The 57671-nt window shown below is 34.0% G+C and carries 37 protein-coding genes (1 of these 37 running past the window's edge); 12 read left to right on the top strand and 25 right to left on the bottom strand.

Annotation, left to right across the window (positions count from 1 at the left end):
- Both ACHRV0_RS03240 and ACHRV0_RS03235 read left to right on the top strand, forming a co-directional pair.
- Positions 1–61 carry the end of a S41 family peptidase gene (locus tag ACHRV0_RS03240; RefSeq protein ID WP_395439886.1) on the top strand. The gene continues 1577 nt to the left of window position 1, outside the view, so 61 of the gene's 1638 nt are visible here — the last part of the coding sequence; its start codon lies beyond the left edge, outside the window; it ends in the stop codon at positions 59–61.
- 3 nt (positions 62–64) lie between these two features.
- Positions 65–868, top strand: a complete 804-nt coding sequence (locus ACHRV0_RS03235; protein WP_395439885.1) for an OmpA family protein — start codon at positions 65–67, stop codon at positions 866–868.
- 68 nt (positions 869–936) lie between these two features.
- Here the strand turns inward: ACHRV0_RS03235 and ACHRV0_RS03230 are convergent, their stop codons facing one another.
- The 13 genes from ACHRV0_RS03230 to ACHRV0_RS03170 form a co-directional block, all read right to left on the bottom strand.
- The gene (locus tag ACHRV0_RS03230) at positions 937–1494 is read right to left on the bottom strand and encodes a GrpB family protein (protein ID WP_395439884.1); all 558 of its coding nucleotides are present in this window, start codon (positions 1492–1494) and stop codon (positions 937–939) included.
- 101 nt (positions 1495–1595) lie between these two features.
- Complete coding sequence (locus tag ACHRV0_RS03225; protein ID WP_395439883.1) at positions 1596–2042, bottom strand: GNAT family N-acetyltransferase; 447 nt, start codon at positions 2040–2042, stop codon at positions 1596–1598.
- A gap of 152 nt (positions 2043–2194) precedes the next feature.
- Positions 2195–2836, bottom strand: a complete 642-nt coding sequence (locus tag ACHRV0_RS03220) for a DUF1579 domain-containing protein (protein WP_395439882.1) — start codon at positions 2834–2836, stop codon at positions 2195–2197.
- 186 nt (positions 2837–3022) lie between these two features.
- Positions 3023–3991 (bottom strand): DUF4837 family protein, encoded by a 969-nt coding sequence (locus ACHRV0_RS03215; protein ID WP_395439881.1) that lies wholly within the window; start codon positions 3989–3991, stop codon positions 3023–3025.
- A gap of 46 nt (positions 3992–4037) precedes the next feature.
- Positions 4038–5876, bottom strand: a complete 1839-nt coding sequence (locus ACHRV0_RS03210; protein WP_395439880.1) for a LysM peptidoglycan-binding domain-containing protein — start codon at positions 5874–5876, stop codon at positions 4038–4040.
- A 110-nt stretch (positions 5877–5986) separates the two neighbouring features.
- Positions 5987–7174 (bottom strand): phosphoglycerate kinase, encoded by a 1188-nt coding sequence (locus ACHRV0_RS03205; RefSeq protein WP_395410340.1) that lies wholly within the window; start codon positions 7172–7174, stop codon positions 5987–5989.
- A 166-nt stretch (positions 7175–7340) separates the two neighbouring features.
- Positions 7341–8315 carry a type IX secretion system membrane protein PorP/SprF gene (locus ACHRV0_RS03200; RefSeq protein WP_370431302.1) on the bottom strand — a complete coding sequence of 325 codons (975 nt, stop codon included), beginning with the start codon at positions 8313–8315 and terminating at the stop codon, positions 7341–7343.
- Between the two features lie 43 nt (positions 8316–8358).
- The gene (locus ACHRV0_RS03195) at positions 8359–24801 is read right to left on the bottom strand and encodes a T9SS type B sorting domain-containing protein (RefSeq protein ID WP_395439879.1); all 16443 of its coding nucleotides are present in this window, start codon (positions 24799–24801) and stop codon (positions 8359–8361) included.
- A gap of 122 nt (positions 24802–24923) precedes the next feature.
- Entirely contained in the window at positions 24924–28703 is a 3780-nt protein-coding gene (locus ACHRV0_RS03190) for a type IX secretion system membrane protein PorP/SprF (protein ID WP_395439878.1), read from the bottom strand.
- 1 nt (position 28704) lies between these two features.
- Positions 28705–30150, bottom strand: coding sequence for a gliding motility protein SprC (gene sprC / locus ACHRV0_RS03185; RefSeq protein WP_395439877.1), 1446 nt, complete (start codon positions 30148–30150; stop codon positions 28705–28707).
- On the bottom strand, positions 30147–30560 hold the full coding sequence (locus ACHRV0_RS03180; RefSeq protein WP_395439876.1) for a hypothetical protein: 414 nt from the start codon (positions 30558–30560) through the stop codon (positions 30147–30149). Before ACHRV0_RS03180 ends, sprC begins: the two co-directional genes overlap by 4 nt.
- 101 nt (positions 30561–30661) lie before the next feature.
- On the bottom strand, positions 30662–31954 hold the full coding sequence (locus ACHRV0_RS03175) for a hypothetical protein (protein ID WP_089053496.1): 1293 nt from the start codon (positions 31952–31954) through the stop codon (positions 30662–30664).
- 188 nt (positions 31955–32142) lie between these two features.
- Positions 32143–32595: a hypothetical protein gene (locus ACHRV0_RS03170; RefSeq protein ID WP_089053497.1), complete on the bottom strand. Its 453-nt coding sequence runs from the start codon at positions 32593–32595 to the stop codon at positions 32143–32145.
- A gap of 436 nt (positions 32596–33031) precedes the next feature.
- Between ACHRV0_RS03170 and ACHRV0_RS03165 the strand changes: the two genes are divergently transcribed.
- The 4 genes from ACHRV0_RS03165 (at position 33032) to recA (ending at position 36340) form a co-directional block, all read left to right on the top strand.
- A complete protein-coding gene (locus ACHRV0_RS03165; protein WP_129022716.1) occupies positions 33032–34180 on the top strand; it encodes a DNA polymerase III subunit delta' in 1149 nt (382 codons plus the stop codon).
- Positions 34181–34187: 7 nt separating this feature from the next.
- Positions 34188–34571 carry a DoxX family protein gene (locus ACHRV0_RS03160; RefSeq protein ID WP_089053499.1) on the top strand — a complete coding sequence of 128 codons (384 nt, stop codon included), beginning with the start codon at positions 34188–34190 and terminating at the stop codon, positions 34569–34571.
- 88 nt (positions 34572–34659) lie between these two features.
- Positions 34660–35169: an acyl-CoA thioesterase gene (locus ACHRV0_RS03155; RefSeq protein WP_129022717.1), complete on the top strand. Its 510-nt coding sequence runs from the start codon at positions 34660–34662 to the stop codon at positions 35167–35169.
- A 163-nt stretch (positions 35170–35332) separates the two neighbouring features.
- Positions 35333–36340, top strand: coding sequence for a recombinase RecA (recA, locus tag ACHRV0_RS03150; RefSeq protein ID WP_089053501.1), 1008 nt, complete (start codon positions 35333–35335; stop codon positions 36338–36340).
- Positions 36341–36885: 545 nt separating this feature from the next.
- Here recA and ACHRV0_RS03145 read toward each other — a convergent pair.
- Complete coding sequence (locus tag ACHRV0_RS03145; protein ID WP_395439875.1) at positions 36886–37641, bottom strand: lysophospholipid acyltransferase family protein; 756 nt, start codon at positions 37639–37641, stop codon at positions 36886–36888.
- A 204-nt stretch (positions 37642–37845) separates the two neighbouring features.
- On the opposite strand from ACHRV0_RS03145, the gene trpS reads away from it, so the two are divergent.
- Together trpS and ACHRV0_RS03135 are read left to right on the top strand one after the other, a co-directional pair.
- Positions 37846–38820, top strand: coding sequence for a tryptophan--tRNA ligase (trpS, locus tag ACHRV0_RS03140; protein ID WP_395439874.1), 975 nt, complete (start codon positions 37846–37848; stop codon positions 38818–38820).
- A 189-nt stretch (positions 38821–39009) separates the two neighbouring features.
- Positions 39010–39660 carry a hypothetical protein gene (locus ACHRV0_RS03135; protein ID WP_395439873.1) on the top strand — a complete coding sequence of 217 codons (651 nt, stop codon included), beginning with the start codon at positions 39010–39012 and terminating at the stop codon, positions 39658–39660.
- 90 nt (positions 39661–39750) lie between these two features.
- Here ACHRV0_RS03135 and dprA read toward each other — a convergent pair whose 3' ends face one another.
- Entirely contained in the window at positions 39751–40851 is a 1101-nt protein-coding gene (gene dprA / locus ACHRV0_RS03130) for a DNA-processing protein DprA (RefSeq protein WP_395439872.1), read from the bottom strand.
- A gap of 238 nt (positions 40852–41089) precedes the next feature.
- On the opposite strand from dprA, the gene ACHRV0_RS03125 reads away from it, so the two are divergent.
- The gene (locus ACHRV0_RS03125; RefSeq protein ID WP_395439871.1) at positions 41090–42052 is read left to right on the top strand and encodes an SPOR domain-containing protein; all 963 of its coding nucleotides are present in this window, start codon (positions 41090–41092) and stop codon (positions 42050–42052) included.
- 133 nt (positions 42053–42185) lie between these two features.
- Complete coding sequence (locus tag ACHRV0_RS03120) at positions 42186–42599, top strand: hypothetical protein (RefSeq protein ID WP_395439870.1); 414 nt, start codon at positions 42186–42188, stop codon at positions 42597–42599.
- A 130-nt stretch (positions 42600–42729) separates the two neighbouring features.
- On the opposite strand, the gene ACHRV0_RS03115 is transcribed toward ACHRV0_RS03120, so the two are convergent.
- The 6 genes from ACHRV0_RS03115 to ACHRV0_RS03090 form a co-directional block, all read right to left on the bottom strand.
- Positions 42730–45009, bottom strand: a complete 2280-nt coding sequence (locus ACHRV0_RS03115) for a helix-turn-helix domain-containing protein (protein WP_395439869.1) — start codon at positions 45007–45009, stop codon at positions 42730–42732.
- 103 nt (positions 45010–45112) lie between these two features.
- Positions 45113–45688: an OmpH family outer membrane protein gene (locus ACHRV0_RS03110; protein ID WP_089053508.1), complete on the bottom strand. Its 576-nt coding sequence runs from the start codon at positions 45686–45688 to the stop codon at positions 45113–45115.
- Positions 45689–45922: 234 nt separating this feature from the next.
- Positions 45923–46783 (bottom strand): class I SAM-dependent methyltransferase, encoded by an 861-nt coding sequence (locus ACHRV0_RS03105; protein ID WP_395439868.1) that lies wholly within the window; start codon positions 46781–46783, stop codon positions 45923–45925.
- Positions 46784–47085: 302 nt separating this feature from the next.
- On the bottom strand, positions 47086–48957 hold the full coding sequence (gene mnmG / locus ACHRV0_RS03100) for a tRNA uridine-5-carboxymethylaminomethyl(34) synthesis enzyme MnmG (RefSeq protein ID WP_395439867.1): 1872 nt from the start codon (positions 48955–48957) through the stop codon (positions 47086–47088).
- A 347-nt stretch (positions 48958–49304) separates the two neighbouring features.
- Complete coding sequence (gene ybeY / locus ACHRV0_RS03095) at positions 49305–49724, bottom strand: rRNA maturation RNase YbeY (RefSeq protein WP_395439866.1); 420 nt, start codon at positions 49722–49724, stop codon at positions 49305–49307.
- Positions 49721–53110 carry a hypothetical protein gene (locus tag ACHRV0_RS03090; protein ID WP_395439865.1) on the bottom strand — a complete coding sequence of 1130 codons (3390 nt, stop codon included), beginning with the start codon at positions 53108–53110 and terminating at the stop codon, positions 49721–49723. Before ACHRV0_RS03090 ends, ybeY begins: the two co-directional genes overlap by 4 nt.
- 161 nt (positions 53111–53271) lie before the next feature.
- Between ACHRV0_RS03090 and gltX the strand changes: the two genes are divergently transcribed.
- Together gltX and ACHRV0_RS03080 are read left to right on the top strand one after the other, a co-directional pair.
- Positions 53272–54777, top strand: coding sequence for a glutamate--tRNA ligase (gltX, locus tag ACHRV0_RS03085; protein ID WP_395439864.1), 1506 nt, complete (start codon positions 53272–53274; stop codon positions 54775–54777).
- A gap of 132 nt (positions 54778–54909) precedes the next feature.
- Complete coding sequence (locus tag ACHRV0_RS03080; protein ID WP_089053514.1) at positions 54910–55890, top strand: SPFH domain-containing protein; 981 nt, start codon at positions 54910–54912, stop codon at positions 55888–55890.
- A 23-nt stretch (positions 55891–55913) separates the two neighbouring features.
- Here the strand turns inward: ACHRV0_RS03080 and ACHRV0_RS03075 are convergent, their stop codons facing one another.
- From ACHRV0_RS03075 to ACHRV0_RS03060, 4 genes are all read right to left on the bottom strand, one after another.
- The gene (locus ACHRV0_RS03075; protein ID WP_395439863.1) at positions 55914–56168 is read right to left on the bottom strand and encodes a DUF6327 family protein; all 255 of its coding nucleotides are present in this window, start codon (positions 56166–56168) and stop codon (positions 55914–55916) included.
- Between the two features lie 3 nt (positions 56169–56171).
- The gene (locus ACHRV0_RS03070) at positions 56172–56522 is read right to left on the bottom strand and encodes a competence protein (RefSeq protein ID WP_129022728.1); all 351 of its coding nucleotides are present in this window, start codon (positions 56520–56522) and stop codon (positions 56172–56174) included.
- Between the two features lie 136 nt (positions 56523–56658).
- Positions 56659–56985, bottom strand: a complete 327-nt coding sequence (locus ACHRV0_RS03065; RefSeq protein ID WP_099717854.1) for a YtxH domain-containing protein — start codon at positions 56983–56985, stop codon at positions 56659–56661.
- Between the two features lie 91 nt (positions 56986–57076).
- On the bottom strand, positions 57077–57559 hold the full coding sequence (locus ACHRV0_RS03060) for a hypothetical protein (protein WP_395439862.1): 483 nt from the start codon (positions 57557–57559) through the stop codon (positions 57077–57079).
- Between the last annotated feature and the right edge of the window lie 112 nt (positions 57560–57671).

Raw genomic sequence — 57671 nt, 5'->3', positions numbered from 1 at the left:
AAAAAAAGCTGTTAACGTATTAAATAATCAAACCGAATATAAAACGATTCTAAAAATGTAATGAATGAAACTTTATAGAGCCCTATTTCTGTTTTTAATTTACAATGTATCGGCACAACAAAAACCTATCGAAACGGTCTATTTTGATTTCGATAAATTTGATCTTACCAGCCAGCAGATTGAAGTTGTAAAGAATTTTATTAAAACAATAGATACCTCTAAAGTTGAGTCTATACAAATTTACGGCTACTGCGATGATCGAGGCAGTGATGATTATAATTTTCGATTGTCTCATGACAGGGTAAATACAATTCAAGACTTGCTGCTTGCTTCTGGATTTAATCAAACTAAAATTGTTGTTTTAGAAGGAAAGGGCCGTGTGGTGCTTCGACCAGATACGGTCGAAAATTTGTACGAAACGAGATCTAGAAATCGGCGGGTTGATTTAATTGTTGTCAAGCGCAACAGTTTTGGCAAAGGCGTTTATTCTTCGTTTAAAGACAAATTAAAGGTTGGTGACAGGATTTATTTAGACAATATTCTCTTTGATCTTGGAAGTGCAAAACTTACTAATAATTCTAAAAAGGAGTTAGATAAAATTGCTGTTCTTTTGCAAAAGCAAAAAAACATACAGTTCGAAATTAGAGGTCACGTTTGCTGTACTCCAGAAATATATAGTGATGGAATTGACAAGGATACAAAGGAAAGACGTTTGTCTTGGAACCGTGCCAAGACTGTTTTTTATTATTTAAGCTCTAAAAAAGTTTCTAAAAACAGAATGACTTATCAAGGCTGCGGCAATAAATTTCCTTTAAAAAAGGGAGATAATTATGATCGCCGTGTTGAGTTTTTGATCACTAAAATTTAAACTTATACTTTACCAGAACAGTTTCGAAAAAAATAAAAAAGCTACACTTAATTATCGTCAAACTGATCTTATATGCGAATTTGGTTTCTTTTCCACTCTTGCGCCTTTTCAATGATTTTAATTATATATCCCTCTTTTTTTTCTGTATATCCGCTTCTATTATTTCTATTGTCCTTTTGTAATTTAACTTTCAGCTTTTCGTAATTTTTAGCATCAGTCTCATTATTATTCAAATAATCTCTAAAATTAATCTGATTATTCCATACATCACTGTTATGTTTTACAACATGAATATGATGTGTTCTTGTTTCTTCTCTTATATTTCCTTTTATAAAAATTACATCATCTTCTTTAAAAGGTCTATAAACATAATTATTCTGTTCTAATTTTTCTACAAAGACACCCAGTTCCTTCAATTCATTTATTCCAACAACAATATCTATTATTGGTTTTGCCTTTATATTTTTTATAGCTGTGCTTCCAATATGTTGAATGTCTATTGCAGTATGACCAAATATATTCTTCAATTCAATTATTGTTTCATTGGCATATTTTTCCCACAAAACACTGTGGTCAAATAATTCTACAATATCCCTTCTTAATCCTAAGTTAATTGGATTTCTCATATTTGCTTATTCTTACTATTATCTAGGCTTCTATCTTTTTATACTAAAATGTGCTCCAATCTCCAGCTATGCTACTCCTAACTGGGACTATAAAACTCTTTTTATTCTCTAATCATTTCAATATGGGGAATATCGTCTTCTAAATACATTTCGCTTGATTGTACAAAACCGTGACTTTCGTAAAATTTCTTTAAATACAATTGTGCACCGATAGTAATCTTTTCTTTATTGAAGTTTGCTTTTATGGCAGAAATTGCTTCACGCATTAAATCGTGTCCCCATTTTCTATCACGATAATTAGCATCAACTACCACTCGCCCAATCGAAGCATTATCAAAAGTGATTCCTGCATCAAATAAACGGACATAGGCAACAATTTTATTGTCGTATTCCCCAATTAGGTGCAATGCTTTCTTGTCTTTGCCGTCAAGATCTAAATAAATACAGTTTTGCTCTACTACAAAGATCTCACTTCTTAATTTGAGCAAATCATATAGCTCGTTTACATTTAGTGCCTCAAAAGGCTTTATTTTCCATTTTAATTCCATTCTTCCTTATTTTTTGCCACAAAGGCACGAAGGCGCTAAGTTAAATAATTTTTTAGCTGCGCTAAAGTTTCTTATAGAAATTACAAAGACACAAAGCTTCATTTCCTAGAATAAACCTTTGTGTCTTTATTTCTCTATATCTAAATAGAAAATTACTTTTTCTTCATTATAATTTCCATGCTTTTATATTCTTCTCCATTTTTCATGTCAAACATTTCCATTTTTCGAGTTTTAGGGTCGACAATTGTGTAGATCTCTCTGTATGGTGTTTTTATACCATTCATTGGGTTTACCATATCGCCTTTTAATTCCATGCTTTTGGTTTTTTCGTCATATTTACCAAATCCTACCATCATTCCAGTTCCCATATTATCGATAAAAGTGCTGGTGAATTCTTTGCTGGCATTATTGTACGCTAATGTGCTTTTGCCTTCAAATGGCTGTCCCATCATGGTTCCGATATAAATAGCTTCTTGATAACGTCCGCCAAGGATCATTTTTACATTGGCTGTCGAAGTGGCTTTTTCAGGTTTTCCATTTGGTTCTGACCAAAAAGTCATTTCGCAGTTCCACGTTCCAACTTCATCGGCCATTAATTTATGCTCGTTTCCTGGAGTTGCATAAGCTGCCCAAGCTTTCATTTGTGCTGCTGAGTCTAAAGGCTGTTCTGGAGCTGGTTCTTCTACAGCAACGCTGTCTTTGATTGTTTTTTCGGCATCTTCTGTTTTTGCTTCTTTTTTACAAGAGGTAAAACACAGCACCGCTAGTAGTAATGTTGTGGTTAAATTTTTCATAAGTCTTTGTTTTATTGTTTGTTATAAAACAAAAGTAAGAAATATATTAACTGTCGTGGTTTTAAGTTTAAGGTTTCAATGTTTCATGTTTTACATTGTGCAGTTTAACCACAAAGTTTACGAAAGGAATACGATTAAAAACGTTCTGATTAGAAAGCTTAAAACATTGAAATCTGAAACAAATTTTTATCGTTTATCTATTTTTACCGATTTTATGATGGCTTCTAGTTCTAACATTAAATCTCGTTCTTGATTGGATGGGGAATAACAAAATCCTTCTATAACTAAAATTCTATTATAAACTGGATCGACGATTGCGTAATTGATAAATGGCCCTGCCATGAAATCGTTTTTGAGCTCCCAGGTTCCTTTTGTTTCAAAGGCTTCTTTTTGGTCTAAAGTTGTATTAGAAAAATAAGGTGCATAAGCTTCTCCGGTAATCATACGTGTATTTGGTTCACGCCCTTTTATGTAATAACCAATTGAATCTCTCATTTTGATTATATTACCAACAACATTTCCTTTGGTTTTAAAGTTGTGAAGTGGTATTTGATAAATAAGTAAACTTGTATTGCCGCTTATAATGTCTTTTTTAAGCCAAATGAAGTTCTTTTTGTGCAGCATGTATTCATATCCGGTTGGAATTTGGAGATCGATATGAAATTTGTTTTTTATAACTGCCGGGTTTAATAGTGATTTGCTATTGTCTTCTTGAATTTTGTGGATTTCGGCATCACGAATCATTTTGATTATTTGTGCTGAATTTAATTCGATACTGCAAATAATATCATCAACTGATTTTCCGTAAATGCGAAATGTATTGTGCGGCAGGGTTTTGCTGCGGGTAATTTCGAATTTATCTACTGCAGCTTTTTTTACCACAATTATACTGCGGCTGTCTGTAACAAAACCTTCAAGCAGTCTTGCGGGGTATTGATTTATAGTAAATAGGGGTTCTTCTTGGGTTAGACCCAAAACTGGCGAGGCAAATTTGTTTCTAATGGTATCGCCAACTTCTCCGTACCACAATTGGTCGTCGATAATGATAGAAATAGTATTTGTTTTCCCTGAAACTGGTTCTGACTGCTTATCTGTCTTTAAGCAAGACAACAGTAAAAATGGGATTAACAGCAATAAAAAATGGGTTTTATTCATTTTTTCAATTTATGAAATAAAACCCAAATTTAAATAAGATTTTTTATTATCCGTTTATTTTAAGTTTCATTCCGGGTTTAATGTCTTCATCTTTAATACCATTCCATTTTTTAATATCCGAGATTGTTACTCCTGGATATTTTTTAGAAATACTGTATAAAGAATCTCCTTTTTTTACGTAATAATCCTCGCTCAAACTTTTTGCAGATGGTGCTTTTTTCTTAAAAGAATCAACAGAATTAAGTGCTATTGCAGTTGATGCCGGTTCTTCGATTTCAGAAACTGTTTTAGAAACTACTAATGTTTTTCCTAAAGCAATTGTATTTGAATTTAGATTATTCAGTTCTTTTAAGTCCGCAATAGTCGTACCGAATTTTTTGGCAATGCTTCCTAAATTATCTCCAGCTGCAACGGTGTACTCTTGAGTTTGCATCTCATTTTTATCTTTGTCGTCAGCAGAGGCAATAGCTTCTTCGTGATTTCTTTCGATAATTGCCGGAGTTCTAGGCTCTTTTATATTTTTAGAAACTGTTTCTGCTTCTGATTTGATTTTTAATGTTCTTCCAAATGCAACTGCATTGGATTTAAGATTATTCCATTTTTTTAAATCAGAAATATTAACATTATACTTATCTGCGATTGCGCCTAAGTTGTCTCCTTTTCTAACTTTATAAAACTGAATATCTTTTGATGATGCTATGGCTTCTCTAGTTACTGCTGGTTTTACTTTTGGCGCCACTTTCATTGCTAATTGTGTCGACATTGTTTTAAATCCAGATTGGTACTTAACGTAGGCATATATTTTATCTTCATTTGAAACGAAGGTGGCAATTTTATCCTTTGGTAAACGAAGGAAATGCTGTTCTCCTTGATAATAAGGCACTACATTTAATTTATAAGAAGGGTTTAGGAGCTGAATCTGCGATTGCGGCATATCGAGTAAATCGGCAATCTGTTTGAAAGACATTTGGTTTTTTATTGCAACTGTGTCTGTTTCAAAATTTTTAACAACTGCTCTTTCTGGATTAATTCCGTGCTCTTTATGGTATTCGAAAAGATACATTGTAGCGTAAAATGCTGGAACGTATCCTTGAGTTTCTTTTGGTAGGTGATTACGAATGTCCCAATAGTTTGTTTTACCGCCTGAACGACGAATTGCTTTTGTTACGTTTCCTGGTCCTGAGTTGTACGAAGCTAAAACTAGTTCCCAATCGTTAAAAACGTTAAACATTCTGGTCATGTAATCTGAAGCTGCGGCTGTAGCTTTAAGAGCATCGCTTCGTTCATCAACATAAGAATCGATTTTTAAAGCGTATTGTTTTCCGGTTCCGTACATAAACTGCCAAAGTCCGGTGGCGCCCATTTTAGAAACTGCTTTAGGGTTTAAAGCAGATTCTACAACGGCTAAATATTTAATTTCCAAAGGAATTTTTTCTTTGGCAAACGTTTCCTCAAAAATTGGAAAGTAATATTCAGATAAAGCCATTAATCGAGAAAACGATTTTTTACGATTCTTAAGAAATGACTTTATTATATTTTCTAAACCTTGATTGTATTGAATATCAAATGGTGATTTTTCATTCATTGCCTGCAGACGTTGTTTTAGAAGTTCTGTTGGCAGTTCTTCATCTACTGTAACATCTGAGTTAATGGTTTGAATATCTTTTGTTAAATCGTCATAAATATCTAAGCTTACTAACTCATTCATCCAAAGACTGTCAACACGAGTAGCCATGTCATCTTTTTTGAAAGTGCTTTTTATTGAGTCTAGATATGATAACTTAACTACTGGCTTAAGTTCTAATTCGGTTTTTGCAGTTTCCTGCGCAAACATCGACATCGAAAAAAGGACAGATACCGCTAGTGAGATTTTTTTTACAATCATATAACATCTTTTTTAAACCCTTATAATTCAAATAATTATAAGACCTCGTTTTTGCAAAAATAAATGGTTTAACGAAGAAAACTATGCAAAAAAATGTTAAATGTGATATTTTAGTCTAAAATCGCAGCGATTCCAGGTAAAGTTCTTCCTTCTAACATTTCAAGCATTGCCCCGCCACCAGTAGAAACATAGCTCATTTTGTCTTCAAAACCGAATTGTTTTACGGCTGCAACTGAATCACCGCCTCCAACTAATGAAAATGCTCCATTTTGTGTTGCTTCGGCAATATAATCACCTAAAGCAATCGTTCCTTTAGAGAATGTTTCCATTTCGAAAACGCCTAATGGACCATTCCATAAAATAGTTTTTGACTCTAAAATCACTTTTTTAAAGTTTTCTAAAGATTTAGGTCCTGCATCAAGTCCTTGCCATCCGTCAGGAATTGCTGTTACATCTACAATTTGTGTATTTGCTGTATTTGAAAAATCATCAGCGGCAACTACATCAACTGGAATGTGAACTTGTACATTTTTCTCTTTTGCTAATCTTAAAATTTCAAGTGCTAAATCTAGTTTGTCATCTTCGCAGATTGACTCACCAATTTTTCCACCTTGTGCTTTAACGAAAGTAAAAGTCATTCCACCACCAATAATCATGTGATCTACTTTGTCAAGAATATTTTCGATAACGGTAATTTTAGAAGAAACTTTTGAACCTCCTAAAACTGCTGTTACTGGTTTTTCGCTGTTTTTAAGTACTTTGTTTAAGCTTTCAATTTCTTTTGCTAATAATGTTCCAAAACATTTTTCGTTTGGAAAAAATTGTGCAATAATTGTTGTTGAAGCGTGCGCTCTGTGTGCTGTACCAAATGCATCATTTACATAAATATCTCCAAGCGATGCTAATTCTTTTGCAAAAGCAACATCACCAGCTTCTTCTTCAGCATGAAAACGTAAATTTTCAAGTAATAAAACTTCTCCTGGTTTTAAATTTTTAGCTGCTGTTTGTGCTGGTTCTCCAATACAGTTTTCAGCAAACTTAACCTCAACTCCTAAAATTTGAGAAGCTGTTTTTAAAATATGTTTTAACGAATATTTTTCTTCTGCTCCTTTTGGTCTTCCTAAGTGCGACATTAAGATTACGCTTCCGCCTTGTGCTAAAATAGCATCAATTGTTGGTTTTGCTGCATCAATACGTGTTGTATCTGTTACATTAAAATTCTCATCTAACGGCACATTAAAATCAACACGGATAATTGCCTTTTTATTTTTAAAATCGAAATCGTTTAAAGTTTTCATTTTATAATTTTTTAGTTTTTTTGAAAGAAAAACAAATATAGAACTTTTACAGTTGTATTAAATTCGAAAAAAACAAAAATAACTAGTGATTAACAACGAAAACGATGTAAATTATGAAATAAAACAAAAAATGTTTTAAATACTAAAATTTTTACGGTGGTTCTTATTAATCGTGCACTGGACTTTGTGTACAAGGACAGTTACTGATTGATGAGAAGAAATCAAAACCAATTGTAATCGAATGCGTACCGGTATTGTAACTTCCTAAATCATTGAACATTACTTGATACGAGTATCCAAAATAGAATTTTGATTTCATGAAACCAACCATTGGTCCTACTGACAATGGTTTTGGAAATTGATCGTTTAAGAAACGATATGAAACTCCAATCCAATAATAATCTTCGTAACGGTTATAACGTCTGTACTTAAAGTTGAAATCGGTTGTTGAACGCTTATCGCTGGCAAAATACTGATAGTAAATTGATGGTTCGTATTCTATACGTCTATTTTCGCCGTCGTTAAAGACAAAGCCTGTATACACTTGATAATTTGAAAGCAAACTAGGCTCTACACCACGATATTTATCTGTGTTCTTTTTTAAGACGTTATTGGCATTAAAACTTACATAAAATCCTTTGTTACGATATAGCGCACTAACATCGAAGTTGCTATTTGTTGTATAACGGTTATCTGTAACGGCTGGATCCAAAATTGGACGTTCTATTGTATTGTTAAATTCATCAATATCAATTCTAAATGTATTGAAGTTGTATGAAAGTCCAAAAGATAAATATTGTTTGGAATAATAATCAAGAATCAAATGGTGAGCAAATGAAACTTTTGCTCCTGTTTGTCTGGTATATCCATTTTTATCATTGTAAACATTTAAACCAACTCCTGAACGGTCTAGAATTCTAAAATCGGCATACAGCGATTGATTATCTGGTGCATCTTTAATCCCAACCCATTGTGTAAGGCCGTTGGCACGAATTCTAAGATTATCACCAATTCCTGCAAATGCTGGTGAAATTACAAAAGGGTTATCTGCCAAATACTGGGTAAATACTGGTAGGTTTAACTCTTGGCTGTAACTTGTTGTTACAGCCATGAGTACTAAGGATAAAATAAACTTTTTCATTGTAATAATTTTTTTAGACAACATCATAGGGGCATTTATTTTGTTATCTGTATAAAGTGAAATGTCCAACAAACTCTCTTGCATCATTCTCGTCATTTAGTTTAAGAACATACCAGTAATCACCTGAAGGCAATTCAGCACCGTTGTATCTACCATCCCATTTTTGACCATAGTGATATTTAGCAATTATACGACCGTATCTGTCAAATATTGAGAACTCCAGTTTGTCATAGATATTTGTACATCCAGGTCCCCAAGTGTCGTAAACGCCGTCGCCGTTTGGTGTAAAGTAATTATCAAGACAAACATCAATATACTTAATGTAGTAATCTTGAGAAACTGTACAGCCATTTTTATCTCTTACGGTTATGGTGTAAGTACCAGTTTTGTAAATTTTGAACTCATTTTTAGTACTAAAGTTTACTCCATCGATACTATACTCGTAATCACCTCCACCACCTGTGGCAGTTGCTTTAATGATGTTCCATACTCCTTTGTCTTCTGCTAATGTTAATGCTAAAGGTTCGTATGAAACGATCTTGAAACTTGTTGTTGGCGTCTCACATCCATTTGTATGTCTTGCTACAATAAAGTGAGTTCCTGGTGCCACGTTTGTAAAGACGTTGCTTGGCTGATAAGTTCCTGTTCCGTCAAGGGAGTAATCGACATCGGCAATATCATTGCTGTCATCAATTTTTACAACTACCATGTTTGCTTGTGCATTATCAACACAGTGGTAAGATACTTCGGTAATTGGATCAAGAACAACTGCTTTATCCATTATAACGTCTCTTGAAGTTAAACAAGTAGCATCTTTAACAAACACCTTATGTGCTCCTCCTTTAAGGTTAGCAAAACTATGCTGTGTACCAACAACTGGTGCATAAGTTCCGTTTTCATTATCAAGACTGATACTATAAGGTGGTTTTCCTCCAGAAATTTCTATGGTAAATGCACCATCTTTATCTCCATCACATATTTCTTGGATAATAGGTCCTACTACTTTCGCCTCTAAAACTGTTGGTTCTTTGATTTCACGCTCTATAATTTGGAAACATGAATTTTCGTCTTGAATAATAATTTGGTATAAACCTGGAACTAGACGATCAAAGACAGATTTAGTATCGAATAAACCTAAATTTGGCGAAATTGCATACTGAATAACTCCAGTTCCACCAGTTGCAGCGATTACTATTTTACCATCATCAGCTCCAAAACATGTCACATCGGTTACTGTTGCTGTAACAGATAATGCTTCTGCAGGTTCATTTATTGTTATTGCTTGTGAAGAGTACTGACAATCACCACTGTCTACTCTTACAACATAAACTCCTTTTGGAAGCAGATCGAAATAACCGCTAGGTTGTGCCGGTCTAACTATTCCACCTGTGCTATCAAGTAAAGTATATATATAATTTCCTAAACCGCCTACACCTTCAGCATCAATGACTGCTGTTGAATCTCCTTTACAATAAACTACTGCATTCATTAAATCTAGCTTAAGATCTAATGGTGTTACAGGATTTATGGTAATATTATTAGAGATAGCTCCAACACATCCTCTAGAATCTCTTACATAGTACTGATGATCTCCTAATCCAACAGCAAATGTTACTGATGAAGAAAATTGACCTGCAATTGCGGCAAAAGTTTTGTCTGTACTGTACTCATATTGTCCAGTTCCTCCTGTTGCACTTAAAGTCAATGTCGCACTTGTTTTACAAGTTATTCCTGTAGCCAGTTTTAATTCGGCTTCGACTTTAGATGGCTCGCTTATTACTAGCTCTGCACTTGGTTGTGAAACACAGTTAAGACCATCAACGACTGTTACTGAATATGTTCCAGCTGCTAAGCCTGAGAAAACAGGTTGGCTTTGAGGTGCAGATGAAACTACAGGAACTACAGATAGATAGTTTAAAATATAAGAATAATTAGTTCCCTGACCTCCCGTTGGTAAATCAACTGTTATCACTCCACTTGTATCACCGTTACACAATAAAGCGCTTACAGTTGCATTGGCTGTAACTAATATTGCATCTGGCGTTTTTAACGTCAGGCTTTCTGTTTGAACACATCCAGAAAGATCTTTAACATTTACTGTATAACTTCCTGGTGTTAGATTTTCAAAATAAAACTGCTGTGAGTAAGCAACGCTTATTGCACCCGGACCAACACCTACCAATTCATATAGATAACTTCCTGGCCATCCGCCTTCAGCTCCAACTGTAATTGTACCATCATTACCTGGATCACAACTAATTGGAGTCGAGTTTACTGAAATAGACAATGCCGCGGTTGGCTCTGCAATTGAAAAACTTGTTTCTACCTCACAGCTTGGCGTAGCACTCAATTTAGCTTTAACAGTATAAAATCCTGCTTCTAAATTAGGAATAGTGATCATAACACCCGTAGTGGTTTGTAATGGACTAGTTCCTTTTGGTCCCGTAATTGTGTACTCAAATGGTCCCGCTTCATCCGGATTAACTTGATTGTCAACAAAACTTAAATCTACACTTCCAGTAGCAGTTCCATAACAAATAACATTTTTAATATTACTTGCCACTAAATCAAACGTATTTGGATCGTTAACATAATGAATCATAGTTATAGTACATCCTGTAATTGGATTAGTAACTGTAACTAAATAATTTCCTATCGTTAATCCAGTAAAAGCTCCGTCATTGTTTGTCATGTCGTAAGTACTTCCTGTACTGATTCCTTTTAGGTTGTAAAGCAATACCGGCATTGGTGTAGTTGTTCCTGTTGTAGTAACATTTACCTGAATATCTTCGTCATTAATACATGTAATTGCTTTAGTTACTGTAATTGCTGAAGGAGTTGCAAAATCAATAGCCACGAATGGTTTGATTACTGCAGTTGTTGTTCCTAAACAACCATTAGTATCGTAAACATTGATTACATAGTTACCTCCTAACAGATCTGATTCGATATAAACAGGATTATCTCCTCTTTGAACTGGAATAGGATTTCCATTTTTCAAAAATTCATAAACTTTATAATCGTTAGAACCACCAGATGGCAGACCAACTGTAATTGTAGCATCATTCGCTTTATTTACTTTTGTACATCCAAATTCTACTACATCAGGATTAGGAACCGTGATTGCCAACGGTTCTTCAACGTCAATAGTTTTATCAACTGGACAACCTTTTCCTGAAGTTACTGTAACTGTATACGTTCCTTTAGGAAGATTTGTAAATACATTACCAACTAAAACCACTCCAATTGGTGATGGATGGATTGCGTAAGTATAAACAGGATTATTGTTTACTGTTGTTGTTTGAGCAGCCATATTTACAGTAATACTACCTGTGCTTCCTCCGTTGCAAAGTACTTTTGATGGAGTTAAACTAAAGTCGATCGCTGTATTTGGAATTTCAAAAACAACTTCTACGTCTTTTGTACAATTTGTTCCTGTATCTCTAACACTAAATGTGTATTTACCAGGACTCAAGCCACTAAATACTGGTGTTGTTTGAGTATTTGCCCAATTGTCTTTAGTGTATTCATAACTTGGTATTATTGTACCGCCTGAAGCAATTAGTGTTACTTCACCTTCGTTTCCATTACAAATAGGATTTATAATATTGTCGTCATACAATAATTTTAGCGGCTCTAAAATATGAACTACTTGAGTAACCACACATTTATTCTCGTCACGAACATATACAGTGTGATCTCCTGTAGTTTTTACTACCAAAATACTATTTGTTCCCCAGCTGTTTCCGTCTAAGCTGTATTCAAGATTTGGAGTAAATCCAGTTGCTATTACAGGAATATCATAAGTACCCGCTGTACTTGGACATTGCGTAGGTATTGCCGAAGTAATACTTGGCATTGGATCTTGTGATATCTTAACTGTTACATGATCAAAACAATTTTGTGCATCTCTTACATATACATCGTAAGAATCGAATTGCGGAGACACCTCACTTGTAGCAATTTCTATAGTAGTAAATGGATTATAATCTCCACCTGCTGGAATTGTTGGCGGCGTTGTTGTAGGTACTACTGCATACATATATCCAGATGTTCCTCCTACAATTGTTGTAGGATCAATAGTAAGAACTGCTTTTAAATCATGACAATTTTGGTTCTTAACGCTTACCTTAAATCCGCTTAAATCTAAAGGATCCGGCTCAGTAATAATAACTGAATTTGAAGTTGCAGGGCAACTTGGGAAATCAGTTTCTACAATTCTTACTGTATAATTGTTTCCTTCAAGTAATCCGGAAGGAATTACAAATGGATTAGAAACAGCAGTATCATGAGAACCTGAAGCTCCAGCTACAGCCGTTGCTCCTTTATAAACTGCATAATCATATTTTCCAGAATAATTTAAAATATTAATTTCGATTGAACCCGAAGCATTGCCGCTACAATCTACGTTTGCAAAAGTGCTTGCAACCACTTTTGCTTTGTCGAAAACTGGAATTTCATATGACGCAGATTTTAAACTACATCCTGTATTATTATCAAAAACTTCAAACTCATAGTAACTACCTACTGTTGGAGCATCATACGTAAATGTATTTCCTGTAACAGGAAATGGTCCGTCAAGAAATGCACCATCTTTGTATACATTGTAAGTAAATGGATTAGGCGAATTACTTCCTCCAGTAATCGTAACATTTATTTCCTGCTTGTTATTAATACAGTCCATTTTTGTACCAAAAACACCATCCACAGAATTTAATTTAGGTAATGGATTTAATACTGTAGTCAATTTTGTTGTTTGTAAACAACCTTTCGAGTCTTTCACATAAAAAGTTGGATCTTGAACACTTCCATTATCTCCTAACTCAAATGTATATTTATTATCTGCAGGTATGCTATTACTTGCGAAATAACGAATACCATCTATACTGAAAGTATACGTACCTGTACCTCCTCCAGCTGTAACAACTGCAGTTGTTTTAGTTGGATTTACAGTACAGCTAAACGGTACTGCATCAGCTGCAGCAGTTACTGCGACAGGATCTAATATTTCAACATCTACATTTGCTTCGCAATTTAAGTTTGAGGTAACACTTACATTATATTTTCCAGGAGCTAATCCGCTAAATACATTCATACCTTGCGTTTTAGCTGTACCAGCTGGTAATGGTGTAAGTGTATAATTATAACTATCACTATTATTTACTGGTCTTAAATTTACAGTAATGGTTCCGTTGTTATTTGTTCCTTGCGGAGCATTACAGTCTACTGGTGTAATATCAATATCTGTTATTAATAAATCTACCTGAGTTGGAGGATTCATAACAACTTTTTCTGTAATGACATAAGAACAATTTCTTGCATCATAAACTACAATTTCATAGTTTCCTGTCTCTCCAGCTAGAACGGTATGATAAGCAGTGTCTAATCCTGCTGGGAATGCTATTGGAGCAGATACTACGCCAGCAGGATTCTTAACGGTATAAGTATAAGAACCATAACCACCTACAGCAGTAATTTTAATGGTTCCATCAACAGGACCACAGAAAATTTCGGTATCTATTTTTGCTGAAGCGAAAATTTGACCTTTAATTTCAACTGGAATAGAAGCCAATGCTTGACATCCATATTGATCTATTACTGTAATTTGATAGTTACCTGGTGCTAAATCTGTAAATGTATTGTTTGTAAGCCAAGTTTTTCCGTTGTCAATACTATATTTATAAATTGGCGTATACTCTGGTGTACCTGGTGTAGATGCATTAACTATAATTGTTGCACCTTGTCCAACACCTGAACCTGTATAACAATATACTGATGCTGCATCGATTGAAGCAACTGGTTCAATTGGTGTTTTTAATTCGAATGTTTTTGTTACTTCACAGCCTTTTGCATCTTTTACCGAAACAGTATACACTCCAACTTTAGTAAGTCCAGCAAAAACTCCATCTGTATTTGATGGTAAAACTGTACTTGCTGGCGCTGGTTCTGTAACAGTGTACGTGTAACCCCCCCATCCTTCTGATGCTTCAAGTTTTACTGCACCTGTCGTTTTACATCCTAATGGTGTAACATCAACAGTAAAACCTAAGGCTTTTGTAACAGTATAGATATCAAAATTAAATGTAGCTGGACATCCTGTCTCAGTATCTGTCACTTTGATACTATGAGGGCCTGGAGCTAATCCTGTTAAATCGATTGTTCCAACTGTCATTGTTACTGTTGTTCCGCTTGAATCTAATTCATAATCATAACTAGAATTAAATCTTGTTACTAAGAAACTAGCTTTTCCGTCGCCGGCATTTAAACAAGTAATATCTGTTGTAGATTGAGGCGTAATCTCAATCTTGATAACGTCTTTAACAGTATGTTTTATCTGTTTGATACACTTATTTGCATCAGTTACCTGGAATATATAATCACCAGGCAATAAACCACCAAATAATGGATTATTGTTATTCTCTGTAATTATTGCTCCAGTATTTGAAACAATCTGATAAGTCAACGGCAGAATTCCACCAGTTACATTTTTGATTTCTACACTAGTACTTGTTCTTAAACAAGTAATTGGATCTGGTTGATCTAGATCAAACTTTGTTGGAGGATCTAACCATAAGATCGTTACAGTTCCTGTTTTAGGACAACCGTTTTCATCTCTAATTGCATACGGAATAGTTTGACTTGCTCCGTTTTGATCTACATAGAAAATGTTTGTATCTGCACTGAAGTCACTATTATTAAAACTATATTCATATGCACCAGTACCTCCGTGTGCCGCTAAAACAACTTTTGCTTGTTGTGGAGCATTATTTGCACCACATAAAGGCTGATCAATTGTTGGCGTATCTAATATCAATTCTGTTGGCTGGCCTAAAGTTTGAGTACCAGTTACAACACAACCCAATTCATCTTTAACAGTATAAGTATAATCACCTGCAATTAAATTAATAAACAATGGAGTTGATTGTGTAATTAAAGTTCCTCCTGCTGGTAAAGTTCTTAGTAATGTATATTCATACTTGCCTTTACCACCTTTTGCAGATAGCAACATGGTTCCTTCTCCTCCAAAACATAATGGTTGAGTTGGAGTTGCATCTGGTACAATTGGCACAATCGGGTCAACAGCTACTGGAGTTGTTTGTATCTCACAGCCGTTTGCATCTTTAATTAAGAATACATAAGAATCTGCGTCTGTAGCTGCAACTGGATAAGTGAAAGTTCTTGAACCTGCAGGTAAAATTGGAGTATCACCACCAAATGTTCCCGTTCCTTTTTTAACAGCATATGTAAAATTAGGAGTACCAGTACCATTTGTAATAGTCACTGTAATGATAGCATTTGGACCTACTGCTCCACTAGCATCACAAACTAAATCTGTTGTAACTTCTGCATTTGCTTTTGGAGTTGGAGTAATTGGAGATTTAACAACAGGTGTTTCACAACCGTTAAAATCTTTAATAATTACATCTACTGGTCCAGAGCTAAGATTTTTTATTGTATACGGTAAAGTACCAATTGGTACAAAAGTTTTTCCGTTTACGCTTATATAATATGGTTCTTTTCCTTTTGTTGTTTCTGTTACTTCAACTTCAAAAGAACCTTCAGCGGCACAATTATCTACGATATCTAATGTAAATGCTGGAATAGGATCCTGCGGTAAAGCAATAGTAGTATATTTAATACATCCGTTTGCATCTTTAACATAGACATCATAGCTAGTTCCAGCTCCTACGCTTCCTGCTAAATTAAAGCTATTTTTATTATTCCATTTTGTAGGGTCATAAGCCGTTCCTGAAGCAACAGCCTGATATGTATAAGGTGCTGTTCCATCTTGTGCAGATGCACTAATTGTTCCTAATTTACTACAAGTTGCATTTAAATCAACCGAAGCGTTAATTCTTAACAATTTAGTCGATTTATCAATTTTAAAGTTTGTTGTAGCAATACTACATCCTTGATTAGGTGTAGCTCCAGTTTCTTTTATTAAAACATAATAGTATCCTAAATCTAATGCTGATGGACTAGTAATAGTTACTGTTCCAGGAACACCACCCACAGCTGCAGGTACTGTACCAGAACCCGTAACACCAGTTGATGTCAATGTTAAGCCATTAAAAATTGTATAGGTAAAATTAGTTGCGGTTGTATAGATACTATTAACCGTAAATGTTACGTTACCGTCTGTTACATCACTACAAGTAACGTTTTGTGGCACTATATTGCTAGCCGTTAAAGTAGAGTTACTTGGAATAGCAGGTGCGCCAGTTTCATAATAGTAACATTTTGATTGATCATCGTATACTACATAAGTATAAGTAACACCTGGTGTTAAATTAGTAAAAGTAGTTTGCTTAAGTCTATCGCCTGTAACAATATCAACTTCTTCTGCCTGCCATCCTGGTCCAGGGTAAGTTGCATTTGTTCCGTCATAAATTCTAAAGAAAAATGGTCCTGTACCTGAAAATGCAGATCCAACCTTTACAACTGCAGAACCACCGCCTCCTCCCGGAGCTGTAGTATCACAATTTGTAGGAGGATAAGTTACTGTAATAGCAAGTTTATTAGGTGGAGATGTAACTAGCTCATCTGGGAATTCTACTGAACAACCATTTTCATCCTTAACTACAATCTTATATAAACCAAAATCTACAATACTAAAAGTAACAGAAGTTGTACCGTCAGTATTTAATTCACTCTTATTATAATTTGTCCCTGTAACATAGTAGCTATAACCCGTAGAGCCAGGAACTCCCGGAGAAGTAACCGTTCCACCTGTTACACTATGAATGATAATAGACCCTTTTGCCATTCCACCGGCAGGATCACACTTTATACCAATAATTTCATAATCTACTACAATAGGTTTTGGTTTAATGATTTCTACTAATTCATCATCAAAACATCCTTTGCTATCAGTAACCGTAACTTTATAATGACCTGCTGGTAAACCTGTCATTTGAGAACCAAAATCTGTAAATGGCGCATCTAAAAGCTCTACTTTATATGTAAAAGGTGAAGCACCTTTACTTGTATCAAGTGTAACTTTAATAGCTCCTGTTGATTCTGTTGGACATAAAATCTTCTGTGATTGAACCGCTGTTAAAATAACTGGTGGTTCAACTGGACTTACTTTAACTACACCTGAAATAATAGAACATGCTGGAGTATTAGAATCTGTAGCTTCAAATTTGTAATCTCCATCTTGACTTGTTGAAAAAGTACTTCCTGTAATTCCTGTTGTTGTATAACCACCTCCATTACGAGAAACTCTGTATGTATAAGGACCTACTCCGCCTTCTGCAGATAATGTAAATTGGGCATCTGTAGTAGTATATGGAGGTAAAACAGCACATGTTAAATCTTTAACAGGAGTTACTGTAATCTTCAATTGATCGTTAACAGTAATAATAGTAGTATCCTCACAACCATTATCATCTTTAATACCTAACGTATATTTTCCTGGCGCTGTGATTGATTTGGTATCATTTGTATTATAAACGCCATTTAATCCGTAAAGTTTTGTTGTTGATCCTGAATAAACTGATCCTGTAATTTTCACATCAAATGCAGCACCAGCATAACAAAGTGCTGTTGTTACTGGATCAATTTTTGGAGAATCGTTTCTTGTAATAGAAATTGATGTTTGCGCAGGACAGCTATTACCGTCTTGAACATATACATCATAATCTAAACCATCTACACTTGTATCTTTAATAAAAGTATTAGCATCTACAAAATCAGTAGCTGTTGGGGTAACTCCAGCTTTTACTACTGCATATTTTAAAGGAGCTTTTCCACCTTTAGCCGTTACTACAATCGTTGTGCTAACATGAGGTGCACAGAAAACTTTTGTTCCTGTAACTTTAGTAATTTCTACAAGAACTGGATCTGCAAGAGTTACTTCGCTTGTAGCAGAACATTTTGTGTCTTTATTTGTAACAGTAAAGGTAAATTTCTGACCTCCTTTTAATCCTGCGAAAGTAAGCACATCTTCTAATGCGCCAGTAACTATACCTGGAGCTGTGTTGATAGTTCCTGAAACACTTCCAACCAATGTATAAGTATAATCTGTTGTTCTATTTCCAGAAACTTTGAAGCTAATAGAACCATTACTCAATCCATTACAAGTTACATTACTTGCAATTGATCCTGTCGCTTGAATTTTTACAACATCTAAAATTTCAAAGTCATCTTCTACAGTACATTTGTTTGCATCTGTAACTTTAAAGTAATAATGGCCTGGCACTAAGCCTGTAAATGTGTGTGAATTTGAATTTACACCTGTAACAACAGTAGCTGTTGGACTAGTAATTTCGTATGTAAATGGCAATACACCATCTGTTACTGTTAAAGTTAAGCTTGTTTTATCATGTCCTGTCTCACAAGTAATTGCTGCTGGCGGAGCAAAAGCAATTGCTTTTGGAGGGTTTAAAGCGTCAATAGTTACACCTCCTGTTACAGAAACTTTACATCCGTTAGCATCATAAACATCTACAGTCACATTGCCTGAAGCAGTTGTAGAATATGTATTTGAAGTAACTGGTGTTTTACCATTATAACTATATCTATAAAGATCTGGCGCTGGGTACGGAGTACCTCCTGAAGCCGTTACTTTAATTGTTGCTTTTTGCGCATTATTTGAAGCATCACAAGTTAACTTAACATCAACATCTGCATCCGCTGTTAGTGCAACTAATGGTTCTTTAATCGTAACCGTTTTAGCATCCGAAGCACATTTTTTAGCATCAACAATAACAACACTATAGGTTCCTGCACCTAAATTTTCGAATACGTTTGTTGTTTGTGTAATTTTTGTACCTGCTGGAGTAATTGGTGTTACCTCATAGGTATAAGATCCTGCAAGAATTGGATTTACTGTAATACTTCCTGTTTTATCTCCTTTACATAAAACAACGCTTTCTACTGTATTAAAATCAGGTTTTACAGTAGAATTTACAGTTTGAGAAACTACAACTGTACAGCCTTTGCTATCTGTAATTTCAAAATAGTGAGTTCCTGCTAAAGCTGGATAAGTAAATTTAGTTTGACCTGCTGGTACATCTGTATATAATCCTGAGAAAGGAGCTCCTGAAGTATTAACTCTATACTTATAATCTGGGTATCCATCTTGAATTGTAACTCCAATGATAGCCTCTGGGCTAGTTGGATCACAAGTTAAGTCTGTATCAATTGCTGCTTTAGCGCTTAAAGGAGATGAAATTACTTCCTCTGCCAAATCAGCTGTACAACCAGTTACAATATCTCTAACGGTTATAGTATATTTTCCTGGAGTTAATCCTGAGAATGTACCTGATGGCTGATAATTACCGCTATTAAGTTTATATTCATAATTAGGATTTGGTTTTGGTGCATTTTTTGGCGTCGCAATTAATGTTGCTCCAGCTCCTCCAGCACAGTAAACCGAAGTTGCATCAATACTTGCTATTGGTTTTACTTCAGGGTTAATTGTAAAATCTGTACCCGCTACATTACATCCTGTACCATCAGAAACAGAAACACTATAAGTTCCTGCCGCTAAGTTTTTAAACAGATTGTCATTCGTTTGAGTAATTGCTGTTCCAATAACTGGTGCTTTTTGTGTAACAGTGTATGTATAAGCTCCTGATCCTCCTACAGCATTAATTTTTGCTGTTCCTAAATCCTTACAGGTAACATGTGTAAGATCTGACGGATTTAATTTTAATGCAGATGCCGGACCTGCCACTGTTACCTTTTCTGTAATTTTACATTTTGTAACTGAATTTGTAACGACAATAGTATGTAAACCTGCGTCTAATCCAGAAACAGTAATATTAAAAGGATCAGTTGTCGAAGTACCCGATCCTGTTGTTGGTGGTGTTGTATCTACCGAATATGAGTAGGTTGTACCTACAACCATTCCGCTAACCGTAAATATAGCAGAACCATCAGAAGCACCAAAACATTTTATACTAGTTGGAGTGCCTGTTACTGTAAAGTCTTTAGGCAAATCAATTAAATGTGTTTTTTCAAACGTACATTTATTAGCATCTCTTACTTCAAATTTATAAGTAACACCAGCTTTAATATTATCAAATACGTTACTTGGTTGAAATGCTGTTGCTGTTGGCGAAACAATTCTATATTCTAAACCTGCAGTTGGTAAAGGAGTATTTGTAGCATCAACAACATTAGTAATCGTAACACTTCCCTCTTTCAATGGACAGGTAGCTGCTGTAGTTGTCGAAATTGTCATTCCCTTTGCAGGATTCAAATCTACAATAGTTAATTTTGGTGTTGTTGTAAATGTACATGAATTACTATCTGTAATAGTTACTGTGTAATCTCCTGCTACAGAAATATTATCAAAAACCTTTGTCGTTTGAGTAATTAATGCAACTCCATTTCTATTCAGCGTGTATTTGTAAACACCATTTCCACCTGTAACTACTGCACCTACGGTTATTGTAGCAGGGCTATCACAAGTATACGGAACTGTTATTGTTGCTGTACCACTAATTGGATCTGGCGCTGTTAAGGTAACAGTTATACTTTTTTTACATCTATTTTCATCTTTTACATAATATGTATAGGCCACTCCAGCACTAAGTCCTGTAAAATATGATGTGCTATTATAAGTAATATCGTCTTTACTATATGTATATACACCAGTTCCTCCACCTGGTTTTAATAAAATAGTTCCATCATTAGAACTATCACATTTTGGGTTTACATTTGTTGACCCTAATGTAATTGGAACCAATGCCTCTATCTTAGCATCGCTGGTTGTTGTACAATTGTTTGCATCTTTAATTGTAAAAGTGTAATTACCAGCCACCGCTGTAGTATACGTAAAAGTGTTTCCTGTTGAAGTAGGTCCCACTAAATCTCCTGTTTTATCTCCAGTAGTAATTGTTACTGTAAAAGGTGCTTTACCTCCTTCGATTGTTCCCGTAATAACTGCACGATTTGCTGGTGCAACGTCGCAATCAAGCGGAGTTGTAACTGGAGTCGCTGCAAGTAATTGAGCCGTTATAACTTGAGTAATTGGATCTGAGCTGCATCCAAAACTATCTGTAACTATAAATTCATAAGTTCCTTCATTCTCCGCTTTATAAGTAAAAGTAGGTCCTGCAAATGTTGCGCTTGGCCCAACTGGATTGCCTCCATTGTATTTTACCGTATAAGTATAATCTGGTACTCCATCTGTAACTTTTATTGTGATATTTGTTCCTGCATTTTTATCAAAACATACACTTGGCGTAACATTTTCTAATTTTGGTCTTACTGGAGGAACAATATCCACAGATGCCAAAACTTCTGTCTCACAATCGTTTAAATCTTTGGCTACAACTTTATAATTTCCAGTTATTTTAATATCTAGAAATGTATCTGAATCTTGAAAAGCTTTTACAACTGTTACACCGTCCGTTTCTCTTAATTCATATCGGTAACCAGGAGTTCCATCACTTGCTTTAGCCTTAATAATTGCTCCAGTAGAACATTTTAATACCTGCTCTACCCAAGCATCTACTTTTAATTTTTTTGGAGATTTAATTTCCTGAGCTACTGGAAAAGAACAACTGCCAGCTGTATCATCATAACGAATACTAATGTTATAAATTTTACTAGCTAAATTTTTCAACGTTATACTACCGCTTGTTGCCGCAGGAACTGGTTTTACAGTCTGCCAACCTGCAGGATCACCTGCTATTAAATATTGAAATCCTTTTTTAGGATCAAAGTTTTTAGCTGATAATGTAATTTCTCCATTTTGCTCACCACTACATCTTACATCTTTATATCCTGTTATACCAGCAGAGAAAGCCTTACTACCATCAACAACTATTGGGAACAAAGCTGTCGCCCCACAAATTTTAGGCATTTGAAAAACTGTGATATCATCTATAGCTACGTCATTACCGTCAACTTCTTGAACATTAGAACGCACAACAAATCTTAGGTTAGTATTTTTCCCTGGGTTTAAGGTTAATAAATAATCTTCCCATTTATTTGTTTTAGGTATAGCACCTGTAGCAACACTCGAAACATCATTCCCTGCAAGATCTACTAACGCTAACTGTATATTAGGATTAGCTCCCAATTGACCTGTTCTCAATAAATTTATTGCAGATATTTTTACACTTATGGGTTGATCAGCTATAACATCTTTTATCTCTTTTTGATACAAAATAGCCGACGTAGGAATTTGATCCCCAATATTAACTGCCAGATATCTTCCTCTTAGATCCTTTGGTCCTGCAATAGTAGTATGATCTTCTGGACTTAACCAAGTACCATGTGGAGATACTATCTTCGCAGTAACTGTGTATTCACCATCGTTTAATTTAATACTTCCATTTTCCTGCGTAGCAGCTACTTGTCTCTCCCATTTATAATAAAAGGTATTTATTCCCGGTGAAGTAACGTCTGGTCCTGAACCGAAAGTTTCTACCAATAAATTACTATATGTAGGAACCGTTTTTACAGTGTAGCTCACCATTATAGTATGATCTCCCTGGCTTACATTTTTAAACACATTTGAATTAATTGGTGTATTAGCGGTGCCATCAATAAAATAACTATAAATAAATTCAGAATTCACGTCATTTGTAACCGTTACAGTTGTAGTTGCTGTTCCATCACAATTAAAAACGGGATCATCAATCTTAATTGTAGGTTCATTAGGTTTTGGTTTTAAAGTTATACCGCTCATTTCAAATATGCATCCAACATTATCTTTAACATAAACCTTATGATCTACTACTGGATCAATATAAGCCCAATTCTGATCTATCCAAGTTTTTTTTAAATCAAAACTATATTTATAAGGCGCAGTTCCACCCTCGGCATTTGTAATTCTAATCTTTCCCTGTTTCTCATTTCCTACTGGTCCACAGCCCGCTAATTCAGCGACACCCGCAGATGCCGTTAAAGCAGGTTTTCCTCCTATTGCCACCGATACAACAGGGTCAGAACATTTAGTCGTTACATCCTTACCATTAACTCTTACCGTTTTACTATAGTTAACACCTATAAGGTAATTTCCAGGGTCTAGATTCTTAATAATTGGCCCTGAGCTATTACCCTCAAAAGTATAGCTCATCGTATAACCGTTTGCATTTGAAACTCTTATCTCTATTTGACCTAGACCTCCATTACAATTTCCATCTGTTGCAATAATTTCATAGATTGGTTTTTGAGGGTCACTAACTGGAACAGCTGGAGCCAAAGCAGAACAACCATTTACATCTTCTACACGAATAATATAACTCCCTGCTTTAACTAACGATATCTTATTACTAGTTCCATTAGCTACAAATGTGGTGCCTCCATCAGTACTCACAAAATATTGATAAGGTGCAGTTCCTCCACTTTGACTTACTGTAATGATACCTTTATCACTACATGCAGTTAAGCCATCTGTTAGAGTGGCACTCGCAGTTATTTTTGCAGCTGGAGCCGCAATAGTAAAATTGTTAGTTTCCTTCATACATCCAGTCCCAATCGAGGTAATTACTCGATAATTTCCGGGAGCTAAATCTGAAAAAGGATATTCAGAATCTTTGGTAAATGGAGAATCATTTAATAAGGTAGAAGTGGTACCAGTAACCTTAAAAATTTCATATTTATAATCCTGTTTGATATCATTTGTAATGACCTTTACACTACCTAGATCGCCATTACATTTTGGAGAAGTAAAACTAGTTTTTACTTGAAAAGTAAGGCTTTTAATATCCAGATTTATAACTTTAAATTCACATGATCCTACTACATCTTTTATTCTAATAAAAGCCGTGTAATTACCCGGTGTACTTGTTGTAAAAGTACTATTTACATCCCATAGTCCCGGAGCTCCAGTTGTAGTAAAACTATACTCATATCCATTTCCGAACCCCCCAACGGTAATTTTACCATCTATTTTGCAGTTACCGTCGCTGCTTTTAATAATATCGCTTTTAGTAACAGCCGTTGGAATTAAAGTATTTTGATATACATTAAAATAAAAAACACTAGGTACACCTGCTTTATCTACTATTTTTACTCTAAATTGTCCAGCCGTATTTGCTAAATAATCTTTTCCAGTTCCGACTTGTTTCCAGCAAGATGCTGCAGCGGTTTCATTAGCACAATCACTGTTTGAAACTGTTACACAACCACCTCCAGAAATAAATCTTTCCCAAACAATAGATTGAGGATCTGTGATATTAATATTGATAGGTCGAGAATCGTTTCCTCCACATAAAAATAACTTGGGTAATTCTTTTCCATCATTTGGACATTTTACAACTTGTCCTGCATATGGTAGTTGAGCATATGGAATTATAGGATTGGTAAGTGCTGCGACAGCTTCCGTTTTTGACGTTTCTTTTTCATCACTTAAACTAATTGAGTTGTCAGGCTGACTTGCAGCTTTAAAAAATACATCTTCCTTCAAGTTCTTATTGAACTTAGAATCGAATGCTATTAAATTCTGTGAATGGGACACAAAATTAAATAACATTGCAACGGCAAAAATCAGCGTTCTTAAAATAGTAGGTTTTTTCATAGTCAATCTATTGTTTACTTCCATCTTGCTGTCTGAGGGGCGTCATAAAGCAAAATAATTAGTATTTAAAACATTTTATTTTATAAGCTCTTAGATATTATCTAAGAGCTGTATATATCTTTTTAATTCTCCACTTTTACGATAGCCATTTTCCCGTTGTATGGCTTAGATCCTTTAGCTTCTAATGCCTTAGTTGCTTCTGGTAATCCATCGAACTTATCGTAATAGATGTAATATTTACTTGTTGTAACGTTGTAGAAGAAATTAACATCTGTACGTCCAGCCGCTACGGCTTTTCTTAAGAATTCATCTCTTTTTTCAACGCTGTTGTGAACTGCAATAATTAAATAATAACCATTATCAGAATTTTTAATATTCTTAATAATCTGCATATTCGACTGATCTTCTCCAAAATCAAAATCACTTGCCTTCAATGGTGTGCTGCTTAATTTTGTGGTCTCTTTTATACGTTTAAGAGCGGCAACGTCCTGTGCATATCTTCCTTGATCGTTTTCATATGCTGCACGTTTAATTCTACGTTTTTTCTCAATCTCCGTTTCAGTCTTAATACGCTCTAAGTTCGAAAGCAGAACTGCACTGTCTTGTTCCATTTTTAACTGAGCCGCTTTTAACTCATTTATTTTATCCAAATAAGCTTTATTCAAAGCATCATTTTTATTTGGAACTTTTTTAAGTCTTTCGTTATACAAATTAGTCAGCTTGGCAATTTCTTCTTTTTGCATTCTGCTCGCATCTGCAAGTTGTCCTTTTAAGGCCTCTAACTGGCTATTTTCTGCAGCAACACTTTTAAATGGTTTTGGCTCTTTATAAATACCTTTTTCACTTAAATCGTTCTCTTCTCTTAAATCATTCAAATCTCTTTGTTTATTAGCTACTGTTGTATTAAACTGAGATAATAAATCTTTCTGTACTTTACTTGAGTTTTCTAATGACTGTGTTAAGTTTTCAATAGCTTTAGCTGAATCATCTTTTGGAGTTGCCGCTGCTTTTGCCGCAGCTTCGGCAGCTAATCTTGCCTGAAGCGCTTCTGCATCAGCTTTCGCTTTCGCATCTGCCAATAATTTTGCCTCACGTGCTTCTTCTGCTAATCTTAACTGTCTCGTTTCTTCTTCCGCTTTCATTTTTTCAGTCGCTTCCGCATCTGCTTTTGCTTTGGCATCTGCTAATAATTTAGCCTGAGCTGCCTCCATGTCTGCTTTTGCTTTTGCGTCCGCAGCAAGTTTTGCTTGGCGGGCTTCTGCATCAGCTTTTGCTTTTTCTTCCGCTGCTTGTTTTACTCTAAGAGCTTCAGCATCTGCTTTCGCTTTAGCGTCTGCGGCTAATTTTGCTTGAAGTGCTTCTGCATCAGCCTTAGCTTTTGCGTCGGCAGCAAGTTTCGCCTGTAATGCTTCTGCGTCTGCTTTAGCTTTCGCATCGGCTGCAAGTTTCGCTTGAAGTGCATCAGCTTTGGCTTTTGCCTCAGCATCTGCTTTTGCTTTTTCTTCAGCCGCTTGTTTTGCTTTCAGCGCTTCAGCATCAGCTTTCGCTTTTGCATCTGCAGCTAATTTAGCCAAGCGAGCTTCTTCAGCTTGTTGTAGTTGTTTAGCTTCAGCGTCTGCCTTTGCTTTCGCAGTTGCTTCTGCATCAGCTTTAACTCTTGCATCTGCAATTAATTTCGCTTGTAATGCCGCCATATCGGCTTTTGCTTTTGCTTCTGCTGCCAATCTCGCTTGTTCCGCTTCTGCATCAGCCTTCACTTTAGCTTCAGCTGCCAATTTCGCTTGTAATGCTTCTGCATCGGCTTTTGCTTTAGCCTCAGCGGCAAGCTTCGCTTGAGCGTCTGCTTTTGCTTTGGCATCGGCTACTAATTTTGCTTGAAGTGCTTCAGCATCGGCTTTAGCTTTTGCTTCTGCTGCTAATTTTGCTTGTGCTTCGGCATCGGCTTTAGCCTTAGCATCTGCCGCCAATTTAATTTTTAAAGCTTCTGCATCTGCTTTCGCTTTTGCTTCTGCTGCTATTAATGCTTGTCTTGCTTCAGCATCTGCTTTTGCTTTTGCTTCGGCTGCTAATTTTTCTTTCAAGGCCGCATCTGCTGCTGCTTTCGCTTTTGCATCTGACGCTAGTTTCGCCTTATTTGCGGCATCAATTGAAGCTTTAGTTTTTGCTTCGGCAGCAGCTTTTGCTTTTGCTTCGGCAGCTAACTTAGCTTGCAATGCATCAGAATCTGCTTTTGCTTTTGCATCAGCTGCTAGTATCGATTGTAAATCTGCTTCTTCCGCTTTTGCTTTAGCTTCCGCTTTTCGTTTTGCTTCAGCTGCATCAGCCTTAGCTTTATCATCTGCTGCTAGTTTTACTCTTAAAGCTTCCGCATCTGCTTTGGTCTTGGCATCTGCCGCAAGTTTAATTTTAAGAGCCTCTGCATCTGCTTTTGCTTTATCAGCTGCTAACTGTGCTTGTGTTTTTTGTGGAGCTGTACTCGCTGCTGCAGGTTTATTTGCAATTGCTTGAGCTCTCGCTGCTGCAGCTGCATCAACTCTTGCTTTATTATCTGCGGCAAGTTTAATTCTGCGTGCTTCAGCATCGGCTCTGGCTTTATCAGCGGCCAATTGTGTTTGTGTTTTTTGTGTTGTGGCAACTGCTCTATTTGCTGTTGCAGTTTGTGCTCTCGCACTGGCCGCGGCATCAGCTTTAGCCTTAGCATCGGCTGCTAATTTTATCTTAATAGCTTCAGCATCTGCTTTCGCTTTATTATCTGCTTCTAATTTTGCTTTCGCTGCGGCTTCGGCATCAGCCTTCACTTTTTCTGCAGCGGCAAGTCTTGCTTGTTTTGCTTCTGCATCAGCAATAGCTTTAGCTTCAGCTGCTAATCTAGCTGTTTCGGCACCACTCACTCTTGTAACTGGAGCACTTGTCGTTTTCTTAGCCATTACTGGTTTTGGTTTTGCAGGATCTATTAATGAACCTTCTTCATCTTCACCGTAATAGTAATTTTTACTTTTAAATTTATATGCAATTGCAAATTCATGAGAACCTCCCATATTGGTGAAATTTCCCATTCCTCTTTCATAATTGTATTCGATCGAAATGCTAGGCGAAATATTAACGCCTAAACCAGCCGAAATTCCGTATAAAGTATTATATCCTGCCTGAGCCCAAACTCCTTGCGGAATAGCAAGCATGGCAAGTCCAGAAATAACTGTTTTATCTTTTTTAATCTCTGTTTTTACAAGTCCAGAAAATTTACTTCTGTCAAAAAAACCAAAACTATCCAAATAACCCGTGTACATTCCGTGCAGTTGTATCGCTCTTTCTGGATCATCCTTTACCATTCCTGAACCAAAATTGTAAAGCACTAAGTTGTTTATCGATAATCCGAAATCTAGAAATGCAGTTCCGTAATTAATACCTGGATTAACGGTTAATAAAGTATTTGAGGGATACTCTCCGTTTAAAACTTCAATGTCGTCAGTAATGATTTTACCTCTGTCTAAACCGCTTTTATAAACTCCTACATTCAAACCAAATGTTAAGTTGCTGTCTTCTTGCAAAACGATGTTATGAGCAAAATTTCCGACTCCGCCAAAAACAGTCATTAAACCATAATTTTGTTGAAATAAACCAAAAGCGAAAGCCTCATTTTCTCTAAAACGACCTGAATAACCTGCCAAATAAGTTTGCGGCGCATTATCAAATTGTACCCATTGTCTTTTATTATAAAAACTTGCATAAGCATTTGTTTCTCGAACAAAACTAAACGCAGGGTTAATTAAATATCTGTTGAACTTTAAAGAATTTCTTATAGGCATTGAAAACGAAACAACTCCATTCTCATTTTGTTCTTGAGAATAGAGTGCATTTGAAAAACCGTAAAATAAAGTTATGAATAGTAAAATTTTCTTCATCTTATTTAATCACAGTTATTGATCCTTTTTTTTCACCGGTGTCTGATTGAATGACATAGTAATATACTGGATTTACATTTTTAAAATCTATTGCTGTCTGCGGCCAATCGCCTTGATAGTTGTAAACATCAAGAACCTTTTCGCCGTTTGAACTTAGAATAATTACTTTGGTATTAGCATTTTTATAAGCATCTGGAATATTCCAATACGGACTTGCACTGCTGAGCTTAATTATATTTTGAATAACCGTAGAGGGTGCTGTAGGACCTGTAACTTTAAAACTAAATTCCTGAGAAGATATACATCCTGTAGTCTGCGAAATTTTTGCTTTATAATTACCCGGCGCAGCTACCAAGTATGATCTTGATGTCGCTCCTGCGATTACATTTCCATTTAATGACCACTCAAACTCTGGATTCGTAGCATCTGTTGTAAGACTGACATTAACAGTTTCGCCTTCATTAAGAGCGGTAGTATCTGCAACATCTATACTTGCTGTAAATCCGTTACTTTTAAGATCTATAGATCCTGAAGCGCTGCAGCCTCCAAAATCGACATCAACTGAATAAATACCAGATTCATTTGTCGCATAAGAACGACCTACAGCATCTTTAATAGCCACTCCATTCTTTTTCCATTGATACTTGTTTCCTGCGGTTGCTGTTAAAATTGTACCTGTCCCGTTTGAACAAAAAGGATTTCCTAAATTGGAATCGATTGTTACACCAGAACCTCCGCTTGAAGTAGCGACTGTCACTTTGTTTGAACTAATATTAACATCTGAACATTTGCCGTAATCAACCACGGCATAGTAACTCCCTGCTGTATTTACAACAAGGTCTTTACCGCTTTGACCAGCAATAGCAACATCGTCTTTATACCACGTATATTTAAGTTTTGGAAAGTTTAATGGTGATGAATTAGGTATAGAAGGTGTACTATTATCTATTGAAAGAGTTACACTTCCGCCTGGACAGATTGTTACATTAGTATTTTGATTATTAATAAAGAACTTCGATTCAAAATCTTTATAATAAACAGGAAAAGAAGTATCTCCAATAGAATTTTTAAATCGACCAGTTGTAACAGGAGATGCTCCTGAACTTTTAACTCTCAATCCGTACAAATCTGAACCTGTCAAATTTACAGGCACTGCAAATTTTATCGTTTTCTGTGTAGCACTAACATCTACAGCATCTAAAAAAGTTGTTGCAATAGGATTATCTGCATTGTCTAAAAGTTCTACGACAAATGTGGTTCCAGCAGGAAAATTAACATAACTAAATGATGCATAAAATTCATTAAACGAACTTCCTGCACATAACTTTTCTAATCCGTCAAGTTGCTTTGGAACAATAGTCTGCCCATAAGAACTTGATTTAGTAAATAGAATTATGCTAAATAAAATAAGTAATCTGGTAAAAGAAAAAGTAATTTTTTGAATCATATAGTACGCGTTCTAGATAAGTCTATACGTTCAAAAAATAAGATGTCTATGAATGTTTCTGAAAAATCATATTTATAGTTTTCAATAATATCTTTTGCAAGAATTGAAGTTGCACTAATTAATGAATTTTCATTACAGTCTGCACTTAGATCTTTCATTTCAGTTGCAATAGTAAGGCTGTCCTTGGGGGTGGACAGCCCTGCTATAAACTGATTAGAATTCTCTAATTGACTGATCCCTGTAGCAGGATCATTTTTTTGGTTTGTCGCTTTAAACGAAGTCAAATTACACTGTGCTTCAACAGAAACTATAGCTTCTGATGTTGCAGCACTTTGTGCATATAGACTTAACGATATAGGCGAAAACAAAAATATTGTATATAAAAAATACTTTTTTGTAGATTGAGCCATTATGTCTTGATCTTTATTTGGTCCGGTTGAGACGATACATAAATTGTGTCTGGGGACTTTATTAATAAAATTTACGCGTTGAAATAAAAATCGAAATCTATTTATCTATTGCCGCTTGAAGCTGTGATTTTTCCTAGTTGTAATCTAAAATCTGGTTTTTTAGCGTTGAAAATGTCAATGAATGTTTCTTTGTTGCTGCTTTGAGAATAAACGTTAAAAAATACGCTGTTTCCGTACCAGCTTTCTAAATCTTCATTGTTAGAATTGTACTCTGTAAAGATGTTTCCTTTACATAGGTTAAAGTACATTTCTTCAAATTTGATTTTTTTAAGGTTAGCATCATTGATCTCTGTTTTGCTGTCTAACAATACAGCAGGATTAAATCCAGAGATTACACTTCTTTTCATTTCAAGAGAAGCATTTTCGGCTACATAAACAGCCTCTTTTACTAAACCTGATTGAATATCAGCATTGATGTTTTCACTATCGTTAAGCATTGTAATATTAGTAGCAACAACTAATGTTTGTTTTTTAGTAAAATCTGTTTCACTTTTCTTTTCGTATGATTTTACTTCCATACAACGAGATCCGTCTTTGTTACTAGACAAGTAAGATGATCTAACTGCTAATGAATTGTATAAACGACATTGAACTCCTTGAGTAAATTTATAGTCGTCGTTGATTGATTTATAAGAAACAAATTTTGTCGCGTTTACATCACCTCCAAAGAAAGCAAATGAATCTCCTCCAGAGTAACTTACCATTACATTTTCTAAGATTGTTTTATTACCAACTCCAGCGATAGTCAATCCGTTGAAAGTATCAACACCTTTTACTTTTTTTCCAGCAAATTCGATTCTAACAAATCGCATAATACCAGAATTTGAAGCTGTATTATCACCGCCATAAGTAGTAAGCGTTGGGTCTAAGTCTAGGTTATAAGAACCTACATTTCCAAATTTGTTAATTGGAGCATCACCAAGAATAACTACTCCACCCCAGTCTCCTGCTTTTTTCAGGCTTCTGTTAGAAGTAAACACAATTGGATCAGTTTCTAAACCGTCAGCCATAATTTGTGCACCTTTAGTAACTACCAATGTTCCTTTTGTTTCAAAATCACCAATAATTAATGTTCCTGGTTCAATTGTTAAAACTGCATTATTAGTAACATAGACGTTACCTTGCAAAACATAAATATTCCTCTTCAGCAATTTTGTGTTAACAGAAATATTTCCTGCTAAAATTTGGTTTGCTTCTCCGTAATCTACTTTGTTAGGCTTAAATTCGGTCCAGTTGTTTAACCAATTGGTGTAGCCCATAATTCCTTTCTCTTGTTGAGCACTCATACTTGTGACTGTCAAAAAGATACAGATCAATTGAGTAATTTTTTTCATGATAAGGGGGGGTATTGGGGGTTAATAATAATTTGGGTATGCGTAAATGAAAAAACTCATCTCGAGATTTTCTGGTGGTATTCAGAACATATCGAGAACGAGTTAATTTTCTTTTTTCTTTTAAAATGCTGTGAGAGCCTAAAGCTGTTCACGCATCAAAAAAGAGATTTAAAATATTTTTATAAAAATTACATTTCGTTCAAATCGTTGAACTCGTGTAAAGATTTCAATGTACTTTCGTAAAATAAAATAGCTGCGATTAAGTTTCCTTTATCAGAATATGGCATCATTTTTCTTTGAAATTCTACTGTAGTATCTAAGAAATTTGATGTACCCACAGCCTGAGCATCTAAAACTTTTTTGTGTTCGTTATCGTCTGGAATACCTAAGTCTGCCATTGTAACACCCGGTTTTGTAACCAACGCAATGTAAGGGAGAGTTTTTACTAATACTTTAATTCGCTCAATGTATAATTCTAACAATTCCCCTTTTTGCATACCACTCAATTCTTTTTGATCGTGATATTTACGAATAAGAGCTGTCGTACTAATTATACTTCTTGGAGCGTTCTTTGCCTGAGCTGAAGCAGCAGCAGTTGTCAAGATAAAAAATGCACTTAATAAAATAATTTTCCCTTTCATAAATTCTTATTAAATAATTGGTTGTTGATGAAAACAAAAATATAGAAATTAACTTAAATTGCAACTTTATTGATTTGTTTTTTAAAAAAAAAAGCTTAAAAAAAGCTTAAAAACCAGCGTTATGTCGAGAAAATGTGCGTTTTAACGTGCTTTCTGTTAAAATTGTTAAAATCTAAACCGTAAGATTTAAGCCATAAAATTTAGAGTAAAATCTACTCTAAATAACCAAAAAAAGCATACGATTGTCGTTTTTTCAAAAAAAATATTAACAAAAAAGTCTTTATATTTACTAACATGAACAATTTTATTAACAAAAGTTCGTTAGCAAACCGCAAATATTTTTATAAAAATCCATCAGAATCTCATAAATTAAAGCTGCCGTATAAACTTTATCTGGAAAATTTTTGACTACATCATTTTCTTCTATCTTTGCCTCATGCAATTTTCACAAATTTTAGGTCAGGATTACATCAAAAGCCATTTAATAAAAAGCGCATCTTCTGGACGAATTCCGCATGCTCAATTATTCATCGGCCCTGAAGGAAGCGGTACTTTATCGACTGCAATTGCTTATGCGCAGTATATTTTGTGTAATAACACCGGGAACGAAAATGAAAACGGTAACGATTCCTGTAACCTAAAATTTCAAAACATCTCGCATCCCGATCTGCATTTTATTTACCCAACGGTTACTACCGAAGATGTAAAAACCAAACCAAAAAGCTTAGATTTCATTCAAGATTGGCGAACTTTCATTCACGAAATGCCATACGGCGGTTTGTTTGACTGGTATAAAATTCTTGGTGTTCAAAACAAACAAGGAGAAATAAGAGTCGAAGATGCGCAAGAAGTTTTAAAATCACTTTCGCTGAAATCATACGAAGGCGGTTATAAAATTATGATTATCTGGATGGCTGATAAGATGAATATTGCAGCCTCAAACAAGCTGTTAAAACTTCTAGAAGAACCCTCAGATAAAACAATTTTTATCCTAATTTCTGAGAACGAAGAAGATATTATTCAAACCATACGTTCTCGTTGTCAAGTAATTCACTTTAACGGACTGCCGGAAAAAGTAATTGCCGAAGCTTTAATTTCAAAAGAAAATCTCGACGAAAAAACAGCTTTTAAAATTGCGCATCAAGCGCAGGGAAATTTCAATAAAGCACTTCATTTACTCAAAGAAGATGATTCTGAATATCCTTTTGAACAATGGTTTGTCAATTGGGTTCGCGCCGCTTTTAGAGCAAAAGGAAATGCTGCCGCAATTCAGGATTTAATTTCTTGGAGCGAAGAAATTGCAGGACTTGGACGCGAAAGCCAAAAGAAATTTATTCAGTTTTGTATTGAAATGTTTCGTCAAGCACTTTTGCTTAACTATCAAGCACCAACTTTGGTTTATATTGAACCGAAAGTAGACAAATTTAAACTGGAGAATTTTGCGCCTTTTGTAAACGGCAATAATATTCATGAAATTTTCAAAGAGCTTTCAGATGCGATGTATCACATTGAAAGAAACGGAAATGCAAAAATAATCTTAACCGATTTATCTATAAAACTGACTCGTTTAATTCACAAAAAATAATTTTCAGATGAATAATGCCGCCTCTATTTTATTATTAGCATTTTTAGCCATAACTTTTTTACAATCAGGCTATGAAAAAATTTTTTATTGGAAAGATAATGTTGAATGGCTTAAAGGTCATTTTGCCAAAACACCACTAAAAAACCAAGTTCCTCTTGCCCTATTTCATTTATTAATTTTAGAATTAATTTCTGGTGTTTTATGTGTAGTTGGAGCAATTCAATTGTTAACAAACAGCGGCCGAGAATATGGTTTTTATGGAGCTATTTTCTCTTGTATTTGTTTGTTAATGATGCTTTTCGGACAGCGATTAGCAAAAGATTATGATGGTGCAAGAACCATTGTAATCTATTTTATTCCTGCTGTAATGGCAGTTTATTGGTTGAATTAATCGACCGCAATTTTTAAAAAAGTAAGCCGCAGTTTAAAAGGTTTTTAAATCTGGAAACGGCGGCAAGAAAATAAAATTTTATCAAAAAATGAATGCAAAACATCCTTCAGAATCCCTAACTATTTTAACCGATTTAGTTTTACCAAGTGAAACAAATCCTTTAAACAATCTATTTGGCGGTGAGTTACTTGCCCGTATGGATCGTGCAGCAAGTATTGCAGCACGCAGACATTCTCGCCGAATTGTAGTAACGGCATCTGTAAATCACGTTGCTTTCAATAGAGCTATATCATTAGGAAGTGTTGTAACTGTTGAAGCAAAAGTATCAAGATCTTTCAAAAGTTCGATGGAAGTTTTCATTGATGTTTGGGTAGAAGATCGTGAATCTGGAAGCAGAACAAAAGCAAATGAAGCTATTTATACTTTTGTTGCTGTTGATGATACTGGAAGACCTGTTGAAGTACCGCCAATCTTGCCAGAAACTGAACTTGAAATACAACGTTTTGATGCCGCTTTGCGTCGTAAACAGCTGAGTTTGGTCCTTGCTGGAAAAATGAAACCGTCTGATGCCACAGAATTAAAGGCTTTATTTTTATAATAAAATTTGTTACAATTTGTGACAATCTGAGTCACTCAAACTTCAAAAAAAAGAAGTATTTTTACCAAATTACAAGCCGAAAAAATAAAAATCAGAACGCCGTTTACTCTTTTTGATTTTTATTAAAAAGAAACAAAATAACAATTTTAGACAAAATAAAAAGATGAGTTCAGACAAAGAAGCCAAATTAAAAGCGTTACAATTAACGCTTGATAAACTTGACAAAACCTACGGAAAAGGAACCGTAATGAAAATGGGCGATAAAGCCATCGTGGAGGTAGAAACGATTTCTTCTGGCTCACTTGGCGTTGATTTAGCTCTTGGGGTAAATGGTTATCCAAAAGGAAGAATTATTGAAATATACGGTCCAGAATCTTCTGGTAAGACCACATTAACTTTACATGCTATTGCCGAAGCTCAAAAAGCCGGTGGTATTGCAGCATTTATCGATGCAGAGCATGCTTTTGATAGAAATTATGCTGAAAAATTAGGTGTAGATATCGAAAACCTAATCATCTCACAACCAGACAACGGAGAGCAGGCTTTAGAAATTGCCGAAAACTTGATTCGTTCTGGAGCTATAGACATCGTTGTTATTGACTCTGTCGCTGCCTTAACTCCAAAAAGTGAAATTGAAGGCGAAATGGGAGACTCTAAAATGGGACTTCACGCACGTTTAATGTCACAGGCTTTAAGAAAATTAACGGGAACAATCAGCAAAACAAACTGTACTGTTTTCTTTATCAACCAGCTGCGTGAAAAAATTGGTGTAATGTTCGGGAATCCTGAAACTACAACTGGTGGTAACGCATTAAAATTCTATGCTTCAGTTCGTTTAGATATTCGTCGTTCTTCTCAAATTAAAGACGGTGAGAACGTTATTGGAAACAGAACCAAAGTTAAAATCGTTAAAAACAAAGTGGCTCCGCCTTTTAAAACTGCCGAATTCGACATTATGTACGGAGAAGGAGTTTCTAAAACTGGTGAAATTCTTGACTTAGCGGTTGAATTTGAAATCGTTAAAAAAGCAGGATCTTGGTTTAGTTACGGAGACACAAAATTAGGACAAGGACGCGATGCTGTAAAAGCCTTAATTAAAGATAATCCAGAATTAGCTGATGAATTAGAAGTAAAAATTAAAGCGCACATCAAAGAATTAGCTAACGCTTAAATAATTATAAATCTGTAATTTATAGATTTATTCTCTATAACCCGACAAGTTTAAAAACCTGTCGGGTTTTTTATTTTCAAAAAAAAGCAAAAAAACAACGCAACCATTTTCAAATTAACCCATCTAATAAATAAAATTAATATTGGGGCAGGTATTTGCCATAAATACCTATTCAATGGTTTTTAGAATAAATTTGGTTGGTTAAGGTACAAATCCGTTAGTTTTTGGCTGACGGATTTTATCCTTTTTATTTTTTTCATTCCTTGACGCAACCTTTTTCATTTTTTACTATCTACTATTATGTGACGTTAACTGAGTATTAAACTCTTTATTACCAACCTTATAATATTTTAACCATGAAAGAGAAAATAGAAGTGTTGTACAGTAAAAACCGAAAAAAAACCAAATTGAAATTTAAAAAAGTACTCCGTTTTATCTCAGAAAAAATAATTCATAGATAAACTTCTTTAAATACAAAAGGACGTTTTTAATTCAAAAAGAAAACCCGATACTCATAAAGCTTGAATATCGGGTTTTGTATGTATTTATTTCTTAGAATCTTTTTTCTCAAACTCTAACAGTTCCTTGTAAATCAATTGTCTGACTTTATCTCTAAGTTCTTTTCTGTTTTCAGAAGTCAGCCCGCTCGTTTCAACAAAAGGCAAAATTTTTACTCTCATTTTTCCCGGACTGCCGCTAAAAAAAGTATACGAAAAACGCTGTTTATTGTCTGGATAAACGATTGGAACAATCGGAATTTGATGATCTATCGCCAATCTAAAAGCACCGTCTTTAAACTCATCCAGCAAAATACTTTCATCATCTGGAACTCCGCCTTCTGGAAAAATACAAATACTCAAACCTTGATTTAAACGATTCTGAGCACGTTTAAAAACCTCATTTTTACTTTTGGAAGAATTTCTATCTACCAAAATACAAGTTCTTTTATAGAAAAAACCAAATAGCGGAATTTTTACAAGCTCTTTTTTTCCCACAAAAACAAAAGGATTTTTTATGATGGCAAGCGTCAGCATGATGTCTGTCATCGAAGTATGATTAGCGACAATCATATAGCTTTTGTTCTTAATAAGCTTCTGTTCGCGTTTTACTTTGTAATAAAAACCCATCCCGTAAAGGATAAATTTAGCCCAAATGCGGGCCATTTTAAAGAAATAGGGATAACCTTTCTCCGATAGAATAGAAATCACTAAAAACGGCAGCATAATCACTATAGGAATAGCCATTAAAACATAAAACCAAATGCGCCATAAAACCCAAAAAACAATTTTAATTCCTTTCATGGTTTCAAATGTAAGAAAACAGAAATGAAATTAGATTTTTAGATCACTAGATTTTTAGAATATTAGACCTTTCTAGAAAATAAACTTTAAAATAACTCATATGTTCAATAAACTTTGCGGACATTGCGAAAAACTTTGCGAACTTTGCGGTTAAAAAAAATAAACTTGCAATCTTTGTGGTTGAAAGAATAAGAAAAAACTAGAATGGCAAAAATACTTACTGGTGTTCAGAGTACTGGAACGCCACACTTAGGAAATTTATTGGGAGCAATTATCCCTGCAGTTGAGTTATCGAATAATCCAGCAAACGAATCTTATTTGTTTATAGCTGATTTACATTCAATTACACAAATTAAAGATGGTAAAACTTTAAGAGAAAACACATATAGTACTGCAGCTGCTTGGCTTGCCTGTGGTTTAAATCCAGATAAAGTTACCTTTTACAGACAATCTGATGTGGCTCAAACAACTGAATTGACTTGGTATTTAAGCTGTTTTTTCCCTTTTCAACGTTTGACTTTAGCACATTCTTTTAAAGACAAAGCAGATCGTTTAGATGATGTAAACGCAGGACTTTTTACCTATCCGATGTTAATGGCGGCTGATATTTTACTTTATGATGCAGAATTTGTTCCAGTTGGAAAAGATCAAATGCAGCATTTAGAAATCACGCGTGACGTCGCTTCTCGTTTCAATCATCAAATGGGTGAAACATTTGTAATTCCTGAAGTTAAAATTCAAGAAAACAGTATGTTAATTCCTGGAACAAATGGCGGAAAAATGAGTAAATCTGCTAATAATATTATCAATATTTTTCTTGATGATAAAGTTTTACGCAAGCAGGTTATGAGTATCGAAACCGATAGTACTCCGCTTGAAGATCCTAAAAATCCAGATACGTGTAATGCCTTTGCTATCTATTCTTTATTAGGAACAGAAGAGCAAATTGCCGAAATGAGAGCCAACTATTTAGGCGGAAATTACGGTTATGGTCATGCCAAACAAGCTTTATTTGAATTGATTACAGAAAAATTTAAAACAGAAAGAGAAAGATACAATTACTACATTAACAATCTTGACGAAGTTGATACCTTATTGAAAAAAGGTGCTGCAAAAGCTTCTGTTGTTGCTGACGGTGTTTTGGCCAAAGTAAGAGATGTTCTTGGGTTTCAAAAATAATCTATCAAACCCGACAGCATTTAAGACCTGTCGGGCTGATTTTAAAAACAATTTCGTAAATAACTGGTCAAAATCATTATAACGCTAAAAAATAAAAGTCATGATGACAAAAATTAAAAAGAAACAATCATGATAAAAAAAATTACAACATTACTTCTCTTTTTGTTCTTATTAAATAGTTGCAGTGTTATGCAAAAGACTGCAAAAAAAGAATTGATAGACGATTTTTATACTCAGAAAACAAATAAGGAAAAACAACAAGTATATGCTGATATCATTGATGATACCGTACGTATTTATGCAACAAAACAAATTAAAAACGTTTTAAAAGTAGATACTACACAAGCACCAAAAATGTTTTTACCATTGCAAACCAACAAAGTCAATTTAGGGTTTTCACTTTCAAAAACAAGTTTAGACATTGATTTTCTAACCATTCCTTTAAAATATAGATTTTCTAAAAAAAATGTTCAGCCTCAGTTAAATACAAATCTTAATGGAGCTTTGTATTTAGGATATAGAACAGATCGATATTTTATGACTTATAAATCAAATCCCTTACAAAAATTCGAGAGAAAAACTATTCATATTGGATATTCTGTTGGTATTTTTTCAGGGTTTGGCAATACCTTAATGTCTCCTACCAATACAAATGATAAGTTACTACAAGAATATGACGGTTTTATTTGGAGCAAAGGAATAGCTGCTATATTTGGTGTGAATAGTTTTACTGTAGGACTTTCTATTGGTTATGACAACTTAATGGATCACAACAAAAATATTTGGATCTACGAAAACGAACCTTGGTTAGGATTAGCATTTGGATTAAACTTGAATTAAAAATTACCTAAACCAACTAAAGTTCTACTAAATTACTATACATATTTTACTGCTCAAAATATAAATTTATAAAACATCAATTTTAATTTTTCAAACAGCCTCAAACAATTTACCTGGTAAAGGTCTTACTACTCCTTTAAGTTCCATATTTAAAAGCGTTCCGGATAATTTGAATAATGGCAGATCACATTCTATCGCAATTATATCCAGCAATTCTTTTCCGTTTTTAAGTAAAAAATCATAAATCTTCTGCTCGCAGTCATCTAGTTCGACAAATAATTGTTTCTGTACTGATTTGGGCTTGTTTTCAACGTTCCAGTTTAAAATATAAATCAAATCGGCAGCAGAGGTCAAAACGTTTGCTTTTTGCGTTTTAATGAGGTTATTACAGCCTTGACTGTATTTATCCGTCACACGACCGGGAACAGCAAACACATCCCTGTTATAATCATTGGCTAAATTAGCCGTAATGAGCGATCCGCCCTTATCTGCAGATTCAATTACAATAGTCGCTTCAGCCATTCCTGCTACAATTCGATTACGGCGAACAAAGTTTTCTTTATCAGGATTTGATGAACTCCAAAATTCTGTTAAAAAGCCACCATTCTCTTCCATTTTTGCCATATACTTTTTGTGCGTTTTGGGATAAACTTGGTTTAAACCATGAGCTAAAACTCCAATAGTCTGCAAATTGTTTTCGATAGCCAATTGATGCGCCACAATATCAACACCATACGCAAAACCGCTGACAATTACTGGATCTAAAGGCGTCAGATCTTCGATTAATTTTCTGCAAAACTCAGTTCCATAAGCTGTAATCTGACGTGTACCGACAATGCTGATAATTTTTCTGTTTTCTAAATTGATATTTCCTGAAGAAAAAATTAAAACTGGAGAATCGATACAATGTTTAAGTCTTTCAGGATAATCTTTTTCCTGAAAAAAAGAAACTTTCAAACCGTCTGACTTTATAAACTCAAGTTCAGCATTAGCTTTTTCAAATACTTTCTTATCCTTCAAGTTTTTCATCAAAACATTGCCAACTCCGTCTACAGCAGCAATTTGATTCGAATTTGCTTTAAAAATAGCTTCAGCATTTCCAAAATTCGACAGCAGCTTTTTAGCCATAATATCTCCAACGCCTTCTACCCTCATTAAGGCCAATACATAAAATAATTCCTGGTCTGACATGCTTTTAAAATATTATGTAAAATAGAATTAAAAATTTAAGTAATTCAATCGTACAAATATGAATAAAATAAAGTAATTTCTTAATAAATTTTAAAATTTAACTTTCAGTCCATTCATTAAAATCTTTGACAAAATCCTTAAATTATTGAAAACTAATTGTCTATAAAAAAAGCCGAATTGTTAATAAAAATTGTGAATAAAATTTTGATAACTATATTCATTATCTAACTTTGTTACTATGAAAATCGAAACTTACATCGCACAGTTATTGTATCGTTATCAGTGTGTAACGGTTCCAGGGTTTGGAGCATTTTTAACCGAAATTCAATCGGCACAGCTTAATGAAAGCACAAATTCATTTTTTCCACCAAAAAAAATGATCTCTTTCAACAGCCATCTTAAAAACAATGATGGATTATTGGCTAATCATATATCGCATGCAGAAAATACAACCTATGGTTTTGCTGTAAATGCGATTGCTGCTGAAGTGCAGAGTTGGAAAAAAACACTGGAAGAAAACGGAGTTATAAGTTTAAAAAACATAGGTGAAATCCGTCTTAATCCTGAAAATAATATCATTTTCACACCAAACGACCAGACTAACTTTTTGACAACTTCGTTTGGATTAAGTCCGTTTGTTTCTCCATTGATTAAAAAGGAGAATTTCGAGCAAAATATAGAACAGCTAGAAAAAGAAAGTATTTCTTTGTATGAAAATGAAGAAGGAAGATCATCAAGAACTTTCTTAAGATATGCCGCAATTTTTGTACTTGGTTTAGGAATTACTGGAAGTATTGGATATCCTCTTTACCAAAATCAAATTGCAGCACAAACTCTTGTTGTAGAAGGTGTTGTTCAGAAAAAAGTTCAAAGCAAAATACAAGAAGCAACCTTTTTTATTGAAAATCCTTTACCAGCTGTAACCCTTGCAGTTGATTCGGCAAAAGTAGAAACGACTGTAAAAAAAGTAATGCCATATCATATCATGGCTGGCGCTTTTAGAAGTGAACAAAACGCAAGAAAAGCTTACAATCAATTAATTAAAGATGGTTATGAAGCTCGAATGCTTGGCGAAAACAAACACGGTTTATTTCCGGTTTTATACGGAAGTTATGCTAGCATGAATGAAGCTCAAAAAGCTCAAAAAGAAATACAAAAAGGCGAAAATCCTGATGCCTGGATTCTAGTCGAAAATTTATAAAAAACTAAAGCCTGTTCTACTCATGAACGGGCTTTTTTTTGCCCTATTCTATCTTTAAAAAACCCTCCCTAGCTCCGTATTCCAGTAACGCAGATATAATTTTGTTCTCAAACAATATAAAGAACATTCTGCAATGAAACCAACTTTACAATTTTTATTCGCTGTACTATTCCTTCTAAATTCCAATTGCTTTTTTGCACAAGAAAAAGAAAAAACAGAAAAAGAAGCTCAGAAAGAACAATCTGATTATACCAAAAAACTGACCGACGAGCAGCAAACCTTAAAAAAAGAGCAAAAAAGAATTGATAAACATCTACGAGATCTAAAAAATTCAGAAAAAGATATTGAAAACACTTCTAAAAAAATAGAAAAACTCGAAGCGAAACATTTCAAACTAGAATCAAAAATCAATACAACTTCATTCTCTCCAGAAGATCTGCAAAAACAAAAAATAAAGATCAAAGAAGAAGAACTTGAAATTCAAAAGCTTAAACTAAAAAAGATACAACAGCAAAACAAAATCGAAGGTCTGAAAGCGCAATATTAAAAACACAAAAATCCTATTTCAAATTAAATAGGATTTTTTGTTTCTCGTGGAACTTATAAAAAGTGATTTGTAAAGTACTTCCTAAACTATAAAATAATCTCATAATTACCTTATATTCAACTTTATAAAACTAGTTTATGCTGGCTTTAAACATTTTAAGTTCGTCCCAGCTAAACTCATCGCCATGCTTTTCTTTTAATCCATTTAAAGATTCTTCCTGATAAAATTCAAAAGCTTCACGCAGCGCAAGAATTTTATCATACGGAAGAATATCAGAAATATCAACTTTCTTAGCCTGTATCAATTTTACCAAATGCATTTCGACTGTTTGAACGGTTAATTTTCTAAGTCTCGCAATATCTTCAATAGAGTTTTTTTCCAGCCAGAGTTCGTGGGTTTCTTCCACAGTAGTCTTTTTTGGGCTTTTTTCGGCCGTTTTATCCACTTTTTTAGAAATGTAACGTGTAACTGGCTCTTCGACCTGAAACATGTCTGTATTCGCCATTTTAAACTCTTCTTTTATTCTGGAAACTTTATCTGTTTTATAATTTTTTATGGCTGGCGAAGTTAATTTCTCTTTACAAATTGTTTCACGGGAAACGACTACTTCAATAAGTAATTTTGCTTTCATCAAACGCAGCACCGCTTTTGTTTGCAAATCATCCAGCAAGGCTAATTCTTCATAAAATTCTTTTACCTTTTTAAATTTCTGAATTTCAGCCATTTTACTCAAAAGATCCGAAACCAATTTATCCATTGGCTTAAAAAAGTAATCATACGCCGCCACTACTCTCTCTTGTACAAACAATAAATCAACAGTTTCTTTATTGAATATTTTATTTAGCTGCTGCACAAATTTCTCTGATGGATTTACAAGAGAATCAATTGTTTCTAAACGTTTATGTGCCCAAGCAGAATGCTTAGATTTTTCGGAACTGGCTGCATTTTCATTATAACTAAAACGATGATTGCGCCATTCCTGCGCTAAATCTGCCCAATTGAAACTATTAATCAAATAGTTATGAATAAAATTTTTGGTTTCAAAATGAAGAGAGTTCTTCAAAACATCTTCTGTTGCTTTGTTCAAAGAATAATCCATCACATCCTGATCGTTGGAAAGACCATTCATTTGTATCGGAGAAAGCAAAATAAGCCCATTTAAGGACGTTAAACGTGATAATGCTACATATGCCTGCCCAGGCAGAAAAACTTGCGATACATCGAGTGCAGCTTTCTCAAAAGTTAATCCTTGACTTTTATGTACGGTAATTGCCCAAGCCAATTTTAAAGGATAATGTGCAAATGTGCCTAAAACCTCTTCTTCAATTTCTTTTGTGAGTTCATTTACTTTGTATCGAATATTTTTCCATTCGTACTTTTCAACTTCTATCGTTTTGTTTTCCTCTGGAAAATGAACAAAAATTTCTTCGGGCGAAAGGGACTTGATAACGCCCATTTTTCCATTGAAATAACGTTTTTCGAAAGACAAATCGTTTTTAACAAACATGACCTGTGCTCCCACTTTAAGTTTTAAGCTTTCTTCGACAGGAAATATTTTTTCTGGAAAATCTCCAACTACAAAAGGCTGATACGTGAACTCATTACCAGATAAATCATTGATTGCCTGTTCGTTAATAGTATCTGCCTTTGCATTATGCGTTGTAAGCGTTATAAAACCAGGATTGTTTTTTAAGTCAAAATCAGGCTTAACATATTGATTTAGAACCTCTACATCTTCTTTTGTGATTTGATTATTACGCAGATTATTTAAGACCGAAATAAAAACATCATCGCTCTGGCGGTAAATTTTAGACAATTCAATGTACAAAGGCGGATTCTGGGTGATGACGTGTGAATGAAAAAAGAATTTTCCTTTGTAATAATTGCGAAGTGTACGCCATTCTTCATCCCGAATTACTGGCGGTAATTGCAATAAATCTCCAATAAAAAGTACTTGAACCCCACCAAAAGCCTTGGTGTTTTTACGAACTGTCTGCATCATAAAATCGATAGCATCCAGTAAATCAGCCCGTAACATACTTACTTCATCAATAATCAACAATTCCATATTCCGAATCACGTTTCGCTTAACGTTATTCATCTTAAAATGCCTGCGCAGAGATTCTTTATTTTCAAACTTTACGCTTTCTGTAAACTGAGAACTTTCTTGATAAGTGGGCAAAAAAGCCGAAAACGGCAGCTGAAACATAGAATGAATTGTTACACCGCCGGCATTAAGCGCAGCAATTCCCGTAGGAGCCACAACAACAGTATTTTTATGTGTAGTCGCAATGATTTCACGCAGTAAAGTCGTTTTTCCTGTACCGGCTTTACCAGTTAAAAAGATCGATTTTTGCGTCTGATTTATAAATTGCAAGGTGTAAGCTGCAGCTTCTGAAACGTTTTGCATTAGGCGGGTATTAAAGGTCAAAAATATCGCATTTTTATAAAAGAAAAAAACCTAAATCAGCAGCTGATTTAGGTTTTTCAATTTAGTTAGTTAGTTTGGCAGTTTATTTTTTAGCCTCTTCTTTTACAGCTGGTTTATCTTCTGCTTTAGGAGATGCTTTGTATTTATCATTCAAAGCTTTAACAACTTCTTTTGTAATGTCGTACTTGTCTTCAGCATACAATATTGACGCTGCATCACCAGTACCATAGATATAAGAATATCCATTTTTCTTACCGTAATCTTTAATAAATTTTTTAACTCCGCTTACTAGAGAATCCATTTCTACACCGCTTTCTTGTTGCAATTGCTGCGATAATGCTTGTTGAGCATAACCTAATTGCTGCTCTCTTTTTTGCAATTCAGCACCTCTTTGTTGCGCCCATTGCTGACCATTAGCTTGTGCTTGACTTTGAAAATTAGCAGCGTCTTGTTTAAAACGAGTAATTTCAGCTTGAAGTTGTCTTCCCTTTTCTTCGGCTTGAGCTTTGTATTTAGCTTCAAGGTCTTTTGCTTCAGTGTACTCTTTCATTAAAACTGAAGTATCTACGTAAGCTGTTTTTACTTCCTTAACTTCGGCTGCTTTATCACATGAAACAACAAAAATTGAAAGTGCGATAATTACTAATGCTTTTTTCATTTCTAAATTTCTATTTTTTTTAAAGTATTAAAGACAAAAATATAAAAAAATAAATAGCATCCACATAAAGTTTAAAAAATGCTAAAATTTTATGATATTGGTTTTATTTATCGAGTTAAAAACTACTATAAAATATCACTATTAAAAGTGGCTTTCATAGCTTTTCTCAGAGGAATTATCTCAAAAAAGGCAACACAAACCCTCAGATGTGCTCGAAAAACCCCTTAAACACGCTTATTTTGCGTTTTGGTTGTTTTTTAGCACATAAATATGCGACGAATACTCTTTTGTACTTGACGCTTTTAAATTTGATCGTAATCCGATAAAAAACGCACTAATAAAATTCATTTTTCCAGTCTTGTATTTTTCTGATAAAAGACTCACATAAAATGAATCAAATTTCATTGGCAGAACTTTTTCTAATTTCATATCTACTTTTTCAAAAAGCGTTTGAATTGATTTTTTTGAAAAATGCCAAAAATGAATTGGCACATCATACGCTGCCCAAAAAGATTTGTAATATTCGGCATCAAACGATTTAAAGTTTGGAACCGCAACAATTAATGTTCCAGTTGGTTTCAATAATCGTTTCAATTCTTGAATTTGAAGTTCTAAATTTGGCACGTGTTCTAAAACATGCCACATTGTTACAATATCAAAAGAATGACTTTCAAGATCACTGATTTCATGTACAAACGAAATCCCTTTTTGTATAGCAATATTCTTTGCTCTTTCGCTTGGCTCTACTCCAACAGTTTCCCAACCATCATTTTTTGCAGTCAATAAAAAATCTCCAGTTCCAGCACCAATATCCAAAATTCTTCCTTTATGAATTTGTTCGGCATTGATTAGACTCAGTTTATTTTTTAAAGCAATATTTTTTACAAAATGATATGCTTTTTCAAATAACGAACGTTTATTGTCTGTGTGCGAAATATAATCTTCGCTTTCGTAGTATCTTCCTAAATTTTCTAAATCCGGCTGCGGAGAAGTAATCAGCATATCCAGATTTTCATCATAATATAAATCGAAAATTTCTTTTGAGACAGAATGGTCTTTTACAGTAAGAAAATGTTTTTTGTTTAAAACGTCCATTTTTTAAATTAATAGTTTTAGTAGGTGCGTATAATTTAGACAAACTGAAGTTCGACTAATCTTGATTTCATATGATTTCAAAGTTGCAAAAGATGGACAACTGTCCATCTCTGCAATTCTATAATTTATTCTTTATTTTTTTTATAAAACGATATTTTTATAAAAATCGTTTCACGTGGAACAAAATTATTTTTTTTCAAGTTTACCTTGCTTCAAGTTCTAAGTTCATTCAGAACAAAACCAATAAAACAAAATTTCAGATTCCAATACTATTTTGAAACCTGAAACTTGAAATAATTTATTTATCGTCCCATATAAATTAAAAGTACAGAAATATCACTTGGCGACACTCCGCTGATTCTTGAAGCTTGAGAAATTGTAACTGGACGAATTTTGCCTAGTTTTTGTTTTGCTTCAATCGACATTGACTTAATTTTATTATAATCGAAATTCTCAGGGATTTTCACTTCTTCTAAACGAGTTAACTTATCAGCGTTATTTCTTTCCTTTTCGATATAACCAGAATACTTAACTTGAATTTCGGCTTGTTCTAAAATTTCTCTGTCCAAATTATTCTCTTCAACATACGCTTTAACTTTTTCAAATTTCAGCATATCTTCTAAATCAATCTGTGGACGAGAGAAAACTTTAAACATTTTATCACCTTGTGTAATTGGTGCAGTTTCCTTCGCTTCTAAAATTGGATTTGTCTCTGCAACCGAAACACTTGTTTCTCTAAAAAAAGAAACCATCTTTTCAGACTCGTTTAATTTCTTTTCCATTCTTCGCAAACGAGCTTCAGAAGCAAGACCAATTTCATGAGACATTGGCGTTAATCTAAAATCTGCATTATCTTGACGCAGTAAAGTTCTATACTCCGCTCTTGATGTAAACATACGATATGGTTCTTCCGTTCCTTTCGTAATCAAGTCATCAATCAAAACTCCAATATAAGCTTCATCACGTTTTAAAATTAATGGCGCTTTCTCATGCACTTTCAAATGCGCATTTATTCCGGCCATCAAACCTTGCGATGCTGCTTCTTCATATCCTGTCGTTCCATTAATTTGTCCGGCAAAATATAATCCTTCAACTAACTTTGTTTCCAAAGTGTGTTTCAATTGTGTCGGTGGGAAATAATCATACTCGATCGCATAACCTGGACGAAAGAATTTTACTTTTTCAAAACCAGCAACAGAACTCAACGCTTTAAATTGAATATCCTCTGGAAGCGAAGTTGAAAATCCGTTTACATAAACTTCACAAGTATTCCATCCTTCTGGCTCAACAAAAAGTTGATGACGTTCCTTATCTGCAAAACGATTAATTTTATCTTCAATGGACGGACAATATCTCGGACCTAAACTTTTTATTCTTCCGTTGAACATTGGCGAACGATCAAAACCTTCTCTCAAAATATCATGAACTTCAAGCGACGTGTATGTCATATGACAAGATCTTTGATGTGTCAACGGAACGGTTAAATCCGAATAAGAAAACTTATCCGGTTTTGCATCTCCTTTTTCTTCATTCATTTTCGAATAATCCAAAGAACGTCCATCAACACGTGGTGGCGTTCCTGTTTTCATTCTTCCAGCTTCAAATCCCGCTTTCACTAAATCTTCAGTAATTCCAGTTGCAGCACTTTCGCCTGCTCTTCCTCCACCGAACTGTTTTTCTCCAATATGAATTAATCCGTTCAAAAAAGTTCCGTTTGTCAACACTACCGATTTCGAACGAATTTCAACTCCAAGCGAAGTTTTGATTCCTTTTATTTTTCCGTTCTCAATTATCAACCCTTTTACCATCTCTTGGTAAAAATCTAAATTTGGAGTTCCTTCCAACATCATTCTCCACTCCTCTGCAAAACGCATTCGATCACTTTGAACTCTTGGCGACCACATAGCTGGTCCTTTTGATTTGTTCAACATCTTAAACTGAATTGCAGTTCGATCTGACACAATTCCAGAGTAACCTCCAAGCGCATCAATCTCACGAACGATTTGTCCTTTTGCAATTCCTCCCATCGCAGGATTACATGACATCTGAGCTATGTTCTGCAAACTCATTGTAACCAATAAAGTTTTGGATCCTAAATTTGCGGCCGCTGCCGCGGCTTCAGATCCTGCATGACCAGCACCAACTACAATAACATCGTATTCTTCTAAAAACATTTTGTTTTATTATTCTCTGCAAACCGTTTAAGGCGATTCTCAGAATTAACTTTTTTTTCTTTGTTCCACGTGGAACGGAGTTTTTTTTTATTTCAGTTTTCTCAAGTTTCAAGTTTGAGATCTCAAAACAAACTTAAAGGTTCCACGTGAAACATTCCCTGTTACATTCATAAAAACTTAAACCAAATTTTAGAATGTTTCATGTGAAACATTCTAAAAACAATATCAATATTTCAAAATCAACTTATTTGTTCCACGTGAAACACTTTATAAAAAAGCATTTAAAAAACCTGTTTCACGTGGAACAATTTTTACATAAATCGGCTATTTGACACTAGAAAAAATATCTACTGTTCCACGTGAAACATCGCAATTTTTTCGTCTTCTTTAGAACGCATAAGTACGGCTTCTGCATCACTCTTATCTTTATATCCGCAGTAATGTAATATACCATGAGCAAGTACACGCTTTAATTCCTCTTCAAAAGAAACATTAAAATCTTTTGCGTTGTCCTCTACTCGTTCAACAGAAACAAATATATCTCCGTTTAACTCGTTACCAACTGTATAATCAAAACTGATAATATCAGTCAGCGTATCGTGATCTAGGTATTCTACATTTATCTTATGAAGATATTCATCATCACAAAAAATATAATTTATTTCACCTTCGTTTTTATTTTCAGAAACTATTACAGCACTTAACCAATCAGAAAAGGCTTGTTCGTTGTCTAAATTAAATTCTGTTTCGTAATTAAAATTGATCATTTTGTATTAAAATATTCTTGAACCTTTTGATTAAAATTCGAGCGCAAAGGTAGTGATTGTCTGTTTAATATCTCTACACTGTTTAAATAATCGGTCAACGAACTTGGCAAAGCATTCGAACGATTAGAAAACTCAGTTTTATTCGTTTCAGATTGACGCTTGGTATCTTGCCCTTGCTCTTGAACAGCATTGTTTAATTTTAGCAATTCTTGTTGAATATTTAAAATACGCTGCAGGTTTTCATTCTTAAAACCTTTATTTAAAATCTGTTTTTCCGATGCTTTCATCTGATCAATAACTGATTTACCTTGCATATCTAAACCTTGTTTTGCTAATTCTTTTTGCAATGCTTCACGAAGTTTAACTTGTTCTTTGTATATTTCCATTATCTTTTCAGCATCACCTTCACCATCATTATCATCACTTTCTTTCTCCCCTTTGTTGTTTCCTTGACCGCTTTTACCATCGCCAGATTTTCCTTGTCCCGTTTTTCCCTGACCTTCTTTACTTTGATTTTGTTTTCCCTGTCCTTCTTTTCCCTCACCATTATCACCTTGTTTACTCGTACCTGGTTTACTTCCCTGCTTCATTCCATCTTTCATTTTATCAGCAAGACCTTTTTGTTTTTGAATAATATCTGGCAACTGCATACCTTGACCATCTCCAGGTTTTGGTTTTCCAGCTCCTGGTTTAGACATAGACATTTGCATATTGTTTAATAAATCGCTCAAAAAATCAGCTAACTTATTTGCAGAAGAAACTGAATATTGCTGATGCGAAACACCTTTTGGAATCTGAACATCGGTTAAAGTTTCAATTGCTTTATCCATATTATACTGCACATTGCCAATTTCCTTCGTAACCTCTTCAGCAACTTTTGGGTTTCTAAGCGATAATGCAAACAAACTATCATCAATATGTCTGAACTGCTGCTTTAAATTTTGCTGTATTTTAATGTTCTTTGTATATGCCGAAGAACCCAATTTCATTGATTTAAACTGTTTCATAACATCTTCTTGAGACAATGAAAATGCTAAAAGATTATCCAAAATCTGACGAAGCATTGCAACATCTTCCTGCAATTGTTCTTGCTCTCCTGCTTCCATAGTCGATTGCATCTGCTCTGCCATCGATTTCATTTTCTTAGAAGCATTCTTCTGTTTTGGTTTCGCAGATTCGGTATTCTTTTTACCCAATTCTTCAGAAGCTTTGTTCAAATCATTCTCTACTTCTTTTTCTTTTGAGGTATCTTTAGGAATATCTAAAGGAGATTTTAAAGAGTTATTTTCTTGTTTTAAATCTTTTAAATCTTCTTTAATTTTATCAAAAGACTTATTAATTTCATCCTGTTTCTCTTTGTTGTTTTCTTTGCTATTTGAAAGTTGCTCTTGCTTTTCTGCTAATTTATTCAACTTTTCAGCAACCTGCTCCGCTTTCTTTTCTACATAAAAACGCTTTGTCAATTCAACTAATTGTTCTAAATTACGAGATTGATTCTTGCTGATTTGTTTGAATTTTTCCATCTTATCAAACAACTCTTCGCTGTTTAATTTATCATTTAAGTTCTTCAACTCATCCATCAATTTCTGATTCTTTTCTAAATCTTTCTCTGCATTGTCTAACCGTTTTTGCAAATCGTCGGCAGTTTTGTCTTTCTTTTCAGATTGAAATTTATCTAAATTTTTGTTCATCTTTTCAGCAAACTGCTTCATTAACTCATCTTGCTGTTTCTGACGTTTGATAAAATCATTGATTTTTTGCTGATCTTTAAACTCCAAATTATCCTTTTCTTTTCCTGTATTTTTCAGTTTATCCATTTCAGAAAACTGCTTTTGCTGATTCTTTAACGACTTAGATAAGCTATTAATATTTGCATTTTGCTGCTGTAATTCTGCATCGTGAATTTCATCAGTTGTAGAAACTCTATCTGAAAATGTAGATGACTTTGTACTCTTAAATCCATGTAGTGCGTCATTATCAAAAATCTCAAAATAGTATTCGTAAGATACTCCTTCTTCAACACCAAGATTACTTGGAAAATTAAAAACAAACTGATCAAACACTCCTGCCTTTACTGGAATGGTTCCACGTTTGGCAGTATTAGGTTTTCCATGTTCATAATAAACAACCTGAAGCTTTGACAATCCATAATCATCACCCAATCTTCCTAAAACATAACTTTTATCTAGCTTTAAACTATCAGGAGCAGGCGAAACTGCAATGGTTGGAAACTGATCTTTAATAACTGACAGCTGATAATCTAATTTTTCATAGTTTTTAACCTTATTATTTGAAGTAAGAATTTGATATTCTGTGTTTTGACTAATATTCTTAGCCAATTTAAACTCATTTTCAGCTTTATTAAACTTAAAAATTGAGTTTTCATCTTTCCAAACCACTTCTTGAGTAGATTGGGTTTTCATTCTCCAAGTTACAACTGTCCCTTCAGGTACAATTGCATTTCCAGTTCCTTGAATTACTTCGGATTTCTTTTTTAAATAAGATGGAAAATTTAAAACCATTTCGAAGTTCGCAATTGATGGAACTGTAATAACTTTTAATTCATATTCATTTGATGAAACTGAATTTCCTTCAAAAGAAAACTGAACATCAGTTGTTGGTTTTTCAATCTTAAACTCAAACTTTCCTGTTTGAGATGATTCCATAAAATAGCTTTCATTCCCAATATTAATCATTACATTTTCAGGAACAACATTACCTTCTGTTTCAACTTTTACAATAAAATCTTTGTTTTGTTCTGTTTGAAGATTGCCATTTAAAACCACAAATTTAAAAGGAGCCGGCGGCAAAAACGAAGCATTAAAATGTACTACTCTATTAAAACTCTGCGAAATTATATTGCTGTTTCCAGAAACAAAAAAGACTGCAAACAGTAAAACCGGAATTAAAGCTAGTGGCAAATACTTTTTATTTGATTTAAAATTAATCGCATTTCCAAATGGAATTGGCTGCAATGAATTTGCTTTTTGCTCTATTGAAGCCAACATTAATTCTGAACTTTCAGCCGAATTTTCATTGGATGAAAGCTGCAAAAAGTTTGTTAGTTTATCACTTACTTCTGTAAAATGATTTCCAATAATAGCCGAAGCTTGATTATAATCGATCCCTTTTTGAAGTTTAAAAAGTTTAAAAATTGGAAATAAAATAAATCGAAACAATAGAAAAACTTCTACTGCAATAAATAGCCAAAACAAAAGTGTTCTTCCTGCAGGTTTTAACCAAAGAAAATACTCAACAAAAAGGGTAAAAAGAAAATACAATAAACCGAAACCAATAAAAAGAAGTGCTCCTTTTATCAATTCATTCATATAATATTTCTTTATAAATCCTTCTAACTTCTGATATATTGCAGATGATGTTTTCAATGTGAATCTATTTTATTTATAACCTATAAAAGTACTAATTTTAATTAGAAAATGATCAATGAGAAAATTAGTCAATTAAGCTACAAACAATACATTATCTAATTAAACTCATTTTCTAATTCTCTAATTAGAATCGTATCTTTGCAACAAAATTTAAACAAATGTCAAAGCAAGTTCGTGTGCGTTTTGCACCAAGTCCAACTGGACCATTACATATTGGCGGAGTACGTACTGCCCTATTTAATTATTTATTTGCAAAAAAACATAACGGTGTTTTTTATCTGAGAATTGAAGATACAGATCAAACTCGTTTTGTTCCAGGTGCAGAAGCTTATATAATGGAAGCTTTGGAATGGTTAGGAATTTCTCCTGAAGAAACTGTAGGTAAAAATGAAAAATTTGGTCCGTACAGACAAAGTGATCGTAAGGATTTATACCAAAAATATGCTGACCAATTGATCAATTCAGATTGGGCATACTATGCTTTTGATACTCCAGAATCTCTTGATGCTTTGAGAAAAGAACAAGAAGCGGAAGGAAAAACATTTATTTACAATCATACGAATCGTGAAAAGTTAGATACATCATTAGTAATTTCAGCTGACGAAACTGCTAAAAGAATTGCAAATGGAGAACATTTTGTAATTCGTTTCAAAACTCCAGTTGATGAAACTTTACATTTAAAAGATATTATTCGCGGTGATGTGAAATTTGAAACAAGTTTACTTGATGATAAAGTGCTGTTTAAAAGTGACGGAATGCCGACCTATCATTTAGCTAATATTGTTGATGATCATTTGATGGAAACTTCACATGTAATTCGTGGTGAAGAATGGCTGCCATCTATGCCGCTTCACGTTTTATTGTACAGAGCTTTTGGCTGGGATGCTCCAGAATTTGCACATTTACCTTTGATTTTAAAACCTGTTGGAAATGGAAAATTATCTAAAAGAGATGGTGATAAACTAGGATTTCCTGTTTTTCCACTTGAATGGAAAACCGAAGAAGGCATTTCATCTGGATACAGAGAGAAAGGATTTTTTCCAGAAGCTGTTGTAAACTTCCTTGCTTTGTTAGGTTGGAATGACGGAACGGATAAAGAATTATATTCTTTAGAAGAATTAGTTGAAGCTTTTGATTTGAATAGAGTTCACAAAGCAGGAGCAAAATTTGATCCTGAAAAAAATAAATGGTTCAATCATCAATATTTAATCAAACAAAATGATGCTGATTTAGCGAAGAGCTTCTCTCCTATTTTAGAAGAAAAAGGCTTCTCTACTCCACTTGAAGTGACAACTCACATTGTATCACTTATCAAAGAACGAGCAAACTTTGTTTCAGATTTTTGGGATTTAACTGATTTCTTTTTCCAAGCTCCAACATCATATGATGAAAAAGCAAGCAAAAACTGGAAAGAAGAAACTCCGGCTTTAATGCAGGAATTGATTTCGGTTTTAGAAAATATTGAAGATTTTAGTTCTGTAAATATTGAAACTATCGTGAAAGATTGGTTAACTAAAAACGAAATTGGAATGGGTAAAGTTATGCAGCCTTTCCGTTTAAGTTTAGTTGGAGCTCTTAAAGGCCCTCACCTATTTGACATTGTTGAAATCATTGGAAAAGAAGAAACTATTTCAAGAATTCACAAAGCAATTGAAACTTTATAATAATAATTCAATTCAAAATAGAAACGCTAAGAAACATCTAACAAATGTTCTTAGCGTTTTTTTAGTGCTTTAAAACTATATTTTAGAAGAATTTTCGTAAATTCCCAAAATCATAAACATAAATTAAAAACCATGAGTACAGCATTTATTATCTTATTAGTATTGGCATTCTTCATTTTCATGTCGTCTTTCTTTACTGTAAAACAACAAAGTTCAGTTGTTATCGAGAGATTTGGAAAATTTCACAGTGTGAGAAATTCAGGATTACAATTAAAAATTCCAGTTGTTGATAGATTAGCCGGACGTGTAAATCTTAAAATTCAACAGTTAGATGTTATTATTGAAACTAAAACCAAAGACAACGTTTTTATTAAAATGAAAGTTTCGGTTCAGTTTAAGGTAATTCAAGATAAAGTATATGATGCCTTTTATAAACTAGAATATCCTCACGATCAGATTACTGCTTATGTATTTGATGTTGTTCGTGCTGAAGTTCCTAAACTAAAATTAGATGATGTTTTTGAAAGAAAAGACGATATCGCAATTGCAGTAAAAAGAGAATTAAACGAAGCAATGACTACTTACGGATACGATATCATCAATACATTGGTTACTGATATTGATCCAGATATTCAGGTGAAAAATGCAATGAACAGAATCAACGCTGCCGACAGAGAAAAAACGGCTGCTGAATTTGAAGCTGAAAGTTCAAGAATTAGAATTGTTGCAAAAGCAAAAGCTGAAGCTGAAAGTAAACGTTTACAAGGTCAAGGTATTGCAGATCAACGTCGTGAAATTGCTAGAGGTTTAGTAGAAAGTGTTGAAGTTTTAAACAATGTTGGAATTAACTCACAAGAAGCTTCTGCTTTAATTGTCGTTACACAACATTATGATACACTACAATCTATTGGTGCTGATACTAATTCTAATTTAATATTATTACCAAATTCACCACAAGCAGGAAGTGATATGTTGAACAATATGGTTGCTTCATTCACAGCATCAAATCAAGTTGGCGAAATGATGAAAAAAACTAATAAAAAGATAGAGAAACCAAAACCAATTCAACCGCAATCTGGTTACGAAGATGATATTCAACCTGAAGTTAAATAACTAACTGAAAAGAAAAAAGAGGCTTAATTGCCTCTTTTTCTATTTATAAACCAACCTATTATGTACGGTAAAACAGATTGAAGTATCTTGGTATAAGAATTTGAAAAATAATCTGTGTATGATGAAATAAAACTGTTTACAATATTTTGCGGCGTTATACTTTCTTTTGTTTTTTGAACGTTTAAAACTAACTTTTGATAATTAATATCTTTTTCTAATTTTAAAATTTCTAAATCTCTGTCGATTTCAGCGTATGAAGAGTACTTTTTTGTTTCCATAACTTATTCATTAAAAAAGATTTCTGAAAATTTCTCTAAAATTGGTCCCTCTACAAATTTATCTTTTACAAAGAAAAGTAAAATTGTAAATACCAAATAGATCCCTCCTACTGCTAAGAATCCTAAAGCAATACTTCCGAATAAAGCACCAAAAGCATAAGCTGCAGCAAAAGATCCAAAAAGTAAAACCATACTAAAACACAATAAAATCAACGTAAACTTAAAAATTAAAGTGGTTGATTTCATTGCAACTTTAAAACCCCAGAGTTTATAATATGCTAAATGACTATCAATATAAACTTTAGCCTGATCCTGAATTTTTTCTGTATTTTCCTTTAATTCTTCAAAAGCCATAATTGTAGTTTTAATTAAAAAAAAGAAGCACAAAATACACTTTGAAAAAAACTGTATTTAGCCGCTACTTAAAATTAAGTAAAATAAACCAAAATACAATTATAAAAATCCAAGTGAACTTTGTGCTCCTTAAATATTATTTTTGAAGTTTCGCGTTATGCGCCTTTAAATCAGCAAGTTTAGATTCTAAAAAAGTAATTACTTCCTCTGTTTTATAACTCATATTCGAAAGTAACTCATCATAAGTTCCGTCAAGATTCCCTTTTGCATGAGCAAACTTTTCGCGCAATACCTCAGAACTAGCTGAAAGTGAATCTTTTAAATTATGCCTCGCATCATCTAAACCTTCTTTTAATTTTGCGCGTGTTTTTGATCCTTTGTCTGGAGCAAATAATATTCCGATTGCTGCACCAGCAGCTGCACCAGCCAAGATAGCTGCTACTGTATTTAAGTTCTTTGACATAATAATAAAATTTAAGTGATTAATAAAGGTACTCTTTTTTTAAAATATAAATTATTGAACAAATGATATTTACTAAAATTTAACACTAAAATTAATACGCGTAAGCTACTGCTTCATATTTACCATTTCCTTTCTCAACAATACTTACAAACGGATATCCATTTGAAGCTGACTTACTTTTGATTCTCATAGCTGTTTGATTCTTATTAGCAATTGGCGGTTCACCTTTTGTCCTTGTCGAGACACCAGTAAATGAAGCCACTTCTTTCAGTCCTATTGTCTTTTCTTGAGACAGAACTGTTACCATTTTGTAATCATCTTTAGAATCTACTATGATTTTATCAGATATTTTTTGTGTTTGATTGGTTTGTTTATTTGTTAATTGAGAAACAGCATACTTACTAATTTTAACTTCTTCAGAACTTCCGTTTAAGGAATAATAAATTAAACCATTTTCGTTTTTAATAAAATTTACATCAAGTTGTTCTCCATTGTGTTTTGTAATTTGATGTGTTTGCGAAATTGCAATGTTTGCAAATAAAACTGCCGATAATGTAAAAAATAAATTTTTCATAACATTTAAAATTTAAGGATTAAAAATTCTTAGTTCAAAATGAAAATCAAAATTTCGATACGTGTAAAACTAACTTCATGAAATTTACAAATTATAAATGCCTTCAAAAAAA

Source organism: Flavobacterium sp. FlaQc-30 (genome assembly GCF_044005885.1).
Taxonomy (GTDB): Bacteria; Bacteroidota; Bacteroidia; order Flavobacteriales; family Flavobacteriaceae; genus Flavobacterium.
The sequence above is the reverse complement of the archived record's forward strand: the minus strand, read 5'-3'. Positions and strand labels throughout refer to the sequence as shown.

Bases quoted from the DNA above. Each gene is read 5' to 3' on its own strand.
- ACHRV0_RS03235 (WP_395439885.1), top strand. From the start codon at position 65: ATGAAACTTTATAGAGCCCTATTTCTGTTTTTAATTTACAATGTATCG.
- ACHRV0_RS03230 (WP_395439884.1), bottom strand. From the start codon at position 1,494: ATGAGAAATCCAATTAACTTAGGATTAAGAAGGGATATTGTAGAATTA.
- ACHRV0_RS03225 (WP_395439883.1), bottom strand. From the start codon at position 2,042: ATGGAATTAAAATGGAAAATAAAGCCTTTTGAGGCACTAAATGTAAAC.
- ACHRV0_RS03220 (WP_395439882.1), bottom strand. From the start codon at position 2,836: ATGAAAAATTTAACCACAACATTACTACTAGCGGTGCTGTGTTTTACC.
- ACHRV0_RS03215 (WP_395439881.1), bottom strand. From the start codon at position 3,991: ATGAATAAAACCCATTTTTTATTGCTGTTAATCCCATTTTTACTGTTG.
- ACHRV0_RS03210 (WP_395439880.1), bottom strand. From the start codon at position 5,876: ATGATTGTAAAAAAAATCTCACTAGCGGTATCTGTCCTTTTTTCGATG.
- ACHRV0_RS03205 (WP_395410340.1), bottom strand. From the start codon at position 7,174: ATGAAAACTTTAAACGATTTCGATTTTAAAAATAAAAAGGCAATTATC.
- ACHRV0_RS03200 (WP_370431302.1), bottom strand. From the start codon at position 8,315: ATGAAAAAGTTTATTTTATCCTTAGTACTCATGGCTGTAACAACAAGT.
- ACHRV0_RS03195 (WP_395439879.1), bottom strand. From the start codon at position 24,801: ATGAAAAAACCTACTATTTTAAGAACGCTGATTTTTGCCGTTGCAATG.
- ACHRV0_RS03190 (WP_395439878.1), bottom strand. From the start codon at position 28,703: ATGAAGAAAATTTTACTATTCATAACTTTATTTTACGGTTTTTCAAAT.
- sprC (WP_395439877.1), bottom strand. From the start codon at position 30,150: ATGATTCAAAAAATTACTTTTTCTTTTACCAGATTACTTATTTTATTT.
- ACHRV0_RS03180 (WP_395439876.1), bottom strand. From the start codon at position 30,560: ATGGCTCAATCTACAAAAAAGTATTTTTTATATACAATATTTTTGTTT.
- ACHRV0_RS03175 (WP_089053496.1), bottom strand. From the start codon at position 31,954: ATGAAAAAAATTACTCAATTGATCTGTATCTTTTTGACAGTCACAAGT.
- ACHRV0_RS03170 (WP_089053497.1), bottom strand. From the start codon at position 32,595: ATGAAAGGGAAAATTATTTTATTAAGTGCATTTTTTATCTTGACAACT.
- ACHRV0_RS03165 (WP_129022716.1), top strand. From the start codon at position 33,032: ATGCAATTTTCACAAATTTTAGGTCAGGATTACATCAAAAGCCATTTA.
- ACHRV0_RS03160 (WP_089053499.1), top strand. From the start codon at position 34,188: ATGAATAATGCCGCCTCTATTTTATTATTAGCATTTTTAGCCATAACT.
- ACHRV0_RS03155 (WP_129022717.1), top strand. From the start codon at position 34,660: ATGAATGCAAAACATCCTTCAGAATCCCTAACTATTTTAACCGATTTA.
- recA (WP_089053501.1), top strand. From the start codon at position 35,333: ATGAGTTCAGACAAAGAAGCCAAATTAAAAGCGTTACAATTAACGCTT.
- ACHRV0_RS03145 (WP_395439875.1), bottom strand. From the start codon at position 37,641: ATGAAAGGAATTAAAATTGTTTTTTGGGTTTTATGGCGCATTTGGTTT.
- trpS (WP_395439874.1), top strand. From the start codon at position 37,846: ATGGCAAAAATACTTACTGGTGTTCAGAGTACTGGAACGCCACACTTA.
- ACHRV0_RS03135 (WP_395439873.1), top strand. From the start codon at position 39,010: ATGCAAAAGACTGCAAAAAAAGAATTGATAGACGATTTTTATACTCAG.
- dprA (WP_395439872.1), bottom strand. From the start codon at position 40,851: ATGTCAGACCAGGAATTATTTTATGTATTGGCCTTAATGAGGGTAGAA.
- ACHRV0_RS03125 (WP_395439871.1), top strand. From the start codon at position 41,090: ATGAAAATCGAAACTTACATCGCACAGTTATTGTATCGTTATCAGTGT.
- ACHRV0_RS03120 (WP_395439870.1), top strand. From the start codon at position 42,186: ATGAAACCAACTTTACAATTTTTATTCGCTGTACTATTCCTTCTAAAT.
- ACHRV0_RS03115 (WP_395439869.1), bottom strand. From the start codon at position 45,009: ATGCAAAACGTTTCAGAAGCTGCAGCTTACACCTTGCAATTTATAAAT.
- ACHRV0_RS03110 (WP_089053508.1), bottom strand. From the start codon at position 45,688: ATGAAAAAAGCATTAGTAATTATCGCACTTTCAATTTTTGTTGTTTCA.
- ACHRV0_RS03105 (WP_395439868.1), bottom strand. From the start codon at position 46,783: ATGGACGTTTTAAACAAAAAACATTTTCTTACTGTAAAAGACCATTCT.
- mnmG (WP_395439867.1), bottom strand. From the start codon at position 48,957: ATGTTTTTAGAAGAATACGATGTTATTGTAGTTGGTGCTGGTCATGCA.
- ybeY (WP_395439866.1), bottom strand. From the start codon at position 49,724: ATGATCAATTTTAATTACGAAACAGAATTTAATTTAGACAACGAACAA.
- gltX (WP_395439864.1), top strand. From the start codon at position 53,272: ATGTCAAAGCAAGTTCGTGTGCGTTTTGCACCAAGTCCAACTGGACCA.
- ACHRV0_RS03080 (WP_089053514.1), top strand. From the start codon at position 54,910: ATGAGTACAGCATTTATTATCTTATTAGTATTGGCATTCTTCATTTTC.
- ACHRV0_RS03075 (WP_395439863.1), bottom strand. From the start codon at position 56,168: ATGGAAACAAAAAAGTACTCTTCATACGCTGAAATCGACAGAGATTTA.
- ACHRV0_RS03070 (WP_129022728.1), bottom strand. From the start codon at position 56,522: ATGGCTTTTGAAGAATTAAAGGAAAATACAGAAAAAATTCAGGATCAG.
- ACHRV0_RS03065 (WP_099717854.1), bottom strand. From the start codon at position 56,985: ATGTCAAAGAACTTAAATACAGTAGCAGCTATCTTGGCTGGTGCAGCT.
- ACHRV0_RS03060 (WP_395439862.1), bottom strand. From the start codon at position 57,559: ATGAAAAATTTATTTTTTACATTATCGGCAGTTTTATTTGCAAACATT.